The 57,671-nt window shown below is 57.9% G+C and carries 51 protein-coding genes (1 of these 51 running past the window's edge); 28 read left to right on the top strand and 23 right to left on the bottom strand.

Annotated elements, in window-relative coordinates; genetic code table 11:
• Positions 1-85: 85 nt before the first annotated feature.
• A complete protein-coding gene (locus G536_RS0107115; protein ID WP_157530471.1) occupies positions 86-1,375 on the bottom strand; it encodes an MATE family efflux transporter in 1,290 nt (429 codons plus the stop codon).
• A gap of 125 nt (positions 1,376-1,500) precedes the next feature.
• Between G536_RS0107115 and corA the strand changes: the two genes are divergently transcribed.
• Positions 1,501-2,694 (top strand): magnesium/cobalt transporter CorA, encoded by a 1,194-nt coding sequence (gene corA / locus G536_RS26715; protein WP_022822892.1) that lies wholly within the window; start codon positions 1,501-1,503, stop codon positions 2,692-2,694.
• A 108-nt stretch (positions 2,695-2,802) separates the two neighbouring features.
• Here the strand turns inward: corA and G536_RS0107105 are convergent, their stop codons facing one another.
• Entirely contained in the window at positions 2,803-5,538 is a 2,736-nt protein-coding gene (locus tag G536_RS0107105; protein WP_022822891.1) for a hypothetical protein, read from the bottom strand.
• 180 nt (positions 5,539-5,718) lie between these two features.
• Here G536_RS0107105 and G536_RS0107100 point away from each other — a divergent pair, with 180 nt between their 5' ends.
• The gene (locus tag G536_RS0107100) at positions 5,719-6,621 is read left to right on the top strand and encodes a LysR substrate-binding domain-containing protein (RefSeq protein WP_022822890.1); all 903 of its coding nucleotides are present in this window, start codon (positions 5,719-5,721) and stop codon (positions 6,619-6,621) included.
• Between the two features lie 138 nt (positions 6,622-6,759).
• A complete protein-coding gene (locus tag G536_RS0107095) occupies positions 6,760-7,797 on the top strand; it encodes a YeiH family protein (protein WP_022822889.1) in 1,038 nt (345 codons plus the stop codon).
• A gap of 113 nt (positions 7,798-7,910) precedes the next feature.
• On the opposite strand, the gene G536_RS26710 is transcribed toward G536_RS0107095, so the two are convergent.
• Complete coding sequence (locus tag G536_RS26710; protein WP_022822888.1) at positions 7,911-8,465, bottom strand: FKBP-type peptidyl-prolyl cis-trans isomerase; 555 nt, start codon at positions 8,463-8,465, stop codon at positions 7,911-7,913.
• Positions 8,466-8,746: 281 nt separating this feature from the next.
• On the opposite strand from G536_RS26710, the gene G536_RS0107085 reads away from it, so the two are divergent.
• Complete coding sequence (locus tag G536_RS0107085) at positions 8,747-10,207, top strand: APC family permease (RefSeq protein WP_022822887.1); 1,461 nt, start codon at positions 8,747-8,749, stop codon at positions 10,205-10,207.
• An 85-nt stretch (positions 10,208-10,292) separates the two neighbouring features.
• On the opposite strand, the gene G536_RS26705 is transcribed toward G536_RS0107085, so the two are convergent.
• Positions 10,293-10,706, bottom strand: coding sequence for a hypothetical protein (locus G536_RS26705; protein WP_022822886.1), 414 nt, complete (start codon positions 10,704-10,706; stop codon positions 10,293-10,295).
• A 440-nt stretch (positions 10,707-11,146) separates the two neighbouring features.
• Between G536_RS26705 and G536_RS0107075 the strand changes: the two genes are divergently transcribed.
• The 3 genes from G536_RS0107075 (at position 11,147) to G536_RS0107065 (ending at position 14,374) form a co-directional block, all read left to right on the top strand.
• Positions 11,147-12,499 (top strand): NAD(P)/FAD-dependent oxidoreductase, encoded by a 1,353-nt coding sequence (locus G536_RS0107075; RefSeq protein ID WP_022822885.1) that lies wholly within the window; start codon positions 11,147-11,149, stop codon positions 12,497-12,499.
• A gap of 79 nt (positions 12,500-12,578) precedes the next feature.
• Complete coding sequence (locus tag G536_RS26700) at positions 12,579-12,845, top strand: hypothetical protein (RefSeq protein ID WP_022822884.1); 267 nt, start codon at positions 12,579-12,581, stop codon at positions 12,843-12,845.
• 149 nt (positions 12,846-12,994) lie between these two features.
• Complete coding sequence (locus G536_RS0107065; protein WP_022822883.1) at positions 12,995-14,374, top strand: 4Fe-4S binding protein; 1,380 nt, start codon at positions 12,995-12,997, stop codon at positions 14,372-14,374.
• A 226-nt stretch (positions 14,375-14,600) separates the two neighbouring features.
• Here the strand turns inward: G536_RS0107065 and G536_RS0107060 are convergent, their stop codons facing one another.
• From G536_RS0107060 to G536_RS0107050, 3 genes are all read right to left on the bottom strand, one after another.
• Positions 14,601-15,479, bottom strand: coding sequence for a polysaccharide deacetylase family protein (locus G536_RS0107060; RefSeq protein WP_169515055.1), 879 nt, complete (start codon positions 15,477-15,479; stop codon positions 14,601-14,603).
• Between the two features lie 170 nt (positions 15,480-15,649).
• The gene (locus G536_RS0107055) at positions 15,650-16,630 is read right to left on the bottom strand and encodes an alpha/beta fold hydrolase (protein ID WP_245575771.1); all 981 of its coding nucleotides are present in this window, start codon (positions 16,628-16,630) and stop codon (positions 15,650-15,652) included.
• Positions 16,631-16,791: 161 nt separating this feature from the next.
• Positions 16,792-17,343 carry a hypothetical protein gene (locus G536_RS0107050; RefSeq protein ID WP_022822880.1) on the bottom strand — a complete coding sequence of 184 codons (552 nt, stop codon included), beginning with the start codon at positions 17,341-17,343 and terminating at the stop codon, positions 16,792-16,794.
• A 222-nt stretch (positions 17,344-17,565) separates the two neighbouring features.
• Here G536_RS0107050 and G536_RS0107045 point away from each other — a divergent pair, with 222 nt between their 5' ends.
• The 3 genes from G536_RS0107045 (at position 17,566) to G536_RS0107035 (ending at position 21,290) form a co-directional block, all read left to right on the top strand.
• Positions 17,566-18,258 (top strand): glycosyltransferase family 2 protein, encoded by a 693-nt coding sequence (locus G536_RS0107045; protein ID WP_022822879.1) that lies wholly within the window; start codon positions 17,566-17,568, stop codon positions 18,256-18,258.
• Positions 18,259-18,400: 142 nt separating this feature from the next.
• Positions 18,401-19,867, top strand: a complete 1,467-nt coding sequence (locus tag G536_RS0107040) for a cellulose synthase family protein (protein ID WP_022822878.1) — start codon at positions 18,401-18,403, stop codon at positions 19,865-19,867.
• A gap of 22 nt (positions 19,868-19,889) precedes the next feature.
• The gene (locus tag G536_RS0107035) at positions 19,890-21,290 is read left to right on the top strand and encodes an MptA/MptB family glycosyltransferase (protein ID WP_026879926.1); all 1,401 of its coding nucleotides are present in this window, start codon (positions 19,890-19,892) and stop codon (positions 21,288-21,290) included.
• A 12-nt stretch (positions 21,291-21,302) separates the two neighbouring features.
• On the opposite strand, the gene G536_RS26695 is transcribed toward G536_RS0107035, so the two are convergent.
• The 5 genes from G536_RS26695 to G536_RS0107010 all read right to left on the bottom strand — a co-directional run bounded on the left by G536_RS26695 (position 21,303) and on the right by G536_RS0107010 (position 25,093).
• The gene (locus tag G536_RS26695; RefSeq protein WP_051166881.1) at positions 21,303-22,247 is read right to left on the bottom strand and encodes a hypothetical protein; all 945 of its coding nucleotides are present in this window, start codon (positions 22,245-22,247) and stop codon (positions 21,303-21,305) included.
• Between the two features lie 53 nt (positions 22,248-22,300).
• On the bottom strand, positions 22,301-22,927 hold the full coding sequence (locus G536_RS26690; RefSeq protein WP_022822875.1) for a TIGR04282 family arsenosugar biosynthesis glycosyltransferase: 627 nt from the start codon (positions 22,925-22,927) through the stop codon (positions 22,301-22,303).
• 41 nt (positions 22,928-22,968) lie between these two features.
• Complete coding sequence (locus G536_RS0107020; protein ID WP_245575769.1) at positions 22,969-23,514, bottom strand: rhodanese-like domain-containing protein; 546 nt, start codon at positions 23,512-23,514, stop codon at positions 22,969-22,971.
• Between the two features lie 86 nt (positions 23,515-23,600).
• Complete coding sequence (locus tag G536_RS30445; RefSeq protein ID WP_022822873.1) at positions 23,601-24,530, bottom strand: anti-sigma factor; 930 nt, start codon at positions 24,528-24,530, stop codon at positions 23,601-23,603.
• Between the two features lie 2 nt (positions 24,531-24,532).
• Positions 24,533-25,093 carry an RNA polymerase sigma factor gene (locus G536_RS0107010; RefSeq protein ID WP_022822872.1) on the bottom strand — a complete coding sequence of 187 codons (561 nt, stop codon included), beginning with the start codon at positions 25,091-25,093 and terminating at the stop codon, positions 24,533-24,535.
• A gap of 271 nt (positions 25,094-25,364) precedes the next feature.
• On the opposite strand from G536_RS0107010, the gene G536_RS26680 reads away from it, so the two are divergent.
• A complete protein-coding gene (locus G536_RS26680) occupies positions 25,365-26,765 on the top strand; it encodes an NAD-dependent succinate-semialdehyde dehydrogenase (RefSeq protein ID WP_022822871.1) in 1,401 nt (466 codons plus the stop codon).
• Between the two features lie 77 nt (positions 26,766-26,842).
• Here the strand turns inward: G536_RS26680 and G536_RS0107000 are convergent, their stop codons facing one another.
• The 5 genes from G536_RS0107000 to G536_RS26675 form a co-directional block, all read right to left on the bottom strand.
• The gene (locus G536_RS0107000; protein WP_169515054.1) at positions 26,843-27,649 is read right to left on the bottom strand and encodes a YdcF family protein; all 807 of its coding nucleotides are present in this window, start codon (positions 27,647-27,649) and stop codon (positions 26,843-26,845) included.
• Between the two features lie 178 nt (positions 27,650-27,827).
• A complete protein-coding gene (locus G536_RS0106995; RefSeq protein WP_022822869.1) occupies positions 27,828-28,184 on the bottom strand; it encodes a thioredoxin family protein in 357 nt (118 codons plus the stop codon).
• Positions 28,185-28,285: 101 nt separating this feature from the next.
• The gene (locus tag G536_RS0106990; protein ID WP_022822868.1) at positions 28,286-30,073 is read right to left on the bottom strand and encodes a DUF885 domain-containing protein; all 1,788 of its coding nucleotides are present in this window, start codon (positions 30,071-30,073) and stop codon (positions 28,286-28,288) included.
• A gap of 184 nt (positions 30,074-30,257) precedes the next feature.
• Positions 30,258-30,518, bottom strand: a complete 261-nt coding sequence (locus G536_RS0106985; RefSeq protein ID WP_022822867.1) for a hypothetical protein — start codon at positions 30,516-30,518, stop codon at positions 30,258-30,260.
• 223 nt (positions 30,519-30,741) lie between these two features.
• Positions 30,742-32,289 carry a carboxylesterase/lipase family protein gene (locus G536_RS26675; RefSeq protein WP_022822866.1) on the bottom strand — a complete coding sequence of 516 codons (1,548 nt, stop codon included), beginning with the start codon at positions 32,287-32,289 and terminating at the stop codon, positions 30,742-30,744.
• Between the two features lie 176 nt (positions 32,290-32,465).
• Here G536_RS26675 and G536_RS32720 point away from each other — a divergent pair, with 176 nt between their 5' ends.
• From G536_RS32720 to G536_RS30440, 3 genes are all read left to right on the top strand, one after another.
• The gene (locus G536_RS32720) at positions 32,466-33,938 is read left to right on the top strand and encodes a DNA/RNA non-specific endonuclease (protein ID WP_084708516.1); all 1,473 of its coding nucleotides are present in this window, start codon (positions 32,466-32,468) and stop codon (positions 33,936-33,938) included.
• Positions 33,939-34,171: 233 nt separating this feature from the next.
• On the top strand, positions 34,172-35,332 hold the full coding sequence (locus G536_RS0106965) for an MFS transporter (protein ID WP_022822863.1): 1,161 nt from the start codon (positions 34,172-34,174) through the stop codon (positions 35,330-35,332).
• 218 nt (positions 35,333-35,550) lie between these two features.
• Positions 35,551-38,649 carry a PAS domain-containing sensor histidine kinase gene (locus tag G536_RS30440; protein ID WP_084708515.1) on the top strand — a complete coding sequence of 1,033 codons (3,099 nt, stop codon included), beginning with the start codon at positions 35,551-35,553 and terminating at the stop codon, positions 38,647-38,649.
• 32 nt (positions 38,650-38,681) lie between these two features.
• Here the strand turns inward: G536_RS30440 and G536_RS0106955 are convergent, their stop codons facing one another.
• The 5 genes from G536_RS0106955 to rsmA all read right to left on the bottom strand — a co-directional run bounded on the left by G536_RS0106955 (position 38,682) and on the right by rsmA (position 43,964).
• Positions 38,682-40,325, bottom strand: a complete 1,644-nt coding sequence (locus G536_RS0106955) for a M28 family peptidase (RefSeq protein WP_026879922.1) — start codon at positions 40,323-40,325, stop codon at positions 38,682-38,684.
• Between the two features lie 99 nt (positions 40,326-40,424).
• On the bottom strand, positions 40,425-41,306 hold the full coding sequence (locus tag G536_RS32955; protein WP_022822860.1) for a nuclease A inhibitor family protein: 882 nt from the start codon (positions 41,304-41,306) through the stop codon (positions 40,425-40,427).
• 177 nt (positions 41,307-41,483) lie between these two features.
• Positions 41,484-41,957, bottom strand: coding sequence for a transcription elongation factor GreA (greA, locus tag G536_RS0106945; RefSeq protein ID WP_022822859.1), 474 nt, complete (start codon positions 41,955-41,957; stop codon positions 41,484-41,486).
• Positions 41,958-42,145: 188 nt separating this feature from the next.
• Positions 42,146-43,087, bottom strand: a complete 942-nt coding sequence (locus G536_RS0106940) for an NAD(P)-dependent oxidoreductase (RefSeq protein ID WP_026879921.1) — start codon at positions 43,085-43,087, stop codon at positions 42,146-42,148.
• Between the two features lie 88 nt (positions 43,088-43,175).
• On the bottom strand, positions 43,176-43,964 hold the full coding sequence (rsmA, locus tag G536_RS0106935) for a 16S rRNA (adenine(1518)-N(6)/adenine(1519)-N(6))-dimethyltransferase RsmA (RefSeq protein WP_022822857.1): 789 nt from the start codon (positions 43,962-43,964) through the stop codon (positions 43,176-43,178).
• Positions 43,965-44,163: 199 nt separating this feature from the next.
• On the opposite strand from rsmA, the gene G536_RS0106930 reads away from it, so the two are divergent.
• From G536_RS0106930 to accC, 10 genes are all read left to right on the top strand, one after another.
• Positions 44,164-45,627: a leucyl aminopeptidase family protein gene (locus G536_RS0106930; RefSeq protein ID WP_026879920.1), complete on the top strand. Its 1,464-nt coding sequence runs from the start codon at positions 44,164-44,166 to the stop codon at positions 45,625-45,627.
• 144 nt (positions 45,628-45,771) lie between these two features.
• Positions 45,772-46,824: a 4-hydroxythreonine-4-phosphate dehydrogenase PdxA gene (gene pdxA / locus G536_RS0106925; protein ID WP_022822855.1), complete on the top strand. Its 1,053-nt coding sequence runs from the start codon at positions 45,772-45,774 to the stop codon at positions 46,822-46,824.
• A 199-nt stretch (positions 46,825-47,023) separates the two neighbouring features.
• Positions 47,024-47,392, top strand: coding sequence for a helix-turn-helix domain-containing protein (locus G536_RS0106920; RefSeq protein WP_022822854.1), 369 nt, complete (start codon positions 47,024-47,026; stop codon positions 47,390-47,392).
• A 78-nt stretch (positions 47,393-47,470) separates the two neighbouring features.
• Complete coding sequence (locus G536_RS0106915; protein ID WP_022822853.1) at positions 47,471-48,004, top strand: YceD family protein; 534 nt, start codon at positions 47,471-47,473, stop codon at positions 48,002-48,004.
• Positions 48,005-48,061: 57 nt separating this feature from the next.
• The gene (gene rpmF / locus G536_RS0106910) at positions 48,062-48,289 is read left to right on the top strand and encodes a 50S ribosomal protein L32 (RefSeq protein ID WP_022822852.1); all 228 of its coding nucleotides are present in this window, start codon (positions 48,062-48,064) and stop codon (positions 48,287-48,289) included.
• A 115-nt stretch (positions 48,290-48,404) separates the two neighbouring features.
• Positions 48,405-49,346, top strand: coding sequence for a phosphate acyltransferase PlsX (gene plsX, locus G536_RS0106905; RefSeq protein WP_022822851.1), 942 nt, complete (start codon positions 48,405-48,407; stop codon positions 49,344-49,346).
• Between the two features lie 56 nt (positions 49,347-49,402).
• The gene (locus G536_RS0106900) at positions 49,403-50,416 is read left to right on the top strand and encodes a beta-ketoacyl-ACP synthase III (RefSeq protein WP_022822850.1); all 1,014 of its coding nucleotides are present in this window, start codon (positions 49,403-49,405) and stop codon (positions 50,414-50,416) included.
• A gap of 180 nt (positions 50,417-50,596) precedes the next feature.
• Positions 50,597-51,160 carry an elongation factor P gene (gene efp / locus G536_RS0106895; RefSeq protein WP_022822849.1) on the top strand — a complete coding sequence of 188 codons (564 nt, stop codon included), beginning with the start codon at positions 50,597-50,599 and terminating at the stop codon, positions 51,158-51,160.
• A gap of 25 nt (positions 51,161-51,185) precedes the next feature.
• Positions 51,186-51,668, top strand: a complete 483-nt coding sequence (accB, locus tag G536_RS0106890) for an acetyl-CoA carboxylase biotin carboxyl carrier protein (RefSeq protein WP_026879919.1) — start codon at positions 51,186-51,188, stop codon at positions 51,666-51,668.
• 120 nt (positions 51,669-51,788) lie between these two features.
• Positions 51,789-53,135, top strand: a complete 1,347-nt coding sequence (accC, locus tag G536_RS0106885; RefSeq protein ID WP_022822847.1) for an acetyl-CoA carboxylase biotin carboxylase subunit — start codon at positions 51,789-51,791, stop codon at positions 53,133-53,135.
• Between the two features lie 74 nt (positions 53,136-53,209).
• Here the strand turns inward: accC and G536_RS0106880 are convergent, their stop codons facing one another.
• On the bottom strand, positions 53,210-53,701 hold the full coding sequence (locus G536_RS0106880; RefSeq protein WP_022822846.1) for a hypothetical protein: 492 nt from the start codon (positions 53,699-53,701) through the stop codon (positions 53,210-53,212).
• Between the two features lie 128 nt (positions 53,702-53,829).
• Here G536_RS0106880 and G536_RS0106875 point away from each other — a divergent pair, with 128 nt between their 5' ends.
• From G536_RS0106875 to G536_RS26650, 4 genes are all read left to right on the top strand, one after another.
• Entirely contained in the window at positions 53,830-54,510 is a 681-nt protein-coding gene (locus G536_RS0106875; protein WP_022822845.1) for a response regulator transcription factor, read from the top strand.
• Positions 54,510-55,784: a sensor histidine kinase gene (locus G536_RS30435; protein ID WP_022822844.1), complete on the top strand. Its 1,275-nt coding sequence runs from the start codon at positions 54,510-54,512 to the stop codon at positions 55,782-55,784. Before G536_RS0106875 ends, G536_RS30435 begins: the two co-directional genes overlap by 1 nt.
• A 170-nt stretch (positions 55,785-55,954) precedes the next feature.
• Positions 55,955-57,307 carry an MFS transporter gene (locus G536_RS0106865; protein WP_022822843.1) on the top strand — a complete coding sequence of 451 codons (1,353 nt, stop codon included), beginning with the start codon at positions 55,955-55,957 and terminating at the stop codon, positions 57,305-57,307.
• Positions 57,308-57,435: 128 nt separating this feature from the next.
• A protein-coding gene (locus tag G536_RS26650; protein ID WP_022822842.1) for a dicarboxylate/amino acid:cation symporter crosses the window boundary here: on the top strand, positions 57,436-57,671 show its beginning. It continues 1,132 nt past the right edge of the window; only the first 236 of its 1,368 coding nucleotides appear in the window; it begins with the start codon at positions 57,436-57,438; its stop codon lies beyond the right edge, outside the window.

Here is a 57,671-nt window from a genome sequence, read left to right as displayed (position 1 = left end):
TATTTGGTAAAAAACCGCTACAACCGGCTTCCAGCCGACATATAGTAAGAACTGGAAGGTATCAAGAATTAAACAGGCTACCATCTCACCGCCGCCAGTACGCCCGGAAGTACCAGCCGCACCAGAGCAGCAGCAGCCCTTGCCGCACCACCGAAGCCCACACGGCCCCCAGCAGCCCCAGTTGCGGCAGCAGCGCCGCCAACGCCACCGAGTACAGCCCCGCCGACACCGCCTGAAAAGCCACAAACCGTCCTACCCGCGCCTGCGCCGTGAATATCATCACCAAAGGCCAGGCCACAAACCGAAACCAGTCGGCTAGCAGTTGGGGCGCCAGCAGGTAGGACGCCGCCGTGAAGCGGGCCTCAAACAGTAGCGGCAGCAGCCAGTTGCGCAGCAAATAGAGCAGCAGCAACCCTGCCCCTGCCAAGGGCACCACCAGCCGTAGCACCGTACGTATCCAGTGCCGCTGGGCCACCGGTTGGGCGGCCAAGGCGGCCAGCCGGGGGTAATACACACTGCTCATCGTGGCGGCCAGCACCATCGTATAATTGTCGCTGAGCTTCATCACGGCCTGCCACAAATCGGTGTGGCCCATGCCGTACTGCAGTACCAGCAGCTCTCGCACAGCGAAATCCACGGCCTTTCCGAACAGCAGCAGCCCCACGGCCATCAGCAGAAACTTACTCAGCGCCCGTAACGCCGAGCCACTCACCCGCCCACGCAACGGCGGCACCAATCCCGCCCGATACCCTAGCCACAGCGCCGGCAGCAGCATACTACCCTGCCCAAACAAATAACCCAGCAGCGCTGTGGTAGTGGACCCACCAGTCAGCAGCACCGCGGCCACGGCAGCCGGCGCCAGCACGCTCATCGTTACATTGATTGCTACGTACGCTCGCAACCGGCTGGCCGACAGCAGCAAAGTGTTCAGCAACGCATACGCCGTGAGGAGCACCAGCCCTATTCCAAACCACAGAAACCAACCCGCCGTTGGGTGGAACACGCCTGCTAGCGGGCCGGGAGCTACACCTAAAGCCAGCAGCGCCAGCAGCAGCGCGCCACAGTTCAGCACTATCGCCGCGCCTAGCCACGCCCGGTACCGGTTGCCGGCGGGGTTAAGCGGGGCCAGGTACTTCACCACGCCCACGTGTGTTCCATCGTTGGGCAACATGGTGAGCATGGCCAGCAGGTTCTGGAAGTGCGCCAGCAGCGTTAGGCCGCCGGGGCCGCCGTACACGGCCAGTAGCTTATTGAGCAACAATGCCCCCAAGCCCCGTGCCACTACCACCACGCCTGAACCCACCGAGCCGCGTACAAACCGGCGAGTACCAGCAGTTGGGGCGTTTTCTGGCGCAGGTATTGGGACTGATGGCATCGGGGCAAAAGTAGCGGAGTTTCCTGGGAGCCTTGAAATCCACTGCCGACTGTTTCAGTTGCAGACTAAGCGGCTCATCCTTGCTTCATGCTTCTGCCGTACATTGGCCCAGCTTCACGACACCTATGGAATCATCCACCTTCGCCCCCGACCAGCCGCTTGACTCGTCGTTTCCGCCCGAGGACACGCAGCTTTCTTCGATAGCCGACCGCTCAGCCACGCAGTTGGCCCGCGAGCAGCAGGTGGGCAACCGACCCGGCACGCTTACCATTCGGGAAGGCTCGTACAAGCCGCGGCTGTTTCTACTTTCCTTTGATCAGCAGCATTATACCGAGCAGGAATATGCCAGCTACGACGAATTGCTAACCGAATTCCGCGCGCATCCGGAACTGCGCCACTGGATTGATGTGCGCGGCTACGACGACTTGGAACTCATGCAGCGCCTCATCGACGATTTCCAACTGCACCCGCTACAGATGGAAGACGTGCTAGGTGACTATCAGCGGGCCAAAGTGGAAATATTCGATGAGAACCGCCTGTTTCTGGTGTCGCGCATGACCGAGTTTACCACCCTGCTGGAAGTGGATGACGACCAGCTTTCCTTGTTCACCGGTCCAAATTACGTACTCACCTTTCAGGACGACTACCACGATTGCCTGAACACAGTGCGGCAGCGCATCCGCTCCGGCTTCAGTCAGCTCACCCGCAAGCCGCCGCTCTACCTGGCCTATGCCATTACCGATGTGGTACTCGACCACTACTACCCCACCATGGCCGCCATCGGCGACTACATCGAGAAGCTAGAAGACCGGATTTTGCAGGACCGCCCCGATCGGCGGGTGCTTAACCGGATTTTACGGATCAAAAAAGACATCATCCGTTTTCGCCGCTTGGTGTACCCCGAGCGGGAGAAGATTGCCGAAATCCTGCGCATGTCTGACGAGGTGGTATCAGAGGAGATGAAGATGTACTTCCGCGACAGTTACGACCACGCCATTCAGGCCCTGGAACTAGCCGAAACCTACCGCGAATCGGTGAGCAGCCTCGTGGATTTGTATATGTCCAACCAAAGCAACCGCATGAACGAGGTGATGAAAGTGCTGACCATCATCAGCTCGATTTTCATTCCGCTGAGCTTTGTGGCGGGCGTGTATGGCATGAACTTCTCGCGCGAAGCCCCGCCGCCCGGCCCCAACCCTGCCAACATGCCCGAGTTGTACCAGCCCTGGGGCTACCCCGGCGTGCTCACCCTCATGGGCCTCATGGTTATCGGGCAGGTGTACTACTTCTACCGCAAAGGCTGGCTCACGAATAGGTGAAGTTGTGAAATGGTGAAGTAGTAAGTTTGATGTTTTGGCGATGCAAATTGCTTCAATGCCCCATCAAACTCACTACTTCACTATTTCACAACTTCACCATCTCACCATCTACCACTTCACATCTGTGCGGCGCAGCTCGCTGCCTACGGTGCGGTAGAGGTGATAAAGCTTATTGGGCGCGTCGTATTCCAGGCCAATGGTGAGAGCGCTGCTTTCGAAAGGCTGATTACCTAGCAATTGGCCTTGTTGGTTGTAGACGTAGGCTTGGCGCGGTCCGGTTTCGGTAACTGCGTAGAACCGGCGCTCAGCATCGAAATTGAAAAACTGCGTAGCCTTGGGTGCCGAAGTCAGGAACTTGCGGCTGAGTAGGCGGCGGCCCGTAGGGTCGAATAAATCGTATTGCCCGCCTTCTTCCCGGCTAACCACGTAGCTGCGCTCCCGCTGGTCGGGCACCAGCCGAAACACCGAATTGCGACTCCAGGTGGCAATCCGCCCCCGATTCGTTACTTCCCCCGCCAACGAAAATGCAATTCGCTCACCGTGTTGATTGATCACCGTTAGGCGGGTGCGGCCCAGTGTAGCGCCGGTTTCCACCAGGGCAGTGCTTTGTAGCCGGGCCCCCACGCTGATGGGAAAGCCAGGATACACGCCGCCCTGTAAGTCGCAGGCGTACACATAGCCGTTTTCCAGCAGCACCACTATCACGTCGCGGCTACCCACAGTCAGGTACAACGGTGGCGCGGCCAAGTTGAAATCGAAGCGGCGGGGCTGCCAGCCGGGGTAGGCGTTGCCGTTGGTATCGTAGAGAAACAGGTTGCCGCCGCCGCCCGCTACCAGCAGGCGCGGCGGGGTTTTGTCGGTACCAGCTGGCGATACGCTCAGGGACGTTGCCTGCACCGAATCGGGTAGGTTGAGCGGGAAGTTGGGCGCTGATCGGCCGGCCGCAGTCAGGCAATGTAGCTGCCCGGCCGTAGCCAGCAGGTAGCTTGGCTGTCCAGCTATGGTACGCCGCTGAATTGCCCCAATTACCGGCCCCGGCAACGAATCGGACCAGGCCACGGCGTTTTCGGGCGTGATGTAGTGCAGCACCTGTGTGGCATCCTGCACCAGCACGCCCGAGCGGGTAGCTCCCACCGGTACTAGCGTTGGGGCACTGCTCAGAGGTGTTTTAAAAGTAAGCACCGCCCCCGTACCATTGGCGCCCTGCATCTGGGCCACGGCCGGTCCTATGGCAGGATGGCGCATAATCAACTCGGTGAAATACTGAGCACCGGGTTCGGTTTCGTTGCTGGCGGGCACAAACTGCCAGACTATCTGCGGAAAACGCTTGAATAATACCTCGTTGCGCAGCAGTCCAGCCCGCCGCTCTTCTACTAGGCCCCGCAGCAGCAAATTCCAGGCGTTGCGCGTATCAACTAGCACCCGCAACCGAGCTAGCGGTTGGGCTTCCTGCAAAAACGCTACCTGCGTAGGTGAACGGGCCCACACCTCGCCAGCCGCTACATCGGTCAGGAGCTGGCGCAGACCGGCGGCATCTTCTCCAAACACCACATAATTGCCAACCACCGCCACCACGGGCTGCCGGAAACCGGCAAACAACGGGCCCAACAACTGCGCGGGCAGTTCAGGCACTCCAGTAGTGTAGAGCTGATACGGCCCCACCCGCTCGAAAGCTGGGCTAGCCCCTACCACGCGCCGCAGCTGGCCCAGTAGCAACGCCTGCCGCGCTGGTTGCGGGCACCAGGCCAGCGCCAACCGTACCGGGCTTACCCGTGCCGACGACTGCGTGAGGTAGCACATGGCCACTTCCTGCCCCAGCCCGGCAGCCAAACTGTCGAGCAGCGGGTTGACATTGGCGGCCAGCGTATCGGGAGTGGTGGGGCGGCGGGCACCGCGCAACACTTCCACTTCGCCCAAGCTCAGATGCACCAGCAGGGCCGTGCGTAAACTCAGCACATCCGCCATGCGCAGACGCTGGGTGGGCTGGCCGCGCAACTGCTCATGTAGGCTGCCGCTGGCGGTTTCGGGGTTGGCGAAACCCTTGAATACCATCTTGTTGCCGACCAGCTTCATTTCAAGCTGCCCGTTGCGGGCCAAACTGGCCACCGAGCCAATGTCGGGCACCAGCTCCCGCCGGAAAAATACACCCAGTAGCTGTGGCAGCCGGCGGTAGTTGACCAGCAATGTGGCATCTACGTCGCGCAGCCGGAAGAATTCAGTGCTTTGAAACTCGGCGGCTACAGTGGGCTGGTCAGGGCCGGCTACGCGCCGGATGACGGCTTCTACCAGAGTTGGATTAGTACTGACTAGCAGATGGTTGCGGTAGTTGAAAAACGTAACACCCCGACCGGTACCCGGCTCGACTACTTCCGTCAGTACAGTGCCTTCGTAGTCGCGGGTGCTTACCTGAAAGTGCGCGTCGCGGGCAAGTGCGTCGGTGAGGCTGCGCACCAGCCGGTACTCCCGCACGCTGAGGATAGGTACTTGCAGCAGCAAATCGAACTGGTTGGGCTGCGTGACGTGCAGTGACATGAGCACGTTTTTGTGGCCCAGAAAACGCTGCACTACGTTGCGCCCCCCCGTCAGGCTATCAACCAGCGCCACGTTGTCTTGAAGGGCTTCGAAGTAGCGCACGGCCAGCAGGTTGTCCCAGAGCTGGGTTTCCTTGAGGTGGCGCACCAGCATGGGATGGTCGCGGGTGGCGGTTACCAGCACGGCATCGTCGGGCACCAGCGCCCACGGGTCAACGGGTACGGCCGCAATAGTGCGCCGGTAATACACGTAGGAGGCCAAGGCCGCCAGCAGCAAAAGGGCAGTCAGAAAGGCAAGTAGCTTTTTGGACATACGGCGGTGCCGGAGGGAGGGCGGCAAAAATAGCTATTCGGCAGCAGGTGGTGGCAATCTGTACTCTCATACGACAAAACCCGCCTCGTGCCTATGCTCCTCCGTTGTTTCCCTGAGTTAGCTCTCATTTCCCAGCTCGATTCATCTTCGGCGGGCCGCTACTCCTGTGTACTTTGCGGCATGTCTGATTTCCGTTTGCGCGTATTTGCGGCTGTGGCCCGGCACCTAAGCTTCACTAAGGCCGGCCAAGAGTTATTTATCAGCCAACCAGCCGTTACCAAGCACATTCGGGAGCTAGAGGCGGAGTACAGTCAGCGCCTGCTAGAGCGGCGCGGCAGCCGGGTAACGCTTACTGAAGCGGGCCGCCTGCTGCAAGCCCATGCCGAAACCGTAGCCGCCGCGCAACAGGCACTCACTGAACAGCTCCTGGCCCTGCGCAACCCCAACGAAACCGCCGGCCGCTTGCGCCTGGGGGCCAGCACTACTCTCAGCCAGTACGTGCTGCCGGGCTTATTGCCCGCTTTTCAGGCGCGCTATCCGCAAGTGCAGCTTTCGTTACGCAACGCCAATTCCGAACAAATTGCCGAGGCGCTACTACGCGGTGAGTTGGATTTGGGCTTTGTAGAGGGGCGCACAAAAAGCCGCGACTTGCATTATGAGCTGCTACTCCCCGACGAGCTAGTGGCCGTACGTAGCGCGCGCACCAATGGCCTGGCTCACACGCCCCTTACGCTAGCCGAGGCACTGGCGCACCCTTTGGTATTGCGGGAACGAGGCTCTGGTACGCTGGAAATTCTGGAATTTGCGCTCCGAGCCCAGCATATTAAGCTCAGCGCCCTACCTGTTGCCATCTACCTAGACAATACTGAAGCTATTAAAAGCTACCTCGAAGCCGCTCCCGAAGCGTTGGGGTTTGTATCGCGGCGGGCCCTCGACCGGGAGCTAGCCGCAGGTGCTTTAAGCGTAGTTCCGATTGTAGGACTGCATTTGTCGCGTCAGTTTGAGGCGGTATGGGTGCAGGGGCAGCCTCCTATTAGGGCAGCTCAACGGTTTATGAGTCTTGTACGGGAGCAGCTTCAATAGAGCAACTAGACTTACGGTCAAATTCGGGATAAATCACCCAATTGCAATAACCATAGGTTATCGTGCATAACATATACGTATAACTATACCACGAAACTGAACCGTAAGTTTGCAGCGGCATTAGCCCTTGCTTCTTACATGACCTCCCCCACCACCCACCCTCCTGCCTCGCGCCACCTTGCTCCACCTTTTCCAGCACCAGATACCAGTGAAATACCACCCGCCAAGGCCGTAAAGGCAATTTTCAACTGGGAGCTTACCGTTCGCCAGCTGGTGTTCGGGGGGCTGTTGCTCTTTTGCCTCACGCCCTGGGCTTCTCCCCCGCTGGCTTTGGGCTTGGGCTTGATACTGGCTCAAACCCTAGGCAATCCTTTTGCATCCCGCGTTAAAGTTCTCACTCCCAAGCTACTGCAATTTTCAGTTGTCGGCTTGGGCTTCGGGATGAACGCGCATACAGCCGTGCAGGTGGGGCAAGAAGGGTTGCTGTTCACGATGGCTTCCATCATCGGGACGCTGGGGCTGGGCTACCTGGTAGGCCGGTGGCTAGGGCTGCACCGCCATGTGATCCACCTGATTTCGTGCGGTACGGCTATCTGCGGGGGCTCGGCTATTGCGGCCGTGGGGCCCGTGCTACGCGCCAACGATGAGGCCATGTCAGTGAGTCTGGCGACGGTGTTCGTGCTCAATGTGCTGGCGCTTTTCGCCTTCCCTCCTATCGGCCACGCCCTGTACCTCACCCAACATCAGTTTGGCCTATGGTGCGCCATTGCCATCCACGATACCTCGTCGGTGGTAGGTGCCGCTTCAGCCTACGGCAGTGAGGCACTGCAAGTAGCTACCACTGTAAAGCTGGCACGGGCCCTCTGGATTATCCCGGTATCGGTTGGCACAGCCCTCGTGTTCAAGCAGAAGGGCGTGAAAATCAAGCTTCCCTATTTCATTCTGGGCTTCATCGGAGCCATGCTAATCAACACGTTTGTGCCTGCTGCTAAGCCGCTTGGGCCGGTACTGGTGGGTTTGGCTAAAATAGGGCTGACTGTTACGCTGTTTTTCATTGGGGCGGGCCTGTCGGGGCGCGTGCTGCGGGCAGTGGGTAGCCGGCAGTACGTGCTAGGGCTGCTGTTGTGGCTGGCAGTATCGGTTGGGTCGCTGTATGTTATTATGCGGGCGGGCTAACTTGCTTTAGCATGCAGGTTTTTTCTCTGCGCCTAAGTTCTTCCAACCGCTAAGCCCCCTGCCGGCCGCCTTCATTGGCAACTGGCAGGGGGCTTAGCTATTGGTTGTGCAGGCTACTGAATGTTGGTCAGCTCAACATCGAAACGCAGAGGGGAGTCGCCCGGAATTCGGCTGCCCGCCCCCGAGGGACCATAGGCCAACTCTGATGGAATCAGCAAAATAGCTTTCTGCCCTTTACGCATCAGGCCAATGCCTTCATCCCAACCCGGAATTACTACGCCCCTACCCACCGGAAATGTAATGGGAGCTGGCCGGCCATCGGCTCCGAGGCCCGCGTCGAACACCTGATTAGTGAGCAAAGTACCCCGATAAATCACCGTGGTTTGCTGGCCAGTCGTCGGCGGCGTGCCAGTGCCGGGCACTTTGGTTATCAGGTACAAGCCGGAACGTTGGCGCTGTACGTTGATGAAGCTGCTGTCGGCAATGTACTTGGTGATGGCCAGCGAGTCGGCAGTGCGAACTTCTTTCTGGCGCTGTAACGCTTTAGCATTCAACGCATCAATGTCGATTTTGTCGTTGCAGGAAGCCAGAAGCATGGGGGCTGCCAGCAATAGAACGGCGCTGGTCAGGCGCTGCCAGAGTTGGAAAGTGGAAAGCTGATGGGGCATAAAAGAAAGTGAAAAGGCTAGCCAACCAGGTAGGCCGGCCAAACTTATAAATGGTGGACAGACATGAAAGTATCCTTGGCTAGGCGCTACCCGGCCTGGCCTGCGGCGGCAAAGTAAACATACTAACTGCCGATAAAGTGCAGGTGGTTCCCAAAGTACAGTCCGGGGCCACTTACTGCGCAGAAGATACTTGCTGCCGCCATAAGGTTGCATCAGCAAATTCACAGTCTCTATTAAATCCACTTATCTTCCGCCCTGAAACACTTCCTACTCTCTTAAGTATGTCCGAACAACAAGGCCACTTTCAGCGGGCCATTACGCTCTTCGACGCCATCATGATTGTGACTGGCAGTATGATCGGCTCTGGTATTTTCATTGTGTCAGCCGACATTTCGCGGCAGGTTGGCTCCAGCGGTTGGCTGCTAGTGGTCTGGATTCTGACCGGCTTTATCACCCTGGCCGGGGCCGTGAGCTATGGCGAGTTGGCAGCCATGTTCCCGAAGGTGGGCGGGCAGTATGTGTATCTGCGCGAGGCCTACAACAAGCTGGTGGCATTTCTCTACGGCTGGTCTTTGTTTCTGGTGATTCAGACTGGTGTAATTGCGGCGGTGGCGGTGGCCTTTGCGCGCTTCACGGGGGTGCTGCTGCCATGGTTCAGCCAAACTAACATTCTCTTTAGCATCGGCTCGTTTCAGTTCAATTCGGTGCAGCTGCTGGCCATTTTCCTGCTGGTGGGCCTTACATGGGTGAACTCGCGCGGGGTGCGCGGGGGCAAGCTGATTTCCAACATCTTCGGTAGCACCAAGCTGGTAGCTCTGGCCTTGCTTATTATGTTCGGGCTGGCCCTTGGCATCAACGACCAAGCCGTGGCCCTCAACTTTCATGATATGTGGAAGGCGGCCAGCTTTTCGCCCACCGGTCAGTCGGTGCCGCTTAGCACGTGGGGCTTGGTTGGAGCCATCGGACTGGCCATGACGGGCTCATTGTTTAGCTCGGATGCCTGGAACAACATTGGCTTCTCGGGCGACGAAATTGTGCGGCCCGAGCGGACCATCGTGCTGAGCATGGCCATTGGCACGGGCATCGTTACGGCACTGTACCTGCTCATCAACTTGGTGTATCTGCTGGTACTGCCCCTGCATGGCGACCCCACCGCCGCCGCCACCGACGTAGTGAGCCGGGGCATTATGTACACCAACAACGACCTGGTAGCCACTGCCGTAGCTGAGAGCATTCTGGGCCGCGCCGGGGCTTACGTAATGGCTGTGTTGATTATGATCAGCACTTTCGGGGCCAACAACAGCATTATTCTGAGCGGGGCCCGGGCCTACTACGCTATGGCTAAAGACGGTCTGTTCTTCCCTGGCATGGCCCGCCTCAACAAGGCTGGCGTACCCGGCGTAGCTCTGTGGGCACAATGCTTGTGGGCCTGCGGGCTGTGTTTGTCCGGGTCGTATGGGCAGTTATTGAATTTTGTGATGTTTTCGGTTATACTGTTCTACGTCATTACCATTATCGGCATCTTCATTCTGCGCCGTACCCGCCCCGATGTGCCCCGGCCTTACCGGGCGCTGGGCTACCCGGTTATTCCGCTGCTGTACGTGGTGTTAGCCTCGGCCTTCTGCGTGGTGCTGCTCGTGTCGCCGGCTACTGCCAAAGACTCAGGTATCGGGCTGGGGTTGGTAGCGTTAGGCGTGCCGGTATATTTCCTGTTTGGCAAACGGTTTGGCGCTTCCCAGTAAGTTGCTGCCACAAGTAGCCCCCATGCAAAAGCGCCGTGCTGGATATCCGGCGCGGCGCTTTTGCATGGGGGCTACTTGTGGCAGCTTAGTCGTGTACTGGGGTAGCAGGACCGCTAGGGGCACTTTCTCCAAATTCTTGGTCGCGGGTGCGGAGCTTGTGGTCTAGCTCGATGCTACCTTCTGCCTCGAAGCCGGGGCCCGCCGAGTTTTCACCAGAGTTGCTGTGGTCGTTGCCGCCCTGGGGCTCCGTTTCGCTACCGCCAATGTGCAGGTTTTGCAGTTGGTCTTTCTGGTCGCTACGCTGGGTGTAGCCCTGGGCTCCGGTGTTGCGCTGTGCCGATGGGTCGTTGGCTTCTTTGCCGTTGCTTTGGTCGGCTTTATACGTTTTTTCTTTTTCCAGCTCTTCGTTATACGGAGCGGGTTGTTTATCAGTGATTCCGCTGTTTGCTTTATCGTCGTCGTTGACTTCGTCTTTACCAAACAATTTATCGAGTATCATGGCTGTGCGAATTGAGGTGAGATAGGATGCTTACCTATTCTTACGGGCTGGTACTAGTGAAGTTGTATCGCGCCAACTGGGTTTTCTATCTGGAATCCAGAATCTAGGCACGTATCTTATCATCACTTTTCCATTCCGTGGAAATTTCTTCTGCTTTGCACATCTATTTATGCCACCGCAACAGTATATTTTTCAAAAAAATATTAGATATATGATACAATTACCTAACTATGTCCACCCATACTGAGCAGGGAGTTGGCTGATGATGTGCTGAAACGTTTCGCCTATAGCGCAACCATACGCAGATAGTTTGGCTACACGCAGTTGAAGTAGGCTTCAAGTTCGAGGCTTACCCAAGACTTTTGGTGCATCACTTTGTTTCATTCTACTTCCATATCAACTGATAGCCTTTTAGGCTACTAGTTGTATTATATTCACTTATGCACCTAGTTATTATCGGCAATGGCATTACAGGCGTAACGGCGGCTCTCACTGCCCGACGCCTGCAACCGGCTGCGCGTATTACACTGGTATCCGACGAAACAACCCACCATTTCTCCCGCACGGCGCTGATGTACGTGTACATGGGCCATCTGCGCTACCCCGATATCAAACCTTACGAAGACTGGTTTTGGCAAGAAAACCGTCTCGACCTGGTTTTTGCAACCGCCACCGGGTTAGACCTTCAGCGCAAAGAACTGACCTTAAGCACTGAACGTATTTTATCCTACGATCAGCTCTTGCTGGCCACGGGCTCGGTAAGCCGCTTCGCTGGCTGGCCAGGCCAGGACTTACGCGGGGTGCAGGGCCTATATTCGTTGCCTGATATGGCTCGTATGAGCCGCGATACGCACGATATTAAGCATGCGGTGGTGGTAGGTGGCGGCCTGATTGGCATCGAGCTAGCTGAAATGCTACACTCGCGCGGTATCCAGGTTACGCTGCTGGTCCGCGACGCCCACTATTGGGCCTCAGTGCTGCCCAAACCCGAAGCCGAGTTGATTGACCAGCAGTTGCGGGCCCACCACATCAACGTTCGGTATCGCACCGAACTGGCCGAGCTGCTACCCAATACAGAAGGACACGTGCAGACCGTATGCACCACAACTGGTGAAAAGATACTGACTCAATGGGTGGGGCTGGCCACCGGCGTGACGCCTAATATCGAGTTGGCTAAAGCGGCCGGCTTGGCTACCGACCGAGGCATTCTAGTGAATGAACTGCTGGAAACCAGCGCCCAAGGGGTGTATGCCGCTGGCGACTGTGCCCAACACCGCCAACCCGGCGCTGGGGAAGTTCCTATCGAGCAGCTTTGGTACACTGGCCGAGCCCAGGGCGAAACCGTGGCGCATACTATCTGTGGGCAGCCGCTGCCTTACCGACGCGGAACGTGGTTTAACTCGGCTAAGTTTTTCAACCTCGAATATCAAACCTACGGCCGCGTACCCGTGGTGCCGGCGCCGGGCGAAGAGTCGTTCTACTGGCAGCACCCTACGGCTCCGCTAGCATTCCGCATCAACTTCCGGCCTGATGCTCAATTCGCCGTGACAGGCATGAATGCCATGGGCATCCGGCAGCGCCATGAGGTGTGGGAAGCCTGGCTGCAAGCCGCAACGCCAGTGCAGACTGTATTGCAAGAGCTAGGAGCCGCCAACTTCGACCCTGAGTTTTTCCGGCAGCACGAAGCAGCCATTGTCCGACAGTTCAATGAGCAGTTTCCGGCCCAACCCGTAACCTTGAAGCGTCGGCGCGGGCTACTGCGTGCCTTGCAGCTCAACCGCGCCGCCCGCTAGCCGTTAGCAGGCTTGGCCTGTTGCTCTACAAAGGCGCTTTACTTTTGGGCCACCATTACCCCGCCTTTCACTTGCTCCAATGGATTTCAACAAACTATACCGTCCCAGCGCCCTCAATAGCTTTCAGTTTATTGCCGTCACGGGCCTGATTATGAGTGCTGGTGCTCACTTGGTGCTGCATTTTTTCACTAAGTCCACACCAGTTGGCTACAACTGGCTGTATGTGTGCTGGGCGGCGCTATACGTGGGCGGCACGCTCATCAACCTGTTTGGCAAGCCGGCGGCTCCGCATCATCATCATCACCACGACGATGATGAGCATGACGACCACGATTACGCACACTAAGCCGGGGCACTTCCGCAGCAAGGACCTTTGGTAAGGCCTCTACAACGTAGCTTCCATAATTCCTTTAGGCAACACCTTTTGTTCCGGTAGCTTCGCCTTCGCACCTCATTTGGTGTGGGGCGTTACTTTTTCTTTATCCTGTTCATAGCATGGCTTCTGCCGTTCCTCTCATCCTGACGCCACCCCCCGTCCCGAACACACCAGGCCTCGAAAAGGCCCTGCTTACCAGTGTCGGGCTGGGGCTGGTAGCTTTGACTACTGTGGCGTTTGACGCCGATGCCCAACGGGCAAAATTCAGTTTCTGGGTGGCTTTAACGCTAATTGGAGGCGGCACGCTAGGCTGGGCATGGCGACACTTTGGGCAAGGCCCAGCGGGCGTACGGCACAACAACCTATGGCTGCGGGGCAGCACCGGACGCGGGGCAGTAGCTTGGCTGACGGCAGTGGTGCTAACTGGTTTTTATGTAGTGCTTTATTGGTTTAGCAGCCCCGACGACCAAGGCAATTTCGGGCCGCTCAATCAGTTAGTACACGCCCTCGACCCGTTCAGCCAAGCTCTGCGCCACAAGCCTTCCGACCAGTGGTTTCTGTATGGCACTTTCTATACATTGGCTATATTGGTGATGGGGGGACGAGCGTTGTGGCGTTACCGTCATTCGCCGTATCAGCGGGTCCGCACGGTTTCGGTGATGTTCTTTCAGTTGGGGTTTGCCTTTTTGCTACCAGGCTTACTGTTGGCTTTCCAGCGGCCCGAATACTATTTCAGCTACTTCTGGCCCCTGAAATATGACTACCTGTTTCCGGGCACCGTGGGATATCTGCTGAAGGATGGTGGGCCGGGACTGGGGGTATTCATGGTGTTTTGGGGCGTGGTCATGTCGTTTGTAGGCACGCCCATTCTCACCTATTTCTACGGTAAGCGCTGGTATTGCTCGTGGGTGTGCGGCTGCGGCGGCCTTGCCGAAACCGCCGGCGACCCCTACCGCCACCTCTCCGACAAAAGCCGCGCGGCTTGGCGCTGGGAAGTGCGCATTATCTACGCGGTGCTGGTGCTGATTGTGCTGCTCACGGCGCTGCTGTGGCTGGCCGCTTCGGGCGCGGTGCCCGCCTTGCAACCCGTCGCCGATCCACTATCCAGGGCCTACGGTTTTGCTATTGGCTCGGTGTTTTCGGGCGTGATTGGAGTAGGATTCTACCCACTGTTGGGCAGCCGGGTGTGGTGCCGGTTTGGGTGCCCGATGGCGGCGTACCTGGGGTTGTTGCAGAAGCATTTCTCTCGTTTCCGCATCACCACTAATGGCGCGCAGTGCATATCGTGCGGCAACTGCTCCAATGTGTGCGAGATGGGCATCGACGTGAAGCAATACGCCCAGCGCGGGGAGCCCATCATTCGGGCCGCTTGTGTGGGATGTGGCCTATGTAGCACGGCCTGCCCCCGTGGCGTGCTTAACCTAGAAAATGGCCCGCGTGAAGGCCGCTACCAAAGCTCCCAGCTCATCCACCCTGACTCCTTGCGCATATTGAGTTAAGGGGTAAAGGTTGACTGGCTTATTGTTGAATGTACCACTCAATAATTGGCCAGTCAACCTTTGACCAGTAGAGTGTTTCCAACAAACTAAAACGCCCGTCATTCCTCGATAAACTCGGAATGACGGGCGTTTTTATAATGACTTACTAAGCAATGTGTTCCGCTTCAAATGCTCCGATTGAGCGACTTTTCGGCCTTTAGATGGGTTGTCTTGGTTCTGAATCCGCTCAAAAATCCAAGGGGCCTTTGGGTTTCAGCCAGGGCTTGAGGTTGGCGTAAAGGAACTGGTAGTTCAGCTCGGGTTGCAGGGCCTGAATGACGTGGGGAAATCCAAAGTCGTAGTATAGCATCAGGCCGAAGGGCGTGAGGGCGAAGTCATAGAAGCGCGGTTCTTCGGGCAGCAGTTCCACCGCCTTGAGGCTATCGTTCCAGTAGAGGCGCTGTTTCACATCGGCCAACATCACCGAATCAGTGGTCAGTTGGGGGTACTCGTTGGGCAGGGTGCGCAGGTGCTCTGTTACGCGCCGATTGATGGACTCCTGCCAGCGCTGCCGCAAGGATGCCGTATCGGCCACTAGGTCACGCACTTCCAGCAGGCGGCCCGTGCGCAAATCAAAGGTGGCGTGGCGCCGCACAGTGGACGGGTATGCCCCCAAGTATTCAGAAATGCACTCTACCGACAACAGGTTATGGTCGTTGTAGAGCACCTCATAGCGCGACTCGGTGAAACCGCTTTTGCCAGCTTCAAATTCTACGTGAGCCTGGTCGATGGCTGCCTGGGCCGTGAGTGGTTGAGGTACATCCTCCAGGTCTTCGCCCAAGGCGGCATCCGTTAGCCCTAAATTGATGCGGGCTGCCACCGCGGCATTAGCCATCTGCACTTGCGGTACAACAAAGCGGTGCTTAATGGTGTCACTCACGCTTATGACTACGGCGTGCTCCAGCTTGGGGGCCACCGGCTTGGGGGTAGGCTTGGTGGTTTTGGGGCGAGCAACAGGCCGGCGAGCAGGCTTCCTGGGGGGCGTTGACCGTTGCTGGGTGGGCGTAGGTTTAGGGGCAGCCGGTTGCTGTTGAGCGACGGCTGGCAACGCTAACAGCAGCAACATAGGCAGCAGCCAGCGTAAGGAATTTTCAAACATGAAGGGAAGGTCGCTGAAATGGGCGCGCAATCTACAACCTGGTTCCGGAAGGTTCAGTGAGTTGCCAAACGGTAATACGTACTATTCACTATAACTGGTTGGCACAGCAGCATCAGCAGTTGCTTTCAGAAGCTGCCCTACCGCACAAAAGCCAGCAGCGCCGCCAGAAATTGCGGTGTAGCCTCCAAGTGCGGAATGTGTCCTACGCCCGGCAGCGGCACCAGCTTGGATCCTTTGATGGCTGCCGCAGTGCGCTGACCCAGCGCCGGATATTGCCCCATCTTTGCCAGCACTTTCGGGTCTTTGATGAGGCCTTTGCCTACCACCGTGCGGTCGGCTTGCCCAATGATGAGCAGCGTGGGTACGGCTACCCAGCTGAACTCGTAGCTCACCGGCTGCTGATAAATCATATCGAAGGTGAGGGCATTGGCACGGGCTACTTTCACAAAATCGGGGTGGCGGGTTTGGGCCGCCAGGGGCAGCAGCCACTCGTCGTGCGCTTTGGGGTAGCCATTGGGGTAATAGGTAGCGTGGTATTTCCGGATGCTTTCTTCGGTGCTTTTGCGCTCAGTAGCTTCGGCCTGGGCTATGGGCTGGAACGGCACGCCCACCCGGTAGTCTTCCAGCCCGATGGGGTTTTCCAGCACCAGCTTTTCGGTAGCTTCGGGGTACATCAGCGCGAAACGGGTTGCCAGCATGCCGCCCATGCTATGCCCTACCACCACGGCCCGGCGCACGCCCAACGTATCGAGCAGGTACTTGGTATTGTGGGCGAGTTGGTGGAAGGAATAGTGAAGGTCGGGCTTATCAGACTTGCCAAAGCCTATCTGGTCGGGCACAACCACCCGGAAACCGGCGGCCGTAAGCGCCTTAATGGTTTCGCGCCAGTAAGCCCCGAAGAAGTTTTTGCCGTGCAGCAGCACCACGGTCCGGCCGTTGGCTTTAGCGGTAGGGGCCACATCCATGTACGCCATACGCAGGTTCTGGCCTTCCAGCTTCAGTGGTAGCACCTGCACCGGAAACGGATAAGAGTAGCCATCCAGCGTAGCATTGAAGGCCGATGGGGGCGTTTGGGCAAGGCCGGGTACGGCAGCAAACAACAGAAAAAATAGCAGCAAAAAGCAGCAATTGCGCATAAACAAGGCAGTTGAAGTCAGCTACTGCTTACGCAAAACCAGCCTGCTTGACTGTAAACCTCCTTCACACCTCCTGGCTACTACCGCTGTGAATATCAGGCTAGCGCTGGCGGTGAAGCTGGTGCGGCAGCTACGGCAAGGTTTTACTCGCCGGTTGTTCCACCCTCGTTTAACCCGTGCTGCTTAAGCAGCAGCTCAATGGTACGGGTGTCTTCGTCGCTCCAAATTACGCTACGGATATCGTCGATGTTGAGCACGGTTCGGCCATCGGCTTCGCCATATTGGGTGTACACTTCCAGCAGCAATTCATCTTCCGTGAGGCGGAGCACGTAGCCGTACAGGTCGTTGTCGCCCTGCGTTTCCAGCATTACTAGCTGGCGTACTTCCTGGGCGCGCTGCAAGAGTACTGGCACCGTCAGGTACTGGTTTTCCAGCCCGTCGGGGGCGGCGGGCAAGCCGTATACCACTTCGGGGTTATGCTCTTTGAATTCAATCAGACGCACGTACCGGTCGTCGAAATGCACCTGCGAAATCGTATTCAGGCCAATAGTCCGCACGCCCGTCAGCAAACCTTGGCGGGTGATGGTGCGCAGCACTAGCACGTCGGGGTTATGGCTAAGCACGTAGCCCAAGAACAGCCCACTACTGGTTTGTAACGACACCACGCGCCGCTTGCGCTGGGCAAGTTGCAGCATATCTGTTTGTAAAGCCCCCATTATGTATTTGGAATTTGCTGGCGAAGATACCGAATTGTCGAGCTTACGTAGTGAAATATCCGGCGAAGGCAGCAGCCCGCGGTGAAAATTCCGGAAAGGCCGACTTGCTGAAGTTTCAAGTCTCATCTTTGCGGTTTAGCTGTTGCCGACGCCCGGCGCCACGGCCCGGCCAACTTTCTTCCCGCGCCTTCCCTCCTGCCCATGCCTCTGATTGACGTTATCATTCCCGCTTACAATGAAGAACAGTCGATAGGGCTGGTGCTGGCTGAAATTCCGGCGGGCTTGGCGCGAGAGGTTATCGTGGTTGACAACAACTCTTCCGACCAAACCGGCGCCGTAGCCCAGGCCGCCGGCGCCACCGTTATCCGCGAAACCCGGCCCGGCTACGGGCACGCCTGCCTGGCCGGCATGGCCCGCTGCTTTGCCCGCCCCGCCGCCGAGCAGCCCGACATTATCGTGTTTGTGGATGGCGACCATTCCGACTATCCCGAGGAAATGCCGCTGCTGCTGGCCCCTATTCTGCGCGGCGAGGCCGACATGGTAATTGGTTCCCGGGCTCTGGGCCAGCGCGAAGACGGCTCGATGCTGCCCCAGCAGATTTTTGGTAACTGGCTGGCTACTACGCTTCTGAAACGGCTGTACGGCGCCCAGTTCACCGACTTGGGGCCTTTCCGGGCAATCCGGGCTACGGCTTTGCAGCGTATCGGTATGCAGGATACCACCTACGGCTGGACGGTGGAAATGCAGCTCAAGGCCGCCAAGCTCAAGCTCCGCAGCACCGAAGTACCCGTGCGCTACCGGCGGCGCATCGGCGTCAGCAAGGTGTCGGGCACGGTGCGCGGCACCTTGGGCGCCGGCTACAAGATTCTCTGGACTATTTTCCGCTATTTGTGAGGGAAGAAGCTAGGAGCTAGAAGACAGCAGTTGTACGTGACGCCCCTCCGCTTCCGGTTCTGCTTCTCACTTTCAACCTCTTCTACTTTTTCTATTCTAGCTTCCAGTTTCTCACTCCTGGCTTCCCGCTTCTTACCATAGAATGCTCTTTCTTGAAATTACGCTGCTGGTGCTTTACGGGCTGTGCTTGGTGTTTATCCTGGGCTTCAGTCTCACGCAGTTTCAGCTGACGCGGCTGGCGCTACGGGCCTACGCGCGCGGACTGCCGCCTGAACCGGCTGCCCCGGCTGTCTGGCCGCGCGTGACGGTGCAGCTACCGCTCTACAACGAAGTGTATGTAGCAGAGCGCCTGCTTGATGCCTGCGCTGCCCTCGATTACCCGGCCGATAAGCTGCACCTGCAAGTCCTCGACGACTCCACCGACGAAACCGTGGGCCTGGTGGCTGCCCGCGTGGCCCACTACCGCGCCCAGGGCCTGCGCATCGACCAGGTGCGCCGAACTGACCGGCAGGGCTTTAAGGCGGGGGCGCTTCGGCACGGACTGGAGCTAACCAACGGCGAGTTCATTGCCATTTTCGACGCCGATTTTGTGCCCGAGCCTGACTTCCTGCGCCGCACGCTACCCTATTTCGATACGCCCCAAATTGGGGTGGTGCAGACCCGTTGGGGCCACCTCAACGAAGATTATTCACTGCTGACGGAGTTGCAGGCGTTTGGGCTGAACGCGCATTTCTACCTGGAGCAGGTAGGCCGAACTAGCGGCGGGCACTTCATCAACTTCAACGGCACCGGTGGCGTATGGCGGCGCGCTTGCATTGAGGATGCTGGCGGCTGGCATACCGATACCCTCACCGAAGACCTGGATTTGAGCTACCGAGCCCAGCTACGGGGCTGGCGGTTCCGCTACCTGCCGCAGGTGGTGGCCCCCGCCGAGCTGCCTGCTGCTATGGATGCCCTCAAGTCGCAGCAGTTTCGCTGGAACAAGGGCGCCGCCGAAACGGCCCGCAAGCACCTGGGCACGGTGCTGCGCTCCAACCAAACGGCCGCCACCAAGCTGCACGCGGCGTTTCACTTGCTCAATAGCAGCGTGTTTGTGGCCATTCTGCTGATGGCCGTGGTGAGTGTGCCGCTGGTGTTCGTGCGGGCTGATTTGCCGCAGCTCAAGCCGCTCTTGCAGCTGGCCTCGGTGTTTTTGCTGGCTTTTGTGCCGCTCATCTACTACTACTACAGCAGCTGGCAGCTAGATAAGCCAGGCGCTTCGGCCGGACAGTTTGTTCCGAAATTCCTGCTGTTTCTCTCCATGTCGATGGGGCTCACGTTGCACAACGCGCGGGCGGTGGTGCTGGGGTGGCTGGGCCGGCAGTCGGCGTTTATCCGGACGCCTAAGTTGGGGCTGGTGCACCGGCAGGGCACTTGGCGGGGCCGCCGCTACCGCACCGGCTCCCTACTCGACGGAGTTACTGTGCTGGAAGGGGTACTGACCTTGTACTTTGCCGGTGGTATTGCGGCGGGCCTCTACTTTGGCGACTGGGGCCTCGTCCCGTTCCACCTGATGCTGACGGTAGGCTACGGCCTGATTTTCTATTACTCGCTGCGGCACCGGAGCTAGCCGCCTTAATTTGCTTTATTTCTTGCCTACGTCCCACCTCCGCCTGCTGCATATGTTGGCCCTGCTGCTCTCGGCGTTGGCCTACGCAGCACTAGCCTATGCAACGCCCCGCACCCAGTTCGGGCAGCTGCTGGGGTGGGTGGCAGTGGCGTTTGGCTTGTATGTCGTCCTGTTGAAAACGGGTTTATCTTTACGCGCCGGACTAGTGGCGGCTCTACTGCTCCGTTTGCTATGGCTACCGGCCCGGCCCGCCTTGTCTGACGACTACCACCGCTTCCGTTGGGACGGGCTGCTGGTGGCGCAGGGCGTCAACCCCTACCAATACCGCCCCGACGAGCTGGTACCTGAAGGTACAGCAAGCCAGCACCTTGCCCCACTCGCCGATAGCCTTTTCACCGGCAGTCCGGTTGCCGTGCAAGCCACCCTGGCCAGCCTATACTCCCGGCTGAATTCGCCGCATTATTATTCGGTGTATCCGCCAATATGCCAGCTGGTGTACGGCACGGCTTCGGGGCTTTTTCCGGCTCATGAGCGGGCAGCTGTGCTGCTGATGCGGCTGGTGCTGCTACTGGCCGAGGCAGCAATGGCGGTGGTGCTGGTACAGCTGTTACGCGCGTTCCGGCTGCCTGCGCACCGGGCGCTGTGGTACCTGCTCAACCCACTGGTAATTGTAGAGCTGACCGGCAATCTACATTTCGAGGGCCTGATGATTTGCCTGACGCTGCTGGCGCTTGGGCTGCTGGTGCGGGGCCGCTGGCAGCTGTCGGCGGGTGTGCTGGGTCTAGCAGTGGGCACCAAGCTGCTGCCGCTGCTCATGCTGCCGCTACTGGTTCGGCGGCTGGGCTGGCAGCGTGCCATTCTTTACGGTGGGCTAACGGCCCTCACGCTGCTACTTATTTTCCTGCCGTTCATTTCCCTTGATTTACTGCGCAATATCAGCCGCAGCCTCACGCTCTACTTCAGCAAGTTCGAGTTCAACGCCAGCGTGTACTACGTGCTTCGGGCCATCGGCTACCGAATTACCACCTACAATGAAATTGCCCGCATCGGGCCAGCGCTGGCGCTGCTCACCACTAGTTTTGCGCTGGGGCTGGCGTGGCGGGAAAAACCTCTTACCTGGGCGCGGCTCCCGCACACGTTGCTGCTTATCCTGGCCGTGTATTACTTCAACGCCACGGTGATTCATCCGTGGTACTTGGTCCCGCTGGTAGCTTTGAGCGTGTTCAGTACCTACCGTTTCGCGCTGGTGTGGTCGGGCATGGTTGTCTTATCGTACGCGGCTTATCAAACCAGCACCTACACGGAAAACCTAGCGCTGCTGGCGCTAGAGTACGCGGTGGTACTGGCCGTGCTGACGTGGGACGTAACCCGCCGAAGCAAGCCGCTCATTCTTGTTGAAGAACAGCAAACAACGAAAAAGTAGTCCTCCAAAAGCCTAATTAGCCTGCGTGCTGTCCGGCGCCGGATGAGTCCAGTAGGCATAGCGGCTTACTTTCTTCAGCGCTAGCTTGCGCCCGTCCCAAGCCTCCTGCCGCAACAACATATTAGGGTATTTGCGGGCAAACCAGTAGGTGCTGACCTTTTCCGGGTTAAGCTGCACGCGCACCAACCAAGCGGGTTCCGGCGTATCGGTGGCCGGGGCCTGCCGCACCTGAATTTCCGCGTTGTAGAACACTGGCGGACTAGCCTTGCTGGTTTGCTGTAGCTCACATATAGTCGCTTTAAACGTGGGCAGCGCATCGAAGCGCAAACTGCGAAGCGTGTACGGCAGAGCGTCTTCAAATAGCACGTCGCGGCGCAAGCGGCGGCGCCCCGCGCCCTGCCCATCCCAGTACGAGTTGTAGGTCTGCATGTACTGCAAGCCATCGTCTTGAAAAGCCTTGAAAGTGTTGCCGCACCACTCCTGCGACGAATTGGTGAGTTTGTAAAGCCCCACCGGATTTTCGCGCCGGAAGAACAGTGAGGTCAGGAAATGATACGGGTACTGGTCAGTGGGAATCTGGCAGAATTGGTTGACTTTCATCACCGGAAACAGGTCGGGCCGCTGGTAGTCATCGGTTTTCACCTTGTACTGCTGGTTGAACTCCTCTTTCACCGTCAGCTGTACGTACTCGAACTGCCGCACCTCATCATAAACAACCCGCTCGGCATTGTACACAGCCACTTCCGCTAGGCCATCTTCCCAAAGCGTATCCATGGCCCACTGAGCGTTGAACTCCGGAGTCAGGCTGCGCAAAGCGTTAGGCAGTTCCTCTCCATGCACTGGGGCTGCAACGGGCTTCCCAGCTACCGGAGCAGACTCCGGCGACGAGCAACTGCCAGCGCCCAGGCTTAGTGCCAAACCCAAACCCAGCGGCCAACGCCGAACAGAATAACGCATAATGCAAAGTTGGAGTACAGCGCCAAAGTACGCTGAAACCCGGCAGACCTGCTTCAGGAGCACCCATTATTTGAGGTGGCACGCCAGGCTGCCAGGTCGGCGGCATCATCTACGTCGCGCAGGGTGGGCAGTTGCGCCACTCGCAAGCCCAGCCGGGCGGCGTCGGCCAGCGTATGCGCCAGCACCGAGTCGGTACTCCAGCTTTTATTGGCAAACAAATCCTGATACAACTCATTCATTCCCAGTAAGTAGTACCCCCCATCCTCAGCCGGGCCAATAACCATTTCATGGGTAGCCAGCGCAGCATAAGCCTGCTGTAGCGTCGGCGCCGTCAGGCCTGGGCAGTCGGTGCCAATGATAACAGCCGCTGTGGCGCCGCGCGAAAAAGCGTAAGAAAAAGCGGCCTGCATTTTCAGGCCTAGGTCGCCTGGGAACTGTAGCCGTTGCTCGTAGCTACTCCACACCGCCGGCAACCGACCAGCCGTGGTAGGTGCCTCGGCCAGCCACACCGTTTTGTGAGCGGCTACGCCGGCCGTAACGTCGTAAGTATGTTGAAGCAGCTCCTCATACACGGCCAGGGCTACCTCCGCCCCTATGCCTGCTGCCAGCCGGGTTTTCACGCGTCCCAGTTCGGGGTGCCGGGCAAAGATGAGCAGGTGGGCGGTGCTGGGTGCTGACATATGACAACGGGTTGCTTTACTAGTATGATACCAACGGCTGTTCACTCGTATACCTTTCGGCCCTTATCGAGCCAGCTACTCCACAGCGCCGAATACGGGTGAATATCGGTGGTGAGGCCGGCGGCATTGTATATGGGGCGGCTTTCGTTCACCCATTGAAAAATACCACCGTAGAGGTTGCGTACATCCTTGAAGCCCAGCGCCTTCAGCCGTTCTCCCACTCGTTCACTGCGGTAGCCCACAGAGCAGTATACCACCACGGGCCGGTCGTGAGAAAGGTCAGCAAAAGTGTTTTTCTCGTATGAATCGAAATCCACAAACTGCGCCCCTTGCAGGTGACTAACGCGGTATTCGGCTGGGGTGCGAGTATCGAGCAGAACGACCGTACCAGGTTTCTGAGTGAGCGTGGCGGCCAGTTGAGTGGGCTGTACTACTGGTACAGTATTGCGGTAAAGCGTTCGGAGCAGCCGGTCGTAGTTGGTGGGACTGGTAGACGGCTTGTTCTGGCCGCAAGCAGGTAGCGTTAGCAAAGCCAGCAAGGCCATTTTCGTGCGTCGGTACCACGCCATTGGGGGTATGTATTTCACTTCCTGATGTGCTAGGCACCGCTGAAAAGAAAAGCGAGGGATAAGAAAGCTGCCTTCCTTATCCCTCGCTTTTCACTGTATACAAGTTAAATGTTGCCTACTACTGTCATGGTGGAGAGTGTGGGCGTAGGGCTACCCCCGACGTTTTCCACCGTCATAGCAAAAGCCTGGGCGCTGGCAATATCCTTCATCTGCTGAAGACCTTCCCCAGCGGCCGTAGAAGCGGCCAGCACCCCAGCATCAACCGGCTTGCCGTTGTCAAGGGCCCAGAGCTGGTACTGTTTGCCAGCGGGTGGCACAGGCAGGCTGCGCACATCTACGTACACGGCGCGGGTGGCGGGGTTATAGAGCACACGGGCCTTTGCCGATGGCGCGGCAGGCGTGCCAGCCAGGGTCACGTGGCGGAATTGCTCGTCGCGGAGTACTGCCAGTTCGCCTTGCTGCGTAGCAAGCAGCTTCTGCGAGGCCTGTTGCGTAGTAGCAAACTGTGCCTGCTCCTGTTGCACCGCGAACAGTTCCGACTGCGTGTGCTGCCACCGATTATAAAGCAGGTAGTTGGCCCCCAGGCTCAGCAGCAAAGCCACCGAAGCAGCCATCAGCCAGCCGTATCCGCGGGCCGGGGCTTGCTGCATTGGTTCGGGCGCACTGCTAATGGGGCGCACTACTGGTTCGGAGGCGGCAGACGCAACCGGCGGCGTAAATGTAGCAGTAGGTTGCGCGGCTACTGGCTCCGGAGCAACCGACATAGGCGGCAATGAAATTGTATTTTCCTCGGAAGCTTGCCCCCGAACAGCTTGCTGCCAACCAGCCAAAACCCGGTCGCGCATGGCGGGGGGCGGCGTTAGTGAGTGCGCCTCGGCATAGGCGTCAAGGCCCATGACAATGGCGTCTAGTTCGTGACGAATCTCGGGATGGATACCGGCCAGGCGCTCCACTTCGGCGCGCTCTGCTTCCGGCAATATGCCCAATGCATATTCTTCCAAAACGCCTGATTCGATGTATTGCTGAGTGTCCACGGCTATCGAATCAGTTTAGAAAGTACCTTAATAGCAGCTCGGGCGCGGGTTTTTACCGTACCGAGGGGCAGATCCAACTCCTCGGCGACTTCACTCTGGGTGTAGCCTCCGAAGTACAGCATATCGACGACCTGCTGCTGGTCGGGGTTGAGTTGTTTGGTCATTTCCTGCAAACCGATGTGCTCGGGCCGGAACGTGGGCGATGCGGCTTCACGTACTGCGGCGCTGTCCTCAAGCGGTTGGGTACGACTACCTACGCGGTATTGTCGAGACCGGATTTTATCAATTGCTAAATTCCGGGAAACATTCATTACCCACGTAAAGAGGCGTCCCTTTCCAGCGTCGTACGAGCCGAAAGAGTTCCATATTTTGACCATACTCTCTTGGAGCACGTCTTCGGCCTCCTCTTCCTTCTTGACAATGCGCATGATAACGCCGTATAGCGCAGCCGAGTATCGGTCATAGAACAGTGTCATGGCCGATTCATCCCGGTCGCGCAGGCGTTGCACCAGCAAATCCTCGTCGGATAGGGATGGTATTGCTTCTGGGGGGATTACATTCACGAGTAGCAGGAATATAAGGCAACGAGCAGTTAAACGCGGCCCGCTGCCGGACGAAAGTACACTTCTAACGCATTTGTTTTGAAAGCTGAAGGGTATAATCAGCTGTAATTTACATAACCTGCCTGCTACGGCTAGGTTTGGTGCTATGTTTCAATGAGTAAGTGCCTGAGCAGATGATAGCACGACTGGGTGAAAGAAACTGCTTGCGGCTAACGACCAATACGCAACGCCGTATGCTTATCTAGTCTTTTCCTCATCCAACCACCGTCCTATGCCCATTGCTTCCATAAATCCTTACACTGGCCGTACTGAGCGGCGGTTCCGCGCATTCAGTTGGGCGCAGACTGAGCGAATTATCGGCCAGGCCCAGCGCGCGGCCGCTGAGTGGCGCACCACTTCCTTCGCCCACCGAACCCGCCTGATGCACCGCGCCGCCAATCTACTGCGCGAGCGGCAAGACGAGCTGGCCCGCCTTATGGCGCTGGAAATGGGGAAGCCTGTAGCAGACGGCCGCGCCGAAGTTTTGAAATGCGCCTTATGCTGCGACTACTACGCCGACCACGCCGAAGAATTTCTGGCCGACGACCTGATTAACACCGAGGCACAGCGCAGCTTCATCAGCCACGAGCCCATTGGGATTGTGCTGGCTATCATGCCCTGGAATTTTCCACTGTGGCAGGTGGTCCGCTTTGCCGCTCCAGCTCTGATGGCCGGCAACGTCGGCCTGCTCAAGCACGCCTCTAACGTACCACAATGCGCCTTGGCACTGGAACAGGTTTTTCATGATGCCGGCTTTCCTGCTGCTACTTTCCGGACGCTGCTCATTGAAAACGAGTTGATTGATAAAATATTGGAAGACGACCGGGTGCGGGCCGTGACCCTCACCGGCTCGGAAGGTGCGGGTAGCGCGGTAGCGGCCACCGCCGGCCGCCAAATCAAGAAAACTGTACTGGAGCTAGGCGGCTCCGATGCGTTTATCGTGCTGGCTGATGCTAACCTGGAGGTGGCTGCTAAAACCGCCGCGCAGGCCCGCATGATTAACGCCGGGCAGAGCTGCATTGCCGCCAAGCGCTTCATTGTGGAGAAGCCAGTGCTCAAGGAATTTATTGCCAAGCTGAAAACCCACCTGCTGGCCTTCCGCACCGGCGACCCGCTCAACGAAGACACTCAGTACGGCCCCCTCGCCCGCCCCGACCTAGCTGATGAGCTAACCCGGCAGGTAAACGATTCGGTGGCGCAGGGCGCCAAAGTGGAGCTGCACGGCGGCCAAAGCGCGCCCGGCATCGCCCTGTTTCGGCCCATGATTCTGAGCAACATCAAGCCCAAGCAACGCGCTTACCACGAAGAGCTATTCGGGCCCGTAGCCTTAGTTTTTGAAGCCAAAGACGCCGACCACGCCGTGCAGCTCGCCAACGACTCGCGCTTCGGGCTGGGCGGCTCCATCTGGACCCGCAACGTGCGGCGCGGCGAGGAGCTAGCCCGCCGCGTGGAGGCCGGGGCGGTGTTCGTAAACAGCATGGTGAAGTCGGCGCCGGAGATGCCGTTTGGGGGCGTGAAGAAATCGGGCTACGGGCGCGAGCTGTCCTACCTGGGCATTCGGGAGTTTGTGAATCAGAAATCCATCTGGATAGCTAAAGAGGAAAAGCCAGCTGCAAAGAAAAAGGTAGAATGAGTGATAAAATGGTGAGTTTGACGTTTTAGCCGCGTGTACTGCGTCGTTAGCGCAAGCAGCCCGTCAAACTCACCATCTCACAAATACCTTAGTGCCTTGTACATAAGGTAGCCGGCTATTTCGTGCAGGAGCTGGCTCCAGCGGTTCAAGGAATCAACGCTGGGGATAAGCCAGTAGTCGGGGGTAGCGGCGCGGTCGGTGGTGAGGAAGCCGGCGGGGAAGGACCGCGGGTGCAGGCCTACTTTGGCAAAACAGCCCAAGGCGCGGCGCTGGTGAAAGGCCGAGGTAACCAGCAGCAACGTGTCCAGCTCGGGGCGTTTGGCTAGAATCTGCTGGGTGAACAGAGCGTTTTCGCGGGTGTTGCGGCTGCGGTCCTCTTTGATTATCACCGAATCGGGGACGCCGGCCAGGTGCAGCAGCGTGACGAGGTCAGCGGCTTCGGTGTGGGCCTTTTTCAGCATAGCGCCTGAACCGCCCGAAACCAGAATGTAGCGCACCCGCCCGGCCCGCCACAGCCACAGCGCATTCGTGAGCCGGTCGGCGCCTTCGTGCAGGTACACCCGGTCGTGCGGCGACTTACTGACGCTGGTGATGCCAGTGAGCAGCACGGCTACATCAGCGCGGGGCGGCAGTTGGCGCAATGGTACGGGCGGCAGTTCCCAGGCCAGCAGCGCCTCATTGCTGAGGGCCCCGTTGGTGCCCAACAGCACCAGCAGCAGGGTGGCTTGCAGCAGGTGCCGCCGCCGCGCCGGGCGCCGAGCAAGCAGGGCGGCTGTTAGCAGCAGTACCAGCCAGAGAGCTGGCTGCAAGGCTACGTCGAGGAGCTTGGAAAGCAGAAAAAACACAGATGCAGCGTAAGGGCCAGAAGCCAGTTCAGAGCGCAAGATTAAAACGAAAAGCCCGTTGTCGGACAAATAACCACCGACAACGGGCTTTTCTTATTCAACAATTCGGCTGGTATTGAGCAGCTAACCACTGCATTTCACTGAAGCAGCACCCACCTCAGCAGCGGCTTGCTACCCACAGCCTGGCTTACACGTCTTTGTGCAGCCGATGCGCTTATCAGGTTGTTTGCGGCTGAAATTCGCGCAGCCGTTGTAGCATGGCCAACACTTCTTGCTCGGTCGTGAGCATGTCGCACTCCAGCAGCTGGCCCTGGCAATACGACACAAAGAACGGGGCTACTTTCTCCTGCATAATTTTTTTGGCTACCGGATTCTCGTCGGCATTCAGCCGCAGAAACAGGATGTGGCTAAACTCCTCGTCGTCGGCATGGCGGGCGAAAGGCGGCGCTAGCAGCTCGCAAGTGGGGCAGCTAGCTGAAGTGAACTTAGCAAACACCTTCAGGTGCTCGTGTGTGAGCCGGCGCAACCCTTCATCGTTGGTGTCGTGTACGCGCTGACGGTCAGTTTCTTTCATAAACGGGCAATAGGGCGAAGAATGTTGCGGGCTTAGACAACAACGGCATCCGGGAAATTCCCAGCTCCCTCTGTTTTTTCAGCTGATATGAGCTTAGCAAGCTATTTCTTCAGCATCAGCGTCCGGATGGCGCGCACCGGGGCGCTGCCGTAGCTCAGGAACTGCTCATGAAAGGCCTTGAGGTCGAACTCTTTGCCCTGGGCTTTCTTTAGTTCTTCACGCAGGGCGTAGATGTCGGAGTAGCCGCTGAAGTAGCTACTGAGCTGCACCTGGCTGAGGGTGGCGCGACGCCACTTGTTGCGGGCCTCGGCGTCTTCCTGAAAACCATCCTGCAACAGCAACGTTCTGGCCGCGGCTTCACTGATGTTGTTGACGTGCACTTCGTGGTCGAGGATGGCGTTCAGGGTTACGCGCATGTTCCACTTGTCCCACATCAGCCAGATTTCGTCGGAGCCCCCATCATAGCCATTTTCCAGCATCATACGCTCGGCGTACACGGCCCAGCCCTCAATCATGGCCCCGTTGCCGAAGATGGCCTTGATAAGCGAGGGGCTACGGTTGGCGTACACCAGCTGCGTGTAATGCCCCGGAATGGCCTCATGAATGTTGAGGATTTGCAGCGTGTAGTCGTTGTACTCACGCAGGTAGCTGACCGCCTGGGCGGCGGGCTGGGCGGTGAGCGGCTCCACGTTGTAGTAGGTATTGGCAGCCTTGTCGTAGGGGCCGGGGGCCGAAATGCTGGCGCCCGCGCCGCTGCCGCGCATATACAGCGGCGTTTCGCGCACCACGAGGGGTTTGCTGGGGTCCTGAGTGAGCAATTTCTTTTCATCAACGAACTTTACCAGCGCCGGAATCTGGGTTTTCACCGCGGCTACAAAACCGGCGGGTGTAGCGTGCTTTTCCGATAGTTTGCTGATAACCTGCTTCACTGCGGCCAGCGAATCGGAAGGCAGCGGCTGGCCAGCAAAGTACTTAGGATAGAGCCGTGAGGCGCGTTTTTTCATGTCGCGCAGCAGCTCGGCCCGGCGCGCCTGGGCGGCGGCATACACCTGGTCGGCGGTGTAGCTGGATTGGATTTCGTAGTTGAATTTCTGGTCGAAGAGGGCTTTGCCCAGGCGGAAGCTGCGGAAGTTGCCGGCCGGCAGCACTTCGCCTTGCAGGAAGCGCAGGTAGTCTTCGATGCTGAGGCGAGTATTGTTGATACGGTTTTGGAAGTCCTCTTTTTCCCGCGCCGTTAGCCCCGACTTGGCAATGGAGTCGCGCAAGCTCTTGCCGAACACGGCCAGGCCGCCCTGGTTTTGCTGAATGGCCAGCTCGGTGTGCTCCTTGGTGGGGCGCTTGACGCTTTCCTCAGCGGCGGCATAATACTCGGAAGCGCGGGAAATTTTGAAGCTGATGGCTCGCAGCCGCCTATCCAAAGGCCAGTAGCGGCCATTTAGAATCTCGGCTACCGAACTGCCCAGGTTATAGCTGGCCGGGTTCCACTCCCACTCCCGCAAGGTATCCAGCTGCCAGCGCCCGGCCTGCAAGTAGTTGTGCATCAGCTGCCAGTCGGTTTGATTGCTCTTGGACAGGTCGGTGGGCTTGAAGGTGGCTAGCTCCTTGCTGCGCCGTTTCAGGGCCTTGGTGTCGCCGAGGCGGCGGGCGGCGGTGGGTATTGCCAGCAGCGAATCATAGCGGTGGTAGCCTTGGCTGCTGGCCCACTCAGGGTTATAGTACCACAAGGAGTCGATGAAGCGGGCCTTGTACCGCTCGAAGCTGGCATCGGCGGTGTCGGCATCCACGGTGGTATTGGTGGTTTCGGGGCCGCTGTTGCAGCCGCTTAGGTAAACAAGGCCACTGAAGGCCAAAGCAGCCAGCAGGAATTTCGGGAGTACGGGTTGAAGCATGTAAGGCAGTACGAGGATTGGCTGGCAAGGTAGCGCGAAGCAGAAGCTTCACGCTACTTCGTGCTGCAACCTAGGGCCACGCCGTGCGCTACACCACTCGCACCGAACAACGTTTTCGTTTTCGTTTTCGTCCGTCGCGTATGCGGTTGGATGCGGGGGCTATCCGTGGCTTTTCAGCACTGTATCAGCTATTCATCCATTGGTCGTTCGGCTGCTGCCGACGCCGCCAGCGCCGTGCCCGGCGCAACACCCGTACCCGGTGCCACGCATCGCGCAGCCCCAGCCCTACGCGCACAAGCAGTGCCAGTACCACGGCAGGGCTACCGATGGCCACCGCCCACAGCAGGCGGTACGCTAGCAGCGAATAGCCGTAGTGATAGGCCAGTAACACACCCCCTAGCAGTAGCAACCACCCAATAAGCAGAAGACGAATGATGCGCTCCATCTCACGAAGTACGGTGCCACGGCTCGTTATGTGTTGCCCGGTTTGATGAACTAGCTGAAAGCAGAGAGGTGTGCGCTTATTACCAGACCATCAAGGCCTAGAAAAAAGACCGTTTCCGAAACTGCCGGCCCCACCCAGATTTTGCCGGGCGTTGTTTGTTGCTCTCCAGCGTCCTCCCTAAAAAGCTACCACTTTGGGCAGCAACGCCCTGCCAAGCAATGTCCTAGCGCTTATACCCCTGCACCGGAAATGCGGCGTCTTCGTAGGGCGTAAGAACAGGCTCGGGCTGGCTGCTGGCCTTGAACAGCATCACTTGGCGTAGCTCCGGGGTGTAAGCCGGCCACGCTGGGCCTGGCGTACCGGTCTTGATGAACTTCGCCCAGTAGGCGTGCATGGTGACCGCCAGCGTGGGGTTTGAGGCTTTGGAAGCCAGCGGCACGGTACGCGTGGTGCTGGCCGCCGCCGAGCTACCAGCCGGGGCGTTCCACACAAAGTTCAGCTCCTGCGCGTGCCAGGGCTGGGTGGTGGCATCGGCGTAATCGAAGCGGTAGAGCCAGGTGGGTGTCCCCTGGGCGGCCAGCTGATTGGCGAGGCGGTAGGTGGCCAGCCGGTAGAGGTAGTCGGTGAGCACGCTGTTCCAGGCATCCAGGTCGGGCTGCTGCTGGCGGCGCTGCTGATAGGCCTGCCACACGTGGGGGCTGTTTTTCGCGCCAAACACCGCTTGCAAGGCCGCTTCGCTGGGCTGATTGAGCACCGAGCCAGGGCCACTAAACAGCCGAGCTTCTTCCAGATTGGTGCCAAGCAGCACCCGTAACGGTAGTTGCCGCTGGCGCAAGTAGTCGAGTGGCGGCACTGCAATGGTGCGCCCATCCTGCACCGGCCCGAACACCTGCAAGCCCCCAGCCCCGCTGGCAAACTGCGCCTGGGCTCGCACGAGGCTATCGGCGGGCAGTGTGAGCAGGGCGCGGGCGTTGGGTAAGTGTAGCGTGTGTAGCAGCTGACGCGTTACGGCGGCGGCCGTAGCCGTGTCGCGCACGGCCTGCACGGCTCCGCTTTCCAGTATCACCTGCTGAAACAGACCCTGCGCGGCCGGCGTTGCCAGCAACCCACCCACCAGCTTCGCCCCCGCCGACTCGCCCATGACCGTCACCCGCGCAGGGTCGCCGCCGAAAGCGGCAATGTTCTGCTGCACCCAGCGCAGGGCGGCTACTGCATCGAGCAGGCCTGCATTGCCGGCTTGTTGGTACTTCCGCCCGAGTTGAGTGCCTACTTGCAGGAAACCCAGGCTACCCAGGCGGTAGTTGATGCTAACGGCTACTAGGGTATCCTGCGCGGCGAAGGTCCAGGTGTCGTTGTCTTGGCCCGAGCCGCCGGTGAAGGCCCCACCATGCACCCACACCACCACCGGCCGGGGCCGCCGGGCTGCCGCCATGGGCGACCACACGTTCAGATACAGGCAGTCTTCCGAGCCTTGCACCCCGGTTGGGCCGCCGCCCTGCACGGCCTTGCTGCCAAATGCCACGGCCGGCACTACGCCCGCGTGCTTTCGAACGGGTTGCGGGGGCTGAAAACGCAGCTTACCTACCGGCGGCTGCGCGTACGGAATACCCCGAAACACGTGCAGATTCCCTTCCTGAACTCCCTGAATCTGTCCTTGCCTGGTCTTTACCACCGGCCCCCTTGCTGGCTGGCTTTGGGCGGCAGCAGGCGTAAGAAGCGCCACTAGAAGCAGCAGGGAGTATTTTTTCAGGCAGAAAGTCGGAAAAGTCATAAGGCTATTACTGTGCTGTAAACGAACGACGCCGAGACGCGACACCCAGCTTCGCCAACCTTCGGTCTGCGTCTCGGCATCGTTCCTGAAACTGCTGTGCAGCAAAACGGTTGGGGCAGAAGCAAAAGAAGTGGTTTCAGCACTAGTCTGCGGCGCGGCTTTATATTCGCCGGTTGATGTCTTCTTCTGCTATGCGCCGCTACTCCTCCCTCCTTCCAGTTCTGCTTTTTAGCCTCACCACGCTGGGCTGCTCTCATAATCCGCCTGAAACCAGCCGGCCACCCTTGCCAACTGGTCCGCCGGCCATACCGGTGGAGTCGGGCAGGGCGGTTGCGCAGACAGCCGCGGGCAGTTTGCTGGAAACCTTTGAGGCGGGCAGCAAAGGGGCGTATGCTAATGCCGATGAAACGCTGGACACCGGCCCCTGGCGCTTCGAGGAAGCGTTGATTGGCACCTCCGAGCAGGACCACAAAAACGGCCAGCACGCCGCCCGCCTCCGCCCCAAAGGCCGCCTGCGCATGAACTTCGATGCGCGCGACGGGGTACGCGCCATCCGTATCAGCAGCGCGGCGTATGGCTCCGATGCGGCCAGCACCTGGGAACTATGGGGTAGTACAGATGGCGGCCGCAGCTTCCGCCGCATCGGGCAGCCAGTCCACACCCAGGGCCCGCGCCTGACGGTCAGCACGTTTCAGGGTGGTACCACTGGGCCGCTGCGCCTGGAAATCAGAAAGGTGGACACCGGCAGCGGCCGCCTCAACATCGATGATGTGATGCTGGAAGCCACCGGCGGCGCGGTTGCTACTACCACGGGCGGCACTACTCCTCCCCCAAACCCAACCCCCAAGCCTCCAATACCCCAGGACCCTAATACGGCCGTGGTAGTCAGCCGCGACAACAATATGGCCCTCGGCAACCCCAGCGGGGCCACAGCCAGCCTGAGCACACCCAACAATTATCTGCTGGTGAAGCCACAGTTCACTATTGGCTACAACGCCCAGCGCGGCACGCCCACCTGGGTGAGCTGGCACCTAAACCGCGCCTGGATGGGCTCGGCGCCCCGCCAGGATGATTTCCGCCCCGACCCGGCCCTGCCCAGTGGCTTCTACGCCGTGAGCCGCAATAGCTATTCCGGCTCCGGCTTCGACAAAGGCCACAACTGCCCCAGCGCCGACCGCACCACCGACCTCGACGACAACTCGGCTACGTTCCTGATGACTAACATGATTCCGCAGGCAGCCAACAACAACCAGCGCACTTGGTCGGGCCTAGAGGAATGGACCCGCGGCCAGGTGCAGCGTGGCCAGGAAGTGTACGTGGTGATGGGCAGTTACGGCAAAGGCGGCATCGGCCTCAACGGCCTAAAAACCACCATCGACAACGGCCGCGTGACGGTACCAGCGCGGGTGTGGAAAGTACTGGTGATTCTGCCCGAAGGTGCCAACGACCTCCAACGCATTGCCGCCGGCCAGGCCCGCATCATTGCCATCGACACACCCAACGACCAGTCCGTCAGCCCCGACTGGAGCCGTTACCGCGTCAGCATCGACGCGCTGGAAGCCGCCACCGGCCTTGATTTGCTGAGCGCCCTGCCCCCGGCCGTGCAAACCCGGCTGCAAAAAACGGCGGACGCCGGCCCGGTGCGGTAGCAGCAGCCGGGCGATAGGTCACCCACGCAGTGGCTCGCCGCCCGGCCGCGCTTTTTTCGGGTATCTTTGTTGAAGCCGCCGTTACTGGTTGGCTGCCGCGCCGTTCCCACTTTCCGCTGCTCCTGCCCATCGTGCCTTTCTGCTAGAGGCATTGTGGGCTTTTTTGTGGCTGCTTACGCCGCAGACCGGATATTCTCGGGCCAGATGCCACGCCTTTTCCCTGCTCCTTCGCTATGACTACCAACACGCTACCTACTCCTGCCACTCCCTCGCGCCTGGTGCACCGGGTGGCGGTGGGGGCTTCGTTTTTTCTACAAGGCTTGTGCTTTTCCACCTGGGCGGCGCGCATTCCCACGGTTCAGCAGCGCCTGAGTCTCTCCGATACCGAGTTGGGTGGCGTGCTGCTGGCCGTGCCGGTGGGGCTGTTGCTGTCGTTGCCGCTGTCGGGGTGGCTGGTGGCCCGGTATGGCAGCAAGCTGCTGGTGGTGCTGGGGTTGCTGCTCTACGCCATGGTGCTGCCGCTGCTGGGGCTGGCCACCACCACGCCGCAACTGATGGGGGTGCTGGTGTTTTTTGGGCTGGCCGCCAATATGGCCAACATCAGCGTGAACACCCAGGCCGTGGGCGTAGAGGCACTGTACGGAAAGTCGATTATGGCGTCGTTTCACGGCATCTGGAGCTTGGCGGGCTTCACGGGCGCGGCCATCGGTACGCTCATGCTGGCCAACCACATAGCCCTCCTCCCCCATTTCGGCTTTATTACGGCCACCGTAGTACTGGGCGTGCTGCTGATGCGCCCCTACCTGCTACCTCAGGATACCGGCCACGATGCCAGCCAGCCCATTTTCGTGCTGCCCGATAAGTCGTTGCTGGTGCTAGGGGCGCTGGCCTTTTGCTCGATGCTGGGTGAAGGCACCATGTTCGACTGGAGCGGGGTGTACTTCCGCAAGGTGGTGCAGGCCCCAGCCGCCTGGGTGGGTGTTGGCTTCACGGCGTTTATGAGCACCATGGCCGCCGGCCGGTTCGTGGCCGACTGGTTCACCGACCGATTTGGGCGGCAGCGCACTTTGCAGCTGAGCGGCTTGTTTATGGCGGCGGGGCTGCTGCTGGCCGTGGCGCTACCTACGCTGGCTCCCGCTACCGTGGGGTTTATGCTGGTGGGCGTGGGCGTATCGTCGGTGGTGCCGCTGGTGTACGGGGCGGCGGGCCGGTCCTCGGTGATGTCGGCGGGGATGGCGCTGGCGGCCGTTTCCACGGTGGGGTTTGCGGGGTTTCTGCTGGGGCCGCCTTTGATTGGGCTAGTGGCTGGTATCAGCAGCTTGCGAGTGTCGTTTGCGTTGATTGCGCTGGTGGGCTTGTGCATGACAGTTCTGGCTAGCCGGGCGCGGGTCTAATTAAAGAGGCTTGTTTGGGTGCGAAAACTAGCAACGGGAAGCACTCACAGCAGAAATTCAAGCCCAACTATAGCTCGCGGCATTAAAACCCTAATTATTCCGTAAATAGTGTAAAATTTCAAAGCACTAGGCTGTGGTTTTGCCTTGTGCCACCGTGTTTTCACGTATCCGCTGCTCACTGGCCTGCTATCTGGCACTGGCTGAAAATACTGCCTTGCATGTCATTCGAGACTCTTCCTTCAGCGCCCGAATCAACGGCTGACGCCTCGCTGTTCAGCAGCGCAGGAATGCGCCCGGAAGTTTTCGGTGCGCTGCCAGGCTGCTACTTACTCCTGACGACTAGCCTTTACATTGCAGCCGCTACCGATGCCTATTTGGCCATTACGCATACCACGCGTGAGCAGCTAATAGACAAGTACTTGCCCACCGTATTTCCTCACGCTCCTGGTAGCCCCGAAGCCGAAACGTTGGTGAAGCTGCAAGCTTCCTTGGAGCAGGTAATTGCCACGGGCAAGCCCCACGAAATGCCCGTGCAGTATTACCGCCTGCCGGATCCGGCAATGCCCGCCGAAGCGGTGGAACGATACTGGCAGCCCCTCAATTCGCCGGTGCTTGATGCCAACGGCGCCGTGTGCGGCCTCATTCACTACGTAGCTGACGTAACTGCCATTAGAACCCGGGAGCAATATATGGCCCGGCAAGCTGAACGAGAGCGTCGGCAGCTGCGCACCCTCATCAACCAAGCCCCCGTAGCCATTGGTTTTTTCGAGGGCCCGGAGTTGGTTATTACGGCTGCTAACGAGCTAATGAGTGCCATCTGGGGCTATTCGCGGCTTGAGGTGGAAAACCGCCCGCTCATAGAAGCTGTACCGGAGCTCCAGGGCCAAGGCTTTGATGACATGCTGCGGCAGGTACTAGCCACGGGGGTGCCGGTGCAAGGCACCGAAGCCTCAGCCGAAATGCTCCGGGACGGCCAACTGCAAACCACCTATTACAATTTCATCTATAAGCCCATCTATGATGCCAATGGCGGCATACTGGGCGTTATGGATGTGGCAGTGGATGTAACGGAACAAGTGCGCCGCCGACAGCAGGTCGAGGAGAAAGAGCGGCAAACCACTTTCCTCAATGAAGCGCTGCAAGCTGCCAACAAAGAAATTCTGGCGAGCAATACCGAACTGGAACACGCTCACCAGCAACTTCGGCAGCTCAATGAGCAGTTGGAGGGTCGCGTGTTGCGGCGCACGCAGGCCTTGCATCAAGCCCAACTGGCAGCCGAGCAGGAGCGCGAACAACTCTACCAAGTATTCGAGCAGACGCCGGTAGCCATCACCATTCTGCGCGGCGCCAACTTGCGGGTGGAACTAGCCAACCCAGCCGTGGCAGCTATTTGGGGCCGCGAGCCAAGTGCAGTGTTGGGCCAACCGTATTTTGAGGCCATGCCCGACATTGTCGGCCAGGGCTTTGAGCAGATTCTAACGGATGTGCTAACCACGGGCCAGCCCATTGCCATTGTTGAGGCGCCCGTGCTGCTAGACCGCGCCCACACCGGCCAGTCCACCCAGGCTTTCGTCAACTTTGCGTTTCAGCCCCTGCGCGATGCGCACGGCACTATTATGGGCTTGCTGGCCAGCGGCCAAGAGGTAACTGAGCAGGTACTGGCCCGGCTGCGGGTGCAGCAATTAAACGAGGAGTTGGCAACCAGCAACAATGCCCTGCGGGAGCAGCAGCAGCTGTTGCACCAGATTTTGCGGCAAGTGCCCGCCGCCGTTGCCACGCTTAGCGGGCCGCAGCATCGGTACTCGTTTTTCAACACCAACTATCAGGAACTGACGGCCAATCGCCCCGCCCTGGGCCAAACGGTTGCTGATACGCTGCCCGAACTGGTGGAGCAAGGCTTCATTGATTTGCTTGATAAGGTGTACGCCACCGGTGAACTGTTTAGTGGTACAGATAGCCCTGTGCTGCTTCATAACCCAAGTAGAATCCGGCCCGAGCAGCGCTACATCGATTTTGTGTATCAGCCGCTTACCGACGGGCAGGGCCGTACACAGGGCATTCTGGCTTTTATTGTTGATACTACAGAGCGGGTATTGGCCCGTAAGCAAGCCGAAACCTTACAGGCCGCCGTGTTAGCCGCCGTACGCCGCCAGAAGGAAGAGCGGGAAAACGTATTTCAGCTTTTCGAGCAGTCACCGGCAGTTATTTGCCTTTTGCGCGAACCAGACCACCGCATCGACTACTTCAATCCGGCTTACCAAGCGCTGTTTCCGGGCCAGCAGCTCCGGGGGCGCACGCTGGTACAGGTAGACCCGCTGGCTACTGACCTTATCCAACTGCTCGATGAAGTATATACAACTGGCAATATGCAGTTGCAGCTGGAAGTCCCGGTGGCTGGAGCCGCGCACGACGCGTCCGTAACCCACTATTTCGACTTCACCTACCAGGCTTACCGCGAGCAAAACCACATTGTGGGCGTATCCGTTTTCGGCCTCGACGTGACTGAGCAAGTGCTGGCGCGCGGCCAGGTGCAGGGGCTGAACGAGGAGTTGGCCGTTATCAATGAGGAGTTGCAAGCCAGCAACGAGGAGTTAGGGGAAACCAACATGCAGCTCATGCGCACCAATTCCGACTTGGATACTTTCGTGTACACGGCCAGTCACGATTTGAAGGTGCCCATTGCCAACATTGAAGGCCTGCTTGATGCCCTTACGCGTGACTTGACTGGTCAGGCGCTGGAGGCATCAGTAACACACATTCTGGGATTGATGCGCGAGTCGGTGCTGCGTTTTCAGCAAACCATTGGGCACCTCACCGATATATCCCGCCTGCAACAGGAGGAAGCACCCAGCACCGAAGCCGTTAGCCTGGCCGCAGTACTTGCCGACGTGCAACTCGACTTAGCTCCGCTACTGGAAACCACTGGCGCGCAAGTAATAATAGACCTGGTAGCCTTACCAGAGCTGCCGCTGTCCTTGAAAAACCAGCGAAGCGTGGTGTACAACCTCCTTAGCAACGCCCTCAAATACCGCCACCCCAACCGCACACCGCAGGTACACATCCACTGCCAGCGTCACGACGATACTATGGTACTAACTGTGCAGGACAACGGCCTGGGCGTGGACGAACGCCAGCAGAAACGGTTATTTGGGCTATTTCAGCGCTTACACTCCCACGTAGAGGGCTCGGGTGTAGGGCTGTATATGGTCAAGAAAATAACCGAAAATGCCGGCGGCACCGTGCGTATTATAAGTCAGTTGGGGGTAGGCAGTACCTTCATTGTGACCTTGCCGCTACGGCAAAAACGTTTGGTATAACGGCTCAATCAGGTAGCATTGCTTTATGCTGGCTATTTCGCGAACCGCTCCCCAAAGAAATTGCCGGGGTTCCAAGTGGGGCGGGGCGGATTGTTGGCTACCAAGTAGCCAATCAGGAAGTTGAGCTGAGCGTAGTGGCGGCCAGCTTCAAAATCGAAAATGCCATTCATGCCGTCTTGAGGCTTATGGTAATAGCGGGCGCGCCACTGCTGCACCTGCTCACTGAGGTTGTTGCGGGCGTCGGCAGTTTTGTTGCCGTATTTGATGTGCAAGGCCGGAATGCCCTGCGTGACAAAGCTATACTGGTCGGAGCGGATAAAGCGGTTTTGAGCCGGTTCGGGGTCCGCTTCCACGCTTAAACCCATCATGCGGGTAGCTTCAGCCACGGGCGTTGCCAACGACGAGTTTTCGGCCCCCAGTGCCACCACCGACAGCAGCGGCGCAATAATAGTAGGCATGTCGGTATTGATATTGGCTACTAGCTGGCCTTTTGGCACGGTGGGGTTGCGGGCAAAATAGGCCGAGCCCATCAGCCCCATTTCCTCACCCGTTACCATAGTCAGCAGCACCGAGCGGCGCGGCTTTTCCTTGAGGCGACTGTACACGCCCGCAATCTCCAGTAGGCTGGCCACGCCGGTGGCGTTGTCGTGGGCTCCGTTGTATATCGAGTCGCCCTCGACGGGCGCACCCACGCCCAAGTGGTCGAGGTGGGCGGTGTGGACCACATACTCGTCGCGCAGTTTCGGGTCGGAGCCGGGTATTTTGCCTACCACATTGTAACTCTCCACATCCTGGTAGCGGCTGCGCTGGGTGGCAGTCAGGCGCGGTAGCAAGGCCACCGAGGTAGGCTGGCCGGCCCGGAGTGCCGCTAGAGCACGAGCGGTATCAGTGGCGGCTCCGCGGAACAGTTGCTGCAACGTGGCGGCATTCACCGAGCCTACGACCCGCAGTTGCGCCCCGCCATACGTGCGCGACACCTCTACTTTTCCCTCGGGGTTCAGCACACTTACCAAGCCTTTCACTGGTTCCGGGGGCTTTGCATTAGGCTTCACTGCCGCCAGCAGCACGCCCACAGCCCCGTGTCGGGCGGCAGTTTGCAATACCGTCAGCAGATCGGTATTGTATAGGCGGACGGCATCGGGAAACTGCTTGGGCTCCTCCCGCGTCACCACTACAATTTTGCCCGTAGCATCAAGGCCCGCATAGTCATCATACCCCAGCTCGGGTGCACTGATGCCAAACCCGGCAAATACCAACGGGGCAGTTACTGTGGTGTTGGTTTCCGCCGGATTGGGGTAGAATGTGAAGTCTTGCCCATAGGTAAGTTGCTGGGTTGGCCCTTGTGCGAGTTGGAGTTGCAACGTAGCTCCTGGCTCGGTGAAGGCCCGGCGCAGGCGCACCGTTTGCAGGTAGGTACCGTTTTCGCCAGCCGGTTGCACGCCATATTTCTGGTACTGGCTTATCACGTAGTCTACCGCCAACTGGTAGCCCGCCGTGCCTGGCAGACGTCCCCGCAGCTTATCATCGGCCAGGTATTGCACGTGTGCCCGGTAATCAGCCGCGTTGACTTTGCTGAGTGGTTTACGGAGCGGTTTCGGGGGCGCGGTGGGTTGGGCAAAGCTGTTTTGCGCTACTAACAGGGCGCTCAGCAGGCCAAAGGGCAAGTTATATCTCATTTTGTAAGTATGATGTCAAAACCTGCCCCTGCACTGTTTTGCGCAGCTAGTGGCGCGAAACAGTGCAGGGGCAGGTTTTCCTTAACTTTTAATTTTCTCTTAGGTTTCGGTAAGTACGGTTTTGAAGCCAGCCAGCTTGCCATCCTCAGTCTTGCCCAGCGCATACACTTTCACCTGGGGGCCGGTTCCGATGCGGTACACTTTGGTGTCCTGTAAGTCCTGCTTCATAAACATCTGCAAGGCTTTGAACCGGTTGGCCTGCGCTGGGTCGCCGAGCACGCCGTTGTCGGCGGTGTGGTTGCGCAGGAATAGAGTCAGCTCCTGGGTTTCCACCTTGGCATCGGTGGGCTCACCGAGCAGCTTCAGCGCGGCGGCATCCGTCAGCTCACCGGCTGGGGCCGCGTAGCTCACTGGCTCTAGCGGCGCCTCCGATTCACTCATAAACACCAGACCCTTCGTGAGTTGTTGCAGCTGCGCGACACTTCCATCGGCGGCGGCGGTAGTAGCGGGCTCGTTGGCTTCAGTGGTTTCGCGGCTGCCTTTCGAGTCCAGGGGGGCAGGGGCTGATGGATTACCGTTGGTAGCACCCGGCACTTTAGCGGCAATGGCGGCGGCTAATTCTTTCATCCGGTCTTCGGCTACCTTTATTTTGGGGTTGGCGAAGTTCATATCGGCCACTTTGTTCATCGGAATCAGGTGGATGTGCGCGTGCGGCACTTCCAGCCCGATAACCGCCACGCCAATGCGCCGGCATGGTACCGCCGCCGCCACACCCTTGGCCACGCGTTGAGCAAACAAATGCAGCGCCGCCAGCTCTTCGGCCGGCATGTCGAAAATGTAGTCCACTTCGCGCTTGGGAATTACCAGCGTGTGGCCTTCCACGAGGGGCGTAATGTCAAGAAACGCCAGGTGCTGGTCGTCTTCAGCAACCTTGTAGGCCGGTAGTTCGCCGGACACAATACGGGAGAAAATGGAAGCCATAGTTTTCAAGCTGTTAGCTGATGGCCACTAGCTGTTAGCTTTGAGCTAATGCTTAGACCTATCATTTGATACGGGAAAGACGCCCTAAAGAACAAAGAAAAGGCCACTGTATAGGACAGTGGCCTTATTTACTTATGGAAAGCTAACAGCTAGTAGTTATCAGCTAACAGCTTGCAATCAGCGGCTGATTTCCAGAATCTCGAATTGCAGCTTGCCGGCCGGCACGGTTATTTCGGCCTTATCACCGGCCGATTTGCCTAGCAGGCCTTTCCCGATGGGCGACTTCACAGAGATTTTACCGGCGGCTAAGTCAGCTTCTTCCTCGGCTACCAGCGTGTAGTCGAGCACCATGTTGTTCTTCAAATTCTTGAGTTTCACCTTGCTCATAATGAGCACCTTGGTTAGATCCAGGTTGGACTCGTCGAGCAGGCGGGCATTGCCTACCACTTCTTCTAGCTTCGAGATTTTCAGTTCTAGAAGACCCTGCGCGTCCTTGGCCGCGTCGTATTCAGCATTTTCGCTCAGGTCCCCTTTATCACGCGCTTCGCGCAAGTCTTCGGCGGCTTTGGCCCGGCCGCGGATCTTGAGGTCTTGCAGCTCGTCCTTGAGCTTTTGCAGGCCTTCGGCGGTATAGTAATTGATGGTGGACATGGTAGGTTGGTGGTAAGCTAAAAAACAAGGAGAACGGTCAGCGGCGCCGACCGTTCTCCCAAACCTGGTTTAGGCAAATATACATAGTTTCTGGAATGAAGATTCATTCGGCGGCCACTTGCTTGCCACCAGCCGCCGCTAGATGCCAGTAACTATCAGCCAGTCAACCGCCAACCCGGCCCAAGGAATCAGGCTCCCAGAAATTCTTTAATTTTCCCGGCCAGTACTTTGTTGATGCGCCGATACGACTGGAACGTCCAGCCCCCAATATGCGGCGCCAACAACACTTGCGGCGCAGTGCTCAGGAAGTCGAACCGGGCTTGCTGCTCGGGGGTGAGCGTAGCGAGTTTCTCGTTTTCCAGCACGTCCAGCGCCGCGCCGCGCACTTGGCTGCTTTGCAGGCCTTGCACCAGCGCCGCGTGGTCGAGGACTTCGCCGCGGGCCGTATTCAGCAGCCAGATTGGGTTACAGAAGTTTTGCAGTAGCGCCTCATTCACGAAATGATGATTAGCGGCGGAATACGGAATGTGCAGGCTGAGCACATCGGCCCGCTCTTGCAACTCCGCCAAACTCACCAGCGTGGCGTACTCATCGGCGGGCACTGCTGGATCATGGTCGTGGGCCAGTACCGTGCAGCCAAACGCCGACAGGCGGCGCGCAAATGCCCGGCCCATGTGCCCGTAGCCCAGCAGCCCGATGGTTTTGCCCCCGATTTCTTCGCCTCGGTTAGCTTCGCGCCGCCATTGCCCCGCCCGTACCTCCTGGTTGGCGCGCACGGTATTGCGGAACAAGGCCAGCAGCAACCCCACGGCGTACTCCCCCACCGCGTCGCGGTTGCCTTCGGGCGCGTTCAGCAACGTCACGCCCGCCGCTGCCATGGCCGCCTCATCTATATTATCGACGCCGGCGCCGGCCCGCGCTACGTAGCGCAGCTCGGGGGCCTGAGTTAGCAGTTCGGTGGTTACACGCAGCTTCGAGCGCACCATCAGGCCGTCGTATGGGTGCGCGGCTAGGGCGGCCGGTACCTCGGCGGCCGTTAGCTCAGGGCGGTAGTGCAGCGTCACCCCAAGCGGCTCCATGTACTCGGGCAGGCTGGGATGCATTTCGTCGATGACGAGGCAGAGGGACATTTTATAGCTGAAAATTGAAAAGTTGAGCACTAAGCCGGCCACTTTGTTTTGGCTTGAGACTCAAATACGTTTCGACTCCTTTTTTATTTTAAGAGACTTTGTGCTCCTGAACGTGCTGGGTCAGCTTCACAAACTCGGCTACGCCTAACTGCTCGGCCCGCTTATCAAAAACCGGGTCGGTGGTGGCTTCCGGGGGCATACCGAACGGTTTGAGGGCGTTGCGCAACGTCTTGCGGCGCGTGGAAAACGCCTGCTTCACCACCTTGAAAAACAGCTTCTCGTCGCAGTCCAGTCGCTCGGTGGTGTTGCGCGTGAGCCGGATTACGGCCGACTGTACCTTAGGCGGCGGGTTGAATACGTGCGGCGGCACCGTGAACAGATATTCAATAGTGTAGTACGCTTGCAGCAGTACGCTCAGGATGCCGTAGGTTTTCGAGCCCGGCCCCTCGGCCAGCCGGTCGGCCACTTCCTTCTGAATCATGCCCACCACCTCGCGCACCTGGCCGCGGTGGGCCAGCACCTGAAAGTAGATCTGGCTGCTGATGTTGTAAGGGAAGTTGCCGATGATGCTGATGGGCTGATTGTTGTATAACGCCCCCAAATCCATCTTCAAGAAATCCTGGCTGTAAATCCGGTCCGTTAAATCGGAGAAATGCTTTTGCAGATACGCCACCGAATCCCGGTCGATTTCCACCACCGAGGTGCGGTAATTGGGGTTTTCCAGCAGAGTACCGGTCAGCACGCCCATGCCGGGGCCAATTTCCAGTACTTCCGTTACGCCATCGGGTAGCCGAAGCGCCTCCACTATTTTGCGGGCAATATTGGAGTCGGCCAGAAAGTGCTGACCCAGGTGTTTCTTGGCTTTAACGGAATCCATCGGAGATTTCAACGGGTGAATAGTGCGGCAGAGCGCCAATCAGGTGAAGGCTAAGTAAGCGCAGCTGGCAATTCATCCAGATGTGAGAAACCAGCAACTGGAAACTTCAATTACCTTCACGCCCAAAGGTACGCCCGTGCTGCCGAAACCAACAGCTACGGGCTCCACTCTGCATTTCACTGCCTTTCTATTGCCTGCTATGTCTCTCGCTCTCGCCTACGCCACCGACTTTCCGGCCATTGCCGACACCGTATTCATTCTGCCGGCCGGCACCACCGAACTACCCGTAACCGCCGCCGCCGACTTGCCCGAAGCCGCCCGTACCTACGTGGCTGAGCAACTCGCCGCCGACGCCAAGCTGATTCGCATCAACCAGTATTCGCACCGCCATTACTACGTGGTAGCCCCCGCGGTGGAAGGCAAAACCACCACCCACCTCGCCGCTGAATCTTTGCGCAAAAGTGGCTTCCAGCTACACGCTCACCTTAAATCTGACAAGGTGCAGACGCTCTACATCAACGACTTAACCGACACCGCCTCAGGCGCACTGCCACTGGCCGAAGGCTTGGCCATGACGGCGTATCAATTTGCAGGATACAAGACCGACGAGAAAGCTAAAAAGGCGCCCGTACTGGAAAAACTAGTGCTGGTTAGCGCCGGTATTACTACCGAGCAGGTGCAGGAACTGGCGGGGGTGCTGGAAGGTGTTTTCCTGGCCCGCAACCTCGTGAATGCGCCACTTAACAAGCTCAATGCCATGCAGTTTGCCGAGCAGATGGCCGAAGCGGGTGAAGAAGTGGGCTTCCACACCGAAATTCTGGACTTAGTACGTATTGAGGCACTCCGGATGGGTGGCCTACTCGCCGTCAACCAAGGCAGCCCTGAGCCGCCCACGTTCACCATCATGGAGTACAAGCCCGAGGGCGCTACCAACGCCAAGCCCTACGTGCTGGTGGGCAAGGGCGTGGTGTTCGATACCGGCGGCCTCAGCCTGAAGCCCACCCCCAATAGCATGGACATGATGAAATGCGACATGGCAGGTGGCGCGGCCGTTACTGGCGTACTCTATGCGCTGGCCAAAAACCGGGTGCCCCTGCACGTTATTGGCCTGGTGCCCGCCACCGACAATCGCCCCGGCGGTGTAGCCTTCGTACCTGGCGACGTAATAACCATGTACAGCGGCCTGACTGTGGAGGTGATGAATACCGATGCCGAAGGCCGTTTGCTACTCGCCGACGCGCTAGCCTTCGCCAAGAAATACAACCCCGAGTTGGTGCTTGATTTCGCTACGCTGACAGGTGCCGCCGCCCGCGCCGTAGGCAAAGAAGGTATTGTGTGTATGGGAACTGCCAACGACGAGCAGATGCTGGCCCTCAAACAAGCCGGCAACCGCACCCACGAGCGGCTGGTGGAGTTCCCGCTCTGGGACGAGTACGCCGACCACATCAAATCCGATATTGCCGACATCAACAACATCGGTAAGGGCGAAGCCGGTGCTATTTCAGCGGGCAAGTTCCTGGAGCGGTTTACCGAAGGCTACCCTTGGGTGCACTTCGATATTGCCGGTCCCGCCTTCCTCACCGCCCCCGATTCCTACCGCGGCAAAGGCGGCACCGGCACCGCCGTGCGCCTCACGTATGAGTTTCTGAAGGGTAAGGCCTAAGGCTTATACTGGACTTTCATGCGAAGGCAACGAAGCATTACGCTCAGCTCGTTGGTTTACCACGCTAGCGAGATGCTTCGCCTTCGCTCAGCATGACGGTCTTGTAGCAGCACATCAACCCATCAATAATCAGCACATCAACACATGCTTCCACGCATTGGCATATCCGTCGGCGACTTGGCCGGCATCGGGCCGGAAATCATCTATAAAACCTTCCTTGACGCGCGGCTACTAAAGTTCTGCACGCCCGTGGTCTACGGCACCGCCACCGTCCTCTTCGACGATTTCCCGGTAGCGCAGGGTGCCGAGCCGCTCACGTTTCGACAGGTGCGCGAAGCTGCCGACATTGCCCCCGGCAAGCACAATGCCGTTACCTGCTGGGAAGACGACTTTGTGCTCACACCCGGCCAGCCCAGCACCGCCAGCGGCACCGCCGCCCGCCAAAGCCTGCTTGCTGCCTCCCGCGACCTGAAAGCCGGCTTGCTCGACGCCTTGGTTACGGCGCCTATCAGCAAGGAAAACACCCAGGCCGACGACTTCCGCTACCCCGGCCACACCGAGTTCCTGACCAGCTTCTTTGGAGCCTCCGAGAGCCTGATGTTACTCACCAGCGAAGAGTTGCGAGTAGCCACCGCCACCGGCCACATTCCGTTGAAAGACGTGTCCAGCCGCGTAACTAAGGAGCTACTCCTCAATAAGCTGCGCATCTTGCTGAAGTCGTTGAAGCAAGATTTCGGTATCGAGAAGCCGCGAGTAGCCGTGCTGGGCATGAACCCGCACGCCGGGGAAAACGGGCTACTGGGCACTGAGGAGCAAGACGTAGTAACCCCGGTTATCCAGCAGTTGCTCCAGGAAGGCCACTTGGTATTCGGCCCTTACCCCGCCGACGGTTACTTCGGCACCCGCCAGTACCGCCAGTTCGATGCCACCCTCTCCCTCTACCACGACCAAGGCCTGATTCCGTTTAAAAGCATCGCCTTTGAACGGGGCGTCAACTTCACGGCGGGCCTCTCCATCATTCGGACCTCCCCCGACCACGGCACGGCCTACGGTATTGCCGGCCAGTATAAAGCCGACGAAACCTCGTTCCGCGAAGCCCTCTATTTGGCCTGTGAGTTGGTACGGCAGCGCGCCGCCGAAGCCGCCATCAAGCCCCTAATTCCGGGCGTCGCGCCGCGTGGAGGCCGCCACGAGTAGGTTTTCAACGGTTACTGGAATTCCCAATCAAAGGCCATTGCACCGAGTGCAATGGCCTTTTTGCGGTTAAAAGGCTCACTTAGAAGTACAGCCTAAATCGAAACAATCTTTCCAAAAACGAAATTTTGTTTGTGATTTTAAAACTATGCTACTAGCTTTGCAACCGCTAAGCCACAACCGGCCTGTCTTTTTTGCTAATATGCTGCTTCAAACTCCCGCCGACTACCGCACTGCTTTGCGCCGCATGGACGCACTGGCTGCCGCCGGCTTCGAGGGAAATGCTGCATTGGAAGCCGAGTTTCGGGAGCTGATTGTAGCGCTCGATACGTATGAGGATAAGCTAGGCTTGCTGCCTATTCCCAATCTGCCCACCTCTTTAGCGGATATGATTGAGCTGAAGCGGCAGCAGATGCGACTCAAGCAGAAGGACTTGGCACAGCTACTAGAAGTGCCGGCTGGGCGCCTTTCCCAGATTCTTAGCGGTAAGCGCCGCGTAACGCTCGACTTAGCTAAACGCCTGTACGAGCGATTAGGAATTCCGCCAGAGTTCATTCTCAAAAACGCCTGACCCAGCCGCCTACCTCAGACCTGACTTTCATAAAGCGGCGAAATCTTGCTACTTTTGCCCCCTGCTATAAATTAAGTTGTGAAGAAGAACGTTGAATACGACCTGGCAATTGCCAAACTAGCCGACAAAACGCATCATTTTGCGTACGAGCTGGACCGTGCGTTTTTCGAGCAGTTCGATCAACAGCTCATTCCTGACGGCAAACTGCACGCCGACGTTGAGCTGATAAAAACCGACCGTCTGCTTACGCTGAACTTCGACATCAACGGTACTGTGCGCCTCATCTGCGACCGTAGCCTCGATGAATACGACCAGGATATCAACGTGCAGGAGCAGTTGCTGGTGCGCTACGGCGACCGGGAAGTTGAACTGGACGACAACGTGCTGCAAATCACACCCGATACCCAAACCCTACCCTTGGCCCAGCACATGTTCGACTACATCGGACTGGCTTTGCCGATGAAGAAGCTGCATCCGCGCTTTCAGAACGAGCCCGACGAAAATCCGAAGTCGGAAACCAAGCTCATCTTCACTACGCGCCAGCCCGGCGACAATGACGATGATGACGAAGGCACCGACCCGCGTTGGAACGCTCTACGCAATTTAAACTAAGCGCCTGAGTCGCTTTTCACTCAACCTTCATACTTTACTTTCAACATTTCCTGACTCATGGCACATCCTAAGAGACGCCAATCCTCGACCCGCCGCGACAAGCGTCGCACCCACGACAAATTGACTCCAAAAGCGGTTACGCTTTGCCAGAACACCGGCGAGTTACACCTGCGTCATAAGGCATATGTAGTAGATGGCGACCTGTATCTGCACGGTAAAGTAGCCATCAAAGGCTATGCACCCGTAGCAGCGCCGGCGGCTGCCGCCGATACCGACGAAGAATAGTAGCATAGCTGCTTTTTTCTACCTTACTTCTCTTCCGGCTGCTTTCATACTCGTATAGCAGCCGGAAGCAGAAGCAAGGTTCCTCTCTCCCAGACTCCTCCTTGATACCTCGTACATGAAGATAGCCCTGGACGCTATGGGGGGCGATTTTGCGCCCCAGGCCGCCGTCGATGGTGCGGTACTGGCCGCGCAAGAATTGGCCGGCAAGGCGCAAATCGTGCTTATTGGTCAGGAATCCGCCGTCCGGCCCCTTTTGGAGCAGCATGGTGAAGCGGCTGCTATGCTGGAGTTGGTACCTGCCACTCAAATTATTGAGATGGGTGAGCATCCGGCCAAAGCGTATCAGCAAAAGCAGGATTCCAGCATTGCGGTAGGCTACCGCATGCTCCACGCCGGCGAGGTTGAGGCGTTCTGCTCGGCTGGCAACACGGGCGCTATGCTCGTGGGTGCTATGTTCAGCGTGAAGCCGGTACCCGGTGTGCTACGGCCTGCCATTGCCAACTTTGTACCCAAGCTGCACGGTGGCATGGGTATTCTGCTGGATGTGGGCGCCAATGCCGAATGCAAGCCCGAAATGCTGGAGCAATTCGGTGAACTGGGTTCTTTGTACGCTCAATATGTATTGGGCATCAGCAACCCTAAGGTAGGCTTGATGAACCTGGGCGAAGAGGAAGGCAAAGGCACGACCCTTACCCAAGCCGTTTATCAGCTGCTCAAGGTGAACCCGCACGTTAATTTCATCGGTAACATTGAGGGTCGTGACCTGTTCAATGAAAAAGCCGATGTGATTGTGTGTGACGGCTACACTGGCAACGTAATGCTGAAGATGGCGGAGTCCGTGTATGATATCATGACGGAAAAGCATCTGAAAGACCCCTTCTTCGACAAATTTAATTATGAAGCTGTTGGTGGCTCTCCCATATTGGGCATCAACGACAACGCCATCATCGGGCATGGAGTAAGTACGCCGCTTGCCATCAGCAATATGCTGCTGCAAGGCTACCAAATGGCCCAATCTGGTATTTCCGACCAGATAAAAAATACCTTCAAGTCTTAGCGACTAAGTCCGGCCCCGGCCGGATTTTTTCTTGCCGCGTTTTCCGTTTTTCTTCAATGAAAATTACCGCCGCTATTACCGGAGTGGGCTCCTATGTGCCCGACTACGTGCTCACCAATCAGGAACTCGAACAACTGGTGGATACCACCGACGAGTGGATTACGACACGCACGGGCATCAAGGAACGCCGCATTCTGAAGGGCGAAAACCAGGGCACTTCGGTAATGGGGGTGCAGGCAGTGAAGCAGTTGCTAGCCAAAACCGGCACGCGGGCCGAAGACATTGACCTGCTGATTTGCTCGACCACCACACCCGATTTAGTATTTCCGGCCACGGCCAACATTATTTCGGCGGCGGTGGGCGCTACGCAGGCTTTCAGCTTCGATATGCAAGCTGCGTGCTCGGGGTTCTTGTTTGCGCTGGCCACGGGTGCTCAGTACATCCAGAGCGGCACTTACAAGAAAATAGTGGTAGTAGGAGCCGATAAAATGTCGGCTATTGTGGACTACACCGACCGCGCCAACTGCATCATTTTCGGTGACGGTGCCGGTGCGGTACTACTGGAACCCAGCACCGATGGCTACGGCCTCCTCGACCAAGTATTGCGGTCTGATGGGACTGGCGAGCAGTATCTGTACCAGAAAGCTGGTGGCAGCCGCCGTCCCCCTTCCGCTGAAACAGTAGCTAACCGGGAGCATTATGTGTACCAGGAAGGCGCTACCGTATTCAAGTTTGCCGTAACCAATATGGCCAACGTGGCTGCGCAGGTAATGGAACGCAACCACCTCACCAACGATGATGTAGCCTGGCTAGTGCCGCACCAAGCCAACAAGCGTATCATTGATGCTACCGCGCACCGCATGGGCGTAGGGCCGGAAAAGGTAATGCTCAACATTCAGCGCTACGGTAATACCACCAACGCTACCATTCCGCTCTGCCTCTCCGATTACGAGTCGCAGCTGCACAAAGGCGACAACCTGGTTTTGGCCGCTTTCGGGGGTGGGTTTACCTGGGGTTCCATCTATCTGAAATGGGCCTACGACCCGAAACCAGACCCGGATACCGTTTAAACCTGACGGTGCGGATGCGGAAAACTTCTATACTTGCACTCCCAACGTGCCGCCCCGCCACTTTCACGGGACGGCACTTCCGTTTGAATCAACGTTTATTCTGAAGAATTGGGGCGTTCTATGCGGCATCTATCTGCTTAGTAATCAGCTCACAGTTCCTAATTCCCCCTCTCACTTTACATGGCTACCACCGCAGATTTCCGCAACGGCCTCGTGCTGAACTACAACGGCGAGTTGCACGTCATCACCGAGTTTCAACACGTGAAGCCGGGCAAAGGTCCTGCTTTCGTTCGGACCAAGCTTCGCAACATCAAAACCGGCAAAGTCCTCGACAACACCTTCAACGCCGGGGTGAAAGTGGAAACCGCCCGCGTGGAGCAGCGCCCCCACCAGTACCTGTTCAAGGACGACTACGGCTACACCTTCATGGATAATGCTACCTTCGAGCAAGTGGTACTACCCGAAGCCATGGTGCCCTTCGCCGACCTGATGAAAGAAGGCCAGGAAGCCACCATCCTGTTCCATGCCGAGACTGAGCAGCCACTCACCGCTGAACTGCCCACCACCGTGGAACTGATGGTGACGTACACCGAACCCGGCTTGAAAGGCGATACGGCTACCAACACCCTCAAGCCGGCCATCGTTGAAACCGGAGCCCGGATTCAGGTACCGCTGTTCATCGACACTGACACCAAAATTCGCGTCAAGACCAGCGACTACTCCTATGTCGAAAGAGTCAAGTAAGCACCCCAGCAAGCCCACTGCCGCCATGAAAGCCAAGGAACTTCAGGAACTAATCGACTTCATTGCGAAGTCGGGCCTCAACAAAGTCAACATCGAAACGGAGGAGTTTAAAATCTCCGTGCAGCGCGAGCCCAGCTACAAGCCGGTGGTGAGCATGTCGTCGCAGGCTGCGCCAGCGGCCCCAGCCCCAGCGGCTGCACCGGCCCCGGTTGCTACGCCAGCAGCACCAGTTGCCGCCGCCGCGCCTGCCGCACCCGCAGCCGACAATTATGTACCCTTGAAGTCGCCGATGATTGGCACGTTCTACCGCAGCAGCAGCCCCGAAACGCCTGCGTTCGTGCAGGTAGGTGATTTGGTGGAAAAAGGCCAGGTGATTTGCATCATTGAGGCCATGAAGCTCTTCAACGAAATCGAAGCGGAGCAATCGGGCCGGGTGGTGAAAGCCATGGTGGAGAATGCCTCGCCAGTGGAGTACGACCAGCCGCTGTTCCTGATTGAGCCCATGTAATTAATTGGGGTCTTGGGGTCTTGGGGTCTTAGGGTCTTGGTTTCGCTGAAGCCAACCCTGAGTCCGCAAGACCCTTCTCTTTTTTCCAAGACCCCAAGTTCTTAAGCCCCCAAGACCCACATGTTCAAGAAAATACTGATTGCCAACCGGGGAGAAATTGCACTGCGCATCATCCGGACCTGCAAGGAAATGGGCATCAAAACGGTGGCCGTTTATTCGACTGCCGACAAGGAAAGCCTGCATGTGCGCTTCGCCGACGAAGCTGTGTGCATCGGGCCGCCCCCATCGTCGCAATCCTACCTCAGCATTCCCACGCTGATTGCCGCGGCTGAAATAACCAATGCCGACGCCATTCATCCGGGCTACGGTTTCCTGAGCGAAAACGCGGAATTTTCGCGGGTGTGCCAGGAAAACGGCATCAAGTTCATCGGGGCTTCGCCCGAGATGATCAACCAGATGGGCGACAAGGCTTCGGCCAAAGCCACTATGATTAAAGCCGGCGTACCCTGCATTCCGGGTTCGGTTGGCTTGCTTGATTCGGTGGAACAGGGCAAGAAAGTGGCCGCTAAAATCAAGTACCCGGTTATCCTGAAAGCTACGGCTGGTGGTGGTGGCCGCGGCATGCGCATCATCCCCACTGAAGATGACTTCGAGAAGGCCTGGAACGATGCCCGTACCGAAGCCAAAGCCGCTTTCGGTAACGATGGCGTGTACTTGGAGAAGTTTGTGGAGGAGCCCCGCCACATCGAAATCCAAGTGTGCGGCGACCAGTTCGGCCGGGTGTGCCACCTTTCGGAGCGCGACTGCTCGATTCAGCGCCGGCACCAGAAGCTAGTGGAAGAGGCCCCTTCGCCGTTCATGACGGAAAAACTACGTGAGCGGATGGGCGCGGCGGCCGTAGCGGGTGCTTCAGCCATTGGCTATGAAGGCGTGGGTACCATCGAGTTTCTAGTGGACAAAAACCGCGACTTCTACTTCATGGAGATGAACACCCGTATTCAGGTGGAGCACCCCGTGACCGAGGAAATCGTGAACTACGACCTCATTAAGGAGCAGATCAAGGTAGCCGCAGGCATCCCGATTTCCGGCGACAACTATTACCCCAAGATGCACGCCATGGAGTGCCGCATCAACGCCGAGGACCCCACCAAGGACTTCCGTCCTTCTCCCGGCAAAATCACTACGCTGCACATCCCCGGCGGCCACGGCGTGCGGGTAGATACGCACGTGTACGCGGGCTACACCATCCCTTCGAACTACGATTCGATGATTGCCAAGCTCATTACCGTGGCGCAAACCCGGCAGGAGTGCATCGTGAAGATGAAGCGCGCCCTCAGCGAGTTTGTAGTAGAAGGTGTGAAAACTACCATTCCGTTCCACTTGGCTCTTATGGATAATAAGAGCTTCCAGGAAGGCGACTTCACCACCAAGTTTCTGGAAACGTCGTTCGACTTTTCGGAGCTGTAGGAATATACATGAGTATAAAAGCAAAACGCCTCGCACAATTCAAGCGGGGCGTTTCGCTTTTATACTCATGTATATTACATGTATCGCAGATTGCCTACTCCATCAAAGTGTAGAACTGGCAGTTCGTAAGGGCGTAGAATTTTCACGACTCCTTTGTTCCCATCTTCGCTATCAAATTCAAATTGAGAGTCGTCTCCTAAGAAGCTAATACCATCAATAAAGACTATATCATAATAAGGGTCTAAGGGTTGTTCTGGGTGCGTGAATGGCACCAGCGTACGCAAGTGATATTTTGCTGATAGAGTTTTTGCAATAAGTTTCTCCCGCTCATCAGTATGAGCAGATTGATTCATGAAAAACCAGATTTTCAGGTTGAATTCAATTGAATCTTTGGCAACTGATGTAGCAAAAAACACATGCTTCAAATTACTTGAATCAAATCCTTTCGGCTCTTCTTCTCCATCGAATAAATTCCATCGAAATGGAGATAGATTGGGGAAGAGGCTAACAATTATTTCCTTTATTTCTTCGTCAGTCACTATCCCGTCTACATAAACTGTTTCCATATCTTTCAATCAGAGTTGAATTCATTTTTAAGAATACAAGACTATATACTAACTCCACTCGACTATACCCGCCTTTACACCTTGGTAGAGTACTTCTCACCCGCCTCGTTCCGGCTCATCTGGTTGCCATGAAAATCCTGTTAGTTGAAGACCATCCGGAGTTGGCCAAGAGCATTGCTAGTTACCTCACGCAAGAACACTACATCTGCGAGGTGGCGGCCACATTTGATGAGGCGCGGGAAAAGCTAATTTTGTTCACGTACGACGTGGTACTGCTGGACATTATGCTGCCCGACGGCAACGGCATTAACCTGCTGAAACTGTTGCGCAAAGACGGGGTGGAAAGCAGCGTCATTATCATTTCGGCCCAAAACGCGCTAGATTTCAAGCTCACCGGCCTCAGCGAGGGCGCCGACGACTACATCACCAAGCCGTTTCCGTTGCCTGAACTACATGCCCGTATTAAGGCCATTATGCGGCGCCGCAGTCCGCACAAAAACAACGTGCTAACGTTCCAGGACCTCACGGCCGATATGGAATCAATGGAGTGCCGGGTGAAAGGCAAGCTGCTGACCCTCACCCGCAAGGAAACCAACTTGTTGCTCTATTTCATCAACAACAAGGGCCGCATGCTCACGCGCCAAGCCATTGCGGCTCACCTCTGGGGCGACTACACCGACAACCTCGACAGCGTGGATTTTGTGTATCAGCACGTAAAAAACCTGCGCAAGAAAATTACCGATGCCGGCGGCAAGGACTACATCAGCACCGTGTACGGCCTGGGCTATAAGCTAAACGCCGGCGACTAGTGAAGCTCAACTACCGCTACACCATCGCCTACGCGGTTATCAGCTTCTGCGTGCTGTCCATTGGCTTTGCTATTGTGTACGCGGCCTTGTCCAGGAGCGTCACGCAGGCTACAATTGGCAAACTCAAACACCTGAATGATGTAGTAACGGCGCAGCTGAGCAGTGGCCGCGACTATTCCCGGCATCCGGCCCGCACCCACGTAGTCGTGCGCCGGGCGGCGCCAACCGATACCACCCGGCACGCACAGCTGGTGCAGGTGCGCGACGAGTGGGACGCTAGCCTGCAATCCACGGTGAGCGTGGTGCGCCTGACCACTTATCCGTTGGTGCGCGGGCAGCGTTTCTGGATTACCAGCAAAGCCGTAGTAATTGAGCCCAGTGACGTGTATCTGACGGGTTTGGTGCTGGTCTTTGCCTGGACGTTCGTGTTTTTGCTGGCCTTGGTGGTTATTCTGAGCGAGGTGATTTCCTGGCGGATTCTCAAGCCGTTCAACGCCATTTTGCGTGGGATTCAACGGTTCCAGCTCGGCCAGCCGACCACACTGGTTCTTGAGCCCAGCCGTACCGCCGAATTCAACGTGCTCAGCGACTTTCTGGTGACCATGACCACCCGCGCCCAGAGTGACTATCAGGGCCTGAAGGAATTTTCGGAAAACGCCTCGCACGAACTGCAAACGCCCATTGCCAGTATCAAGGCCAAGATTGAGTTGCTCATGGATTCCGACCTGTCGGAAAAGCAGTTGCTCATGCTCACAGCCATGCACGACGAGCTGGAGCGGCTAGCCAAAATCAACCAGTCCTTGACGTTGCTAGCCAAGCTGGAGAACTTCGAGTCGCAGCCGGCTACGCTCACCGATATGAGCGAGTTGGTGGCGGCCACCGAAGCAGCCTTTGCCGATCTGGCAGAAATGAAGGGCTTGCGCACCACTTTGCAACTGGCGCCCGAGGTGCGCGTGCCGCTGGATGCCGCCCTAGCTCAACTGCTCCTCAACAACCTGTTTAGCAACGCCATTCGGCACAACTTGTCGGGCGGTGAGATTCACGCGCTACTCTCCCCCACCGAATTTGTGCTGCGCAATACCGGTAATGCGCCATCGGTGCCGGTGAGTGAGCTGTTCGGGCGCTTCAAGAAAGGCAATGCCGCACTAGACTCCATTGGGATTGGGCTGGCCATTGTAAAGCGGATTGGCGAGCTATACGGGCATCAGGTGGAGTATGCTTACGCCGAGGGGTGGCATACCATCCGGGTGGTATTTGCCGCGCCGGTTGTGTAGCACCAAAGCCGGACGTAGCCAAATAATTCGTGGCTAAAGGCAAAACTTCATGCCTACGTTAATTTTCCTTTGAAATTTCTTCAAAATCAGGTTATTCATTTGTAGAGCACAGCATAGTAAGTAACTACTCACTTGTATTAGCCACCAGATTTACCCGTTCCCTTCTGCTCATGGCCCCAATCGTTTCCATAGCGCCTACTTCCTACTCCGCAACGGAGCAGGCCGGCGGCGTGGAAAAGATTTCCCGGCGGCGGCTCAAAGCCATCTTCAGCGGGTCGGTGGGCAACTTGGTGGAGTGGTACGATTGGTACGTCTTCTCGGCGTTTTCCCTGTATTTCTCGGCCTCGTTCTTTCCCTCCGACGATACCACCGCCCAGCTACTGCAAACGGCGGGCATCTTCGCCCTTGGCTTTCTGATGCGCCCCATTGGTGGCTGGATGTTCGGGCGCATTGCCGACAAGGTGGGCCGCAAGCAGTCCATGACTCTGTCGGTGCTGCTGATGTCGTTGGGCTCGTTGCTGATTTCGCTCACTCCTACTTACCAGACCGTGGGCATTGTGGCCCCGGTAATGCTGCTCACGGCCCGGCTGCTGCAAGGCCTGAGCGTAGGCGGCGAGTACGGCGTATCGGCCACGTACTTCAGCGAAATGGCCACCCGCGGCCGGCGTGGCTTCTACTCCAGCGTGCTGTACTTCACTTTGATTAGTGCGCAGCTACTGGCCCTCGGGATTCAGCTGGTGCTCCAAAACGTGCTGCTCACTGAGGCGCAACTACTGGCCTGGGGCTGGCGCATTCCGTTTGTGCTAGGTGCGGTTTTCTCGATTGTGGCCCTGTATCTGCGCCAGAACCTAGATGAAACTACCGCATTTGCAGCCCAGCGGGAAACGCCCGAAGAACAGCGCGGCAGCTTACGGGTGCTGCGGCAACACCCCCGGGCAGTACTAACGGTGGTCGGCCTTACCATGGGTGGCACGCTGGCCTTTTACACGTTCACGGCCTACATGCTGAAGTTCTTAGTGAACACCGCGCATATGGCCAAAGCCACGGCCACCAACGTTTGCTTTTTGTCGCTGATTTTCTTTGCCGCCCTGCAACCCCTGTTCGGGAGTTGGTCCGACAAAATTGGCCGCCGGCCGCTACTGCTGGCCTTCGGGCTGCTGGGCGCCGTGGGTACCGTGCCGCTGCTCACGGCCCTGAGTGACACCACCAACCCGTGGGTGGCGCTGCCGCTGCTTATGGTGGCCCTTACCATCGTGAGTGGTTACAGCGCCATTAATGCCGTAGTGAAGGCCGAGCTGTTTCCGGTGGAAATCCGGGCGCTGGGCATCGGGCTGCCGCACGCCCTTACGGTGGCCGTATTCGGGGGCACGGCTGAGTACATTGCCCTCTGGTTCAAGGGCCACGGCCACGAATCGTACTTCTACTGGTACATAGCTGGGTGCATTGCCATTTCGTTTCTGGTTTTTCTGCGCATGCCGGAAACCAAAAACACTTCCCGCCTCGATGCGGACCATATTCCCTAGCCATTGCGGCTGCTTTTCCCGTTTGGTTCTACTAGCACGCCGTTTCTGCGGAAGTTAGCGGGCCGCTGCTTGCCTTTGCTGTCCGACGCTTCCGCCGGAAATCTCCCACCACTTCTTCCCTCCCTCCCATGAAAAGAATGTTTTCCAACCTGACAGTGCAGGTTCTGACGGCCATTGCCCTGGGCGTGGCGGTTGGTGCGCTGTTTCCCGCTTTCGGGGCGTCGCTCAAGCCCATTGCCGATACGTTTATCAGCCTCATCAAAATGCTGATTACGCCCATCATCTTCCTGACCGTGGTGCTGGGTATTGCCGGCATGGGCAGCATGAAAAAAGTGGGCCGGGTGGGCGGCAAAGCCCTGTTGTA

This window comes from Hymenobacter norwichensis DSM 15439 (assembly GCF_000420705.1).
In the GTDB taxonomy this organism is placed as follows: Bacteria; Bacteroidota; Bacteroidia; order Cytophagales; family Hymenobacteraceae; genus Hymenobacter; species Hymenobacter norwichensis.
Note: the sequence above shows the minus strand (reverse complement) of the source record. Positions and strands in the feature narration are given on the sequence as shown.

Bases quoted from the DNA above. Each gene is read 5' to 3' on its own strand.
- G536_RS0107075 (WP_022822885.1), top strand. From the start codon at position 11,147: ATGCACCTAGTTATTATCGGCAATGGCATTACAGGCGTAACGGCGGCT.
- G536_RS0107095 (WP_022822889.1), top strand. From the start codon at position 6,760: ATGACCTCCCCCACCACCCACCCTCCTGCCTCGCGCCACCTTGCTCCA.
- G536_RS26700 (WP_022822884.1), top strand. From the start codon at position 12,579: ATGGATTTCAACAAACTATACCGTCCCAGCGCCCTCAATAGCTTTCAG.
- G536_RS0106880 (WP_022822846.1), bottom strand. From the start codon at position 53,701: ATGGAAACAGTTTATGTAGACGGGATAGTGACTGACGAAGAAATAAAG.
- G536_RS0107050 (WP_022822880.1), bottom strand. From the start codon at position 17,343: ATGCTGCAACTTGCCCAGCGCAAGCGGCGCGTGGTGTCGTTACAAACC.
- G536_RS26705 (WP_022822886.1), bottom strand. From the start codon at position 10,706: ATGATACTCGATAAATTGTTTGGTAAAGACGAAGTCAACGACGACGAT.
- G536_RS0107065 (WP_022822883.1), top strand. From the start codon at position 12,995: ATGGCTTCTGCCGTTCCTCTCATCCTGACGCCACCCCCCGTCCCGAAC.
- rpmF (WP_022822852.1), top strand. From the start codon at position 48,062: ATGGCACATCCTAAGAGACGCCAATCCTCGACCCGCCGCGACAAGCGT.
- rsmA (WP_022822857.1), bottom strand. From the start codon at position 43,964: ATGGATTCCGTTAAAGCCAAGAAACACCTGGGTCAGCACTTTCTGGCC.
- G536_RS0106940 (WP_026879921.1), bottom strand. From the start codon at position 43,087: ATGTCCCTCTGCCTCGTCATCGACGAAATGCATCCCAGCCTGCCCGAG.
- G536_RS0107040 (WP_022822878.1), top strand. From the start codon at position 18,401: ATGCTCTTTCTTGAAATTACGCTGCTGGTGCTTTACGGGCTGTGCTTG.
- G536_RS0107115 (WP_157530471.1), bottom strand. From the start codon at position 1,375: ATGCCATCAGTCCCAATACCTGCGCCAGAAAACGCCCCAACTGCTGGT.
- G536_RS0107105 (WP_022822891.1), bottom strand. From the start codon at position 5,538: ATGTCCAAAAAGCTACTTGCCTTTCTGACTGCCCTTTTGCTGCTGGCG.
- G536_RS26680 (WP_022822871.1), top strand. From the start codon at position 25,365: ATGCCCATTGCTTCCATAAATCCTTACACTGGCCGTACTGAGCGGCGG.
- G536_RS0106920 (WP_022822854.1), top strand. From the start codon at position 47,024: ATGCTGCTTCAAACTCCCGCCGACTACCGCACTGCTTTGCGCCGCATG.
- G536_RS0106985 (WP_022822867.1), bottom strand. From the start codon at position 30,518: ATGGAGCGCATCATTCGTCTTCTGCTTATTGGGTGGTTGCTACTGCTA.
- plsX (WP_022822851.1), top strand. From the start codon at position 48,405: ATGAAGATAGCCCTGGACGCTATGGGGGGCGATTTTGCGCCCCAGGCC.
- G536_RS0106995 (WP_022822869.1), bottom strand. From the start codon at position 28,184: ATGAAAGAAACTGACCGTCAGCGCGTACACGACACCAACGATGAAGGG.
- G536_RS0106930 (WP_026879920.1), top strand. From the start codon at position 44,164: ATGTCTCTCGCTCTCGCCTACGCCACCGACTTTCCGGCCATTGCCGAC.
- G536_RS0106965 (WP_022822863.1), top strand. From the start codon at position 34,172: ATGACTACCAACACGCTACCTACTCCTGCCACTCCCTCGCGCCTGGTG.
- G536_RS0106955 (WP_026879922.1), bottom strand. From the start codon at position 40,325: ATGAGATATAACTTGCCCTTTGGCCTGCTGAGCGCCCTGTTAGTAGCG.
- G536_RS0106990 (WP_022822868.1), bottom strand. From the start codon at position 30,073: ATGCTTCAACCCGTACTCCCGAAATTCCTGCTGGCTGCTTTGGCCTTC.
- G536_RS32955 (WP_022822860.1), bottom strand. From the start codon at position 41,306: ATGGCTTCCATTTTCTCCCGTATTGTGTCCGGCGAACTACCGGCCTAC.
- G536_RS0106875 (WP_022822845.1), top strand. From the start codon at position 53,830: ATGAAAATCCTGTTAGTTGAAGACCATCCGGAGTTGGCCAAGAGCATT.
- accB (WP_026879919.1), top strand. From the start codon at position 51,186: ATGAAAGCCAAGGAACTTCAGGAACTAATCGACTTCATTGCGAAGTCG.
- G536_RS0107060 (WP_169515055.1), bottom strand. From the start codon at position 15,479: ATGTTGCTGCTGTTAGCGTTGCCAGCCGTCGCTCAACAGCAACCGGCT.
- G536_RS0107045 (WP_022822879.1), top strand. From the start codon at position 17,566: ATGCCTCTGATTGACGTTATCATTCCCGCTTACAATGAAGAACAGTCG.
- G536_RS26695 (WP_051166881.1), bottom strand. From the start codon at position 22,247: ATGCGTTATTCTGTTCGGCGTTGGCCGCTGGGTTTGGGTTTGGCACTA.
- G536_RS0107100 (WP_022822890.1), top strand. From the start codon at position 5,719: ATGTCTGATTTCCGTTTGCGCGTATTTGCGGCTGTGGCCCGGCACCTA.
- G536_RS0106865 (WP_022822843.1), top strand. From the start codon at position 55,955: ATGGCCCCAATCGTTTCCATAGCGCCTACTTCCTACTCCGCAACGGAG.
- pdxA (WP_022822855.1), top strand. From the start codon at position 45,772: ATGCTTCCACGCATTGGCATATCCGTCGGCGACTTGGCCGGCATCGGG.
- G536_RS26675 (WP_022822866.1), bottom strand. From the start codon at position 32,289: ATGACTTTTCCGACTTTCTGCCTGAAAAAATACTCCCTGCTGCTTCTA.
- G536_RS26710 (WP_022822888.1), bottom strand. From the start codon at position 8,465: ATGCCCCATCAGCTTTCCACTTTCCAACTCTGGCAGCGCCTGACCAGC.
- G536_RS0107085 (WP_022822887.1), top strand. From the start codon at position 8,747: ATGTCCGAACAACAAGGCCACTTTCAGCGGGCCATTACGCTCTTCGAC.
- G536_RS30440 (WP_084708515.1), top strand. From the start codon at position 35,551: ATGTCATTCGAGACTCTTCCTTCAGCGCCCGAATCAACGGCTGACGCC.
- G536_RS32720 (WP_084708516.1), top strand. From the start codon at position 32,466: ATGTCTTCTTCTGCTATGCGCCGCTACTCCTCCCTCCTTCCAGTTCTG.
- G536_RS0106900 (WP_022822850.1), top strand. From the start codon at position 49,403: ATGAAAATTACCGCCGCTATTACCGGAGTGGGCTCCTATGTGCCCGAC.
- greA (WP_022822859.1), bottom strand. From the start codon at position 41,957: ATGTCCACCATCAATTACTATACCGCCGAAGGCCTGCAAAAGCTCAAG.
- efp (WP_022822849.1), top strand. From the start codon at position 50,597: ATGGCTACCACCGCAGATTTCCGCAACGGCCTCGTGCTGAACTACAAC.
- accC (WP_022822847.1), top strand. From the start codon at position 51,789: ATGTTCAAGAAAATACTGATTGCCAACCGGGGAGAAATTGCACTGCGC.
- G536_RS26690 (WP_022822875.1), bottom strand. From the start codon at position 22,927: ATGTCAGCACCCAGCACCGCCCACCTGCTCATCTTTGCCCGGCACCCC.
- corA (WP_022822892.1), top strand. From the start codon at position 1,501: ATGGAATCATCCACCTTCGCCCCCGACCAGCCGCTTGACTCGTCGTTT.